The sequence below is a fragment of the Rossellomorea sp. NPDC071047 genome, assembly GCF_050270195.1.
GTDB lineage: Bacteria > Bacillota > Bacilli > Bacillales > Bacillaceae_B > Rossellomorea.
On record NZ_JBNNJT010000006.1, the window covers coordinates 287,800 to 345,470 of the forward strand.

57 protein-coding genes, 3 pseudogenes, 5 riboswitches and 1 other annotated feature (2 of these 66 only partly in view) are annotated in these 57,671 nt (G+C 42.1%); of the genes and pseudogenes, 18 read left to right on the forward strand and 42 right to left on the reverse strand.

What is annotated here, in order from left to right; genetic code table 11:
* From ACQKFO_RS19855 to thpR, 5 genes are all read right to left on the reverse strand, one after another.
* A protein-coding gene (locus ACQKFO_RS19855) for a phosphotransferase family protein (protein ID WP_148970986.1) crosses the window boundary here: on the reverse strand, positions 1-37 show its 5' portion. It extends 737 nt beyond the left edge of the window; 37 of the gene's 774 nt are visible here — the first part of the coding sequence; the start codon lies at positions 35-37; its stop codon lies off the left edge, out of view.
* Positions 38-232: 195 nt separating this feature from the next.
* Complete coding sequence (gene pulA, locus ACQKFO_RS19860; RefSeq protein ID WP_427600534.1) at positions 233-2,377, reverse strand: type I pullulanase; 2,145 nt, start codon at positions 2,375-2,377, stop codon at positions 233-235.
* Positions 2,371-3,324 carry a diacylglycerol/lipid kinase family protein gene (locus ACQKFO_RS19865; protein ID WP_427600535.1) on the reverse strand — a complete coding sequence of 318 codons (954 nt, stop codon included), beginning with the start codon at positions 3,322-3,324 and terminating at the stop codon, positions 2,371-2,373. Before ACQKFO_RS19865 ends, pulA begins: the two co-directional genes overlap by 7 nt.
* The gene (locus ACQKFO_RS19870) at positions 3,321-4,289 is read right to left on the reverse strand and encodes a nuclease-related domain-containing protein (RefSeq protein WP_427600536.1); all 969 of its coding nucleotides are present in this window, start codon (positions 4,287-4,289) and stop codon (positions 3,321-3,323) included. Before ACQKFO_RS19870 ends, ACQKFO_RS19865 begins: the two co-directional genes overlap by 4 nt.
* A gap of 23 nt (positions 4,290-4,312) precedes the next feature.
* Positions 4,313-4,864, reverse strand: coding sequence for an RNA 2',3'-cyclic phosphodiesterase (thpR, locus tag ACQKFO_RS19875; RefSeq protein WP_427600537.1), 552 nt, complete (start codon positions 4,862-4,864; stop codon positions 4,313-4,315).
* A gap of 165 nt (positions 4,865-5,029) precedes the next feature.
* Here thpR and cysK point away from each other — a divergent pair, with 165 nt between their 5' ends.
* Positions 5,030-5,959 (forward strand): cysteine synthase A, encoded by a 930-nt coding sequence (cysK, locus tag ACQKFO_RS19880; RefSeq protein WP_427600538.1) that lies wholly within the window; start codon positions 5,030-5,032, stop codon positions 5,957-5,959.
* Positions 5,960-6,045: 86 nt separating this feature from the next.
* On the opposite strand, the gene ACQKFO_RS19885 is transcribed toward cysK, so the two are convergent.
* Genes ACQKFO_RS19885 through pepV form a run of 3 tightly spaced genes read right to left on the reverse strand, consistent with a single transcriptional unit; the run spans position 6,046 to position 8,620 of the window.
* The gene (locus tag ACQKFO_RS19885) at positions 6,046-6,324 is read right to left on the reverse strand and encodes a hypothetical protein (RefSeq protein WP_427600539.1); all 279 of its coding nucleotides are present in this window, start codon (positions 6,322-6,324) and stop codon (positions 6,046-6,048) included.
* A gap of 13 nt (positions 6,325-6,337) precedes the next feature.
* Positions 6,338-7,192 (reverse strand): D-amino-acid transaminase, encoded by an 855-nt coding sequence (gene dat, locus ACQKFO_RS19890; protein ID WP_427600540.1) that lies wholly within the window; start codon positions 7,190-7,192, stop codon positions 6,338-6,340.
* A 21-nt stretch (positions 7,193-7,213) separates the two neighbouring features.
* Positions 7,214-8,620 (reverse strand): dipeptidase PepV, encoded by a 1,407-nt coding sequence (gene pepV, locus ACQKFO_RS19895; protein ID WP_427600541.1) that lies wholly within the window; start codon positions 8,618-8,620, stop codon positions 7,214-7,216.
* A gap of 1,016 nt (positions 8,621-9,636) precedes the next feature.
* Between pepV and ACQKFO_RS19900 the strand changes: the two genes are divergently transcribed.
* Complete coding sequence (locus ACQKFO_RS19900) at positions 9,637-9,858, forward strand: DeoR family transcriptional regulator (protein ID WP_427600542.1); 222 nt, start codon at positions 9,637-9,639, stop codon at positions 9,856-9,858.
* Between the two features lie 112 nt (positions 9,859-9,970).
* Here ACQKFO_RS19900 and ACQKFO_RS19905 read toward each other — a convergent pair whose 3' ends face one another.
* The gene (locus ACQKFO_RS19905) at positions 9,971-10,690 is read right to left on the reverse strand and encodes a pseudouridine synthase (protein ID WP_427600543.1); all 720 of its coding nucleotides are present in this window, start codon (positions 10,688-10,690) and stop codon (positions 9,971-9,973) included.
* A gap of 151 nt (positions 10,691-10,841) precedes the next feature.
* Here ACQKFO_RS19905 and ACQKFO_RS19910 point away from each other — a divergent pair, with 151 nt between their 5' ends.
* Positions 10,842-11,069 carry a hypothetical protein gene (locus tag ACQKFO_RS19910; protein WP_427600544.1) on the forward strand — a complete coding sequence of 76 codons (228 nt, stop codon included), beginning with the start codon at positions 10,842-10,844 and terminating at the stop codon, positions 11,067-11,069.
* Between the two features lie 114 nt (positions 11,070-11,183).
* Here the strand turns inward: ACQKFO_RS19910 and ACQKFO_RS19915 are convergent, their stop codons facing one another.
* Positions 11,184-12,803, reverse strand: a complete 1,620-nt coding sequence (locus ACQKFO_RS19915; RefSeq protein WP_427600545.1) for a putative polysaccharide biosynthesis protein — start codon at positions 12,801-12,803, stop codon at positions 11,184-11,186.
* 202 nt (positions 12,804-13,005) lie between these two features.
* Here ACQKFO_RS19915 and ACQKFO_RS19920 point away from each other — a divergent pair, with 202 nt between their 5' ends.
* Complete coding sequence (locus ACQKFO_RS19920; RefSeq protein WP_427600612.1) at positions 13,006-14,268, forward strand: NAD(P)/FAD-dependent oxidoreductase; 1,263 nt, start codon at positions 13,006-13,008, stop codon at positions 14,266-14,268.
* Positions 14,269-14,318: 50 nt separating this feature from the next.
* Here the strand turns inward: ACQKFO_RS19920 and ACQKFO_RS19925 are convergent, their stop codons facing one another.
* The 3 genes from ACQKFO_RS19925 to leuS form a co-directional block, all read right to left on the reverse strand.
* Positions 14,319-14,501 carry a sporulation protein Cse60 gene (locus tag ACQKFO_RS19925; RefSeq protein WP_113969818.1) on the reverse strand — a complete coding sequence of 61 codons (183 nt, stop codon included), beginning with the start codon at positions 14,499-14,501 and terminating at the stop codon, positions 14,319-14,321.
* Between the two features lie 297 nt (positions 14,502-14,798).
* Positions 14,799-15,113 (reverse strand): rhodanese-like domain-containing protein, encoded by a 315-nt coding sequence (locus ACQKFO_RS19930; protein WP_427600546.1) that lies wholly within the window; start codon positions 15,111-15,113, stop codon positions 14,799-14,801.
* 262 nt (positions 15,114-15,375) lie between these two features.
* A complete protein-coding gene (gene leuS, locus ACQKFO_RS19935) occupies positions 15,376-17,790 on the reverse strand; it encodes a leucine--tRNA ligase (RefSeq protein ID WP_427600547.1) in 2,415 nt (804 codons plus the stop codon).
* An 84-nt stretch (positions 17,791-17,874) separates the two neighbouring features.
* Positions 17,875-18,097 (reverse strand) — a binding site (T-box leader).
* An 83-nt stretch (positions 18,098-18,180) separates the two neighbouring features.
* Here leuS and ACQKFO_RS19940 point away from each other — a divergent pair.
* The gene (locus ACQKFO_RS19940; protein ID WP_427600548.1) at positions 18,181-18,393 is read left to right on the forward strand and encodes a hypothetical protein; all 213 of its coding nucleotides are present in this window, start codon (positions 18,181-18,183) and stop codon (positions 18,391-18,393) included.
* A gap of 172 nt (positions 18,394-18,565) precedes the next feature.
* On the opposite strand, the gene ACQKFO_RS19945 is transcribed toward ACQKFO_RS19940, so the two are convergent.
* The 3 genes from ACQKFO_RS19945 to ACQKFO_RS19955 form a co-directional block, all read right to left on the reverse strand.
* Positions 18,566-19,342 carry a 3-hydroxybutyrate dehydrogenase gene (locus tag ACQKFO_RS19945; RefSeq protein ID WP_427600549.1) on the reverse strand — a complete coding sequence of 259 codons (777 nt, stop codon included), beginning with the start codon at positions 19,340-19,342 and terminating at the stop codon, positions 18,566-18,568.
* 15 nt (positions 19,343-19,357) lie between these two features.
* Positions 19,358-20,680: a GntP family permease gene (locus ACQKFO_RS19950; protein WP_113969822.1), complete on the reverse strand. Its 1,323-nt coding sequence runs from the start codon at positions 20,678-20,680 to the stop codon at positions 19,358-19,360.
* A gap of 288 nt (positions 20,681-20,968) precedes the next feature.
* On the reverse strand, positions 20,969-22,330 hold the full coding sequence (locus tag ACQKFO_RS19955; protein ID WP_427600550.1) for a sigma-54 interaction domain-containing protein: 1,362 nt from the start codon (positions 22,328-22,330) through the stop codon (positions 20,969-20,971).
* Positions 22,331-22,504: 174 nt separating this feature from the next.
* On the opposite strand from ACQKFO_RS19955, the gene ACQKFO_RS19960 reads away from it, so the two are divergent.
* Positions 22,505-23,014: a cupin domain-containing protein gene (locus tag ACQKFO_RS19960; RefSeq protein WP_427600551.1), complete on the forward strand. Its 510-nt coding sequence runs from the start codon at positions 22,505-22,507 to the stop codon at positions 23,012-23,014.
* A 344-nt stretch (positions 23,015-23,358) separates the two neighbouring features.
* Here ACQKFO_RS19960 and ACQKFO_RS19965 read toward each other — a convergent pair whose 3' ends face one another.
* The 3 genes from ACQKFO_RS19965 to ACQKFO_RS19975 all read right to left on the reverse strand — a co-directional run bounded on the left by ACQKFO_RS19965 (position 23,359) and on the right by ACQKFO_RS19975 (position 25,156).
* Entirely contained in the window at positions 23,359-24,546 is a 1,188-nt protein-coding gene (locus tag ACQKFO_RS19965; protein WP_427600552.1) for an MDR family MFS transporter, read from the reverse strand.
* Between the two features lie 155 nt (positions 24,547-24,701).
* A complete protein-coding gene (locus tag ACQKFO_RS19970) occupies positions 24,702-24,866 on the reverse strand; it encodes a glycogen biosynthesis protein GlgD (RefSeq protein ID WP_427600553.1) in 165 nt (54 codons plus the stop codon).
* Positions 24,863-25,156 carry a YtzC family protein gene (locus ACQKFO_RS19975; RefSeq protein ID WP_427600554.1) on the reverse strand — a complete coding sequence of 98 codons (294 nt, stop codon included), beginning with the start codon at positions 25,154-25,156 and terminating at the stop codon, positions 24,863-24,865. Before ACQKFO_RS19975 ends, ACQKFO_RS19970 begins: the two co-directional genes overlap by 4 nt.
* A 201-nt stretch (positions 25,157-25,357) precedes the next feature.
* On the opposite strand from ACQKFO_RS19975, the gene ACQKFO_RS19980 reads away from it, so the two are divergent.
* Both ACQKFO_RS19980 and ACQKFO_RS19985 read left to right on the forward strand, forming a co-directional pair.
* The gene (locus tag ACQKFO_RS19980) at positions 25,358-26,323 is read left to right on the forward strand and encodes a TIGR01212 family radical SAM protein (protein ID WP_427600555.1); all 966 of its coding nucleotides are present in this window, start codon (positions 25,358-25,360) and stop codon (positions 26,321-26,323) included.
* Entirely contained in the window at positions 26,320-26,892 is a 573-nt protein-coding gene (locus tag ACQKFO_RS19985; protein ID WP_397554471.1) for a class I SAM-dependent methyltransferase, read from the forward strand. The genes ACQKFO_RS19980 and ACQKFO_RS19985 overlap by 4 nt, the downstream gene beginning before the upstream one ends.
* A 99-nt stretch (positions 26,893-26,991) precedes the next feature.
* On the opposite strand, the gene ACQKFO_RS19990 is transcribed toward ACQKFO_RS19985, so the two are convergent.
* From ACQKFO_RS19990 to ACQKFO_RS20005, 4 genes are all read right to left on the reverse strand, one after another.
* On the reverse strand, positions 26,992-27,996 hold the full coding sequence (locus tag ACQKFO_RS19990) for an LLM class flavin-dependent oxidoreductase (protein WP_427600556.1): 1,005 nt from the start codon (positions 27,994-27,996) through the stop codon (positions 26,992-26,994).
* Positions 27,997-28,102: 106 nt separating this feature from the next.
* Positions 28,103-30,472 carry an immune inhibitor A domain-containing protein gene (locus tag ACQKFO_RS19995; protein WP_427600557.1) on the reverse strand — a complete coding sequence of 790 codons (2,370 nt, stop codon included), beginning with the start codon at positions 30,470-30,472 and terminating at the stop codon, positions 28,103-28,105.
* Positions 30,473-30,791: 319 nt separating this feature from the next.
* Complete coding sequence (locus tag ACQKFO_RS20000) at positions 30,792-31,865, reverse strand: tetraprenyl-beta-curcumene synthase family protein (protein ID WP_427600558.1); 1,074 nt, start codon at positions 31,863-31,865, stop codon at positions 30,792-30,794.
* Positions 31,866-31,879: 14 nt separating this feature from the next.
* Positions 31,880-32,683 carry a lysophospholipase gene (locus ACQKFO_RS20005; protein ID WP_427600559.1) on the reverse strand — a complete coding sequence of 268 codons (804 nt, stop codon included), beginning with the start codon at positions 32,681-32,683 and terminating at the stop codon, positions 31,880-31,882.
* Between the two features lie 84 nt (positions 32,684-32,767).
* On the opposite strand from ACQKFO_RS20005, the gene ACQKFO_RS20010 reads away from it, so the two are divergent.
* Positions 32,768-33,283 carry a gamma carbonic anhydrase family protein gene (locus ACQKFO_RS20010; protein WP_397554468.1) on the forward strand — a complete coding sequence of 172 codons (516 nt, stop codon included), beginning with the start codon at positions 32,768-32,770 and terminating at the stop codon, positions 33,281-33,283.
* 240 nt (positions 33,284-33,523) lie between these two features.
* Here the strand turns inward: ACQKFO_RS20010 and metK are convergent, their stop codons facing one another.
* A complete protein-coding gene (metK, locus tag ACQKFO_RS20015) occupies positions 33,524-34,726 on the reverse strand; it encodes a methionine adenosyltransferase (protein WP_427600560.1) in 1,203 nt (400 codons plus the stop codon).
* A gap of 212 nt (positions 34,727-34,938) precedes the next feature.
* Positions 34,939-35,083, reverse strand: a riboswitch (SAM riboswitch).
* Between the two features lie 325 nt (positions 35,084-35,408).
* Here metK and pckA point away from each other — a divergent pair.
* Complete coding sequence (gene pckA / locus ACQKFO_RS20020) at positions 35,409-36,998, forward strand: phosphoenolpyruvate carboxykinase (ATP) (RefSeq protein WP_427600561.1); 1,590 nt, start codon at positions 35,409-35,411, stop codon at positions 36,996-36,998.
* Positions 36,999-37,052: 54 nt separating this feature from the next.
* Here the strand turns inward: pckA and ACQKFO_RS20025 are convergent, their stop codons facing one another.
* The gene (locus ACQKFO_RS20025; protein ID WP_113969836.1) at positions 37,053-37,202 is read right to left on the reverse strand and encodes a lmo0937 family membrane protein; all 150 of its coding nucleotides are present in this window, start codon (positions 37,200-37,202) and stop codon (positions 37,053-37,055) included.
* A gap of 217 nt (positions 37,203-37,419) precedes the next feature.
* On the opposite strand from ACQKFO_RS20025, the pseudogene ACQKFO_RS20030 reads away from it, so the two are divergent.
* A pseudogene (locus tag ACQKFO_RS20030) lies at positions 37,420-37,641 on the forward strand (GNAT family N-acetyltransferase); the annotation flags it as partial.
* 41 nt (positions 37,642-37,682) lie between these two features.
* Here ACQKFO_RS20030 and ACQKFO_RS20035 read toward each other — a convergent pair.
* The 8 genes from ACQKFO_RS20035 to ACQKFO_RS20070 form a co-directional block, all read right to left on the reverse strand.
* Positions 37,683-38,249, reverse strand: a complete 567-nt coding sequence (locus ACQKFO_RS20035; RefSeq protein WP_427600562.1) for a biotin transporter BioY — start codon at positions 38,247-38,249, stop codon at positions 37,683-37,685.
* Positions 38,250-38,334: 85 nt separating this feature from the next.
* Entirely contained in the window at positions 38,335-38,517 is a 183-nt protein-coding gene (locus ACQKFO_RS20040; protein ID WP_427600563.1) for a hypothetical protein, read from the reverse strand.
* A gap of 100 nt (positions 38,518-38,617) precedes the next feature.
* On the reverse strand, positions 38,618-40,918 hold the full coding sequence (gene metE / locus ACQKFO_RS20045) for a 5-methyltetrahydropteroyltriglutamate--homocysteine S-methyltransferase (protein WP_427600564.1): 2,301 nt from the start codon (positions 40,916-40,918) through the stop codon (positions 38,618-38,620).
* Positions 40,919-41,071: 153 nt separating this feature from the next.
* Positions 41,072-41,256: riboswitch (cobalamin riboswitch) on the reverse strand.
* Positions 41,257-41,325: 69 nt separating this feature from the next.
* A riboswitch (SAM riboswitch) is annotated at positions 41,326-41,436 on the reverse strand.
* A gap of 95 nt (positions 41,437-41,531) precedes the next feature.
* Entirely contained in the window at positions 41,532-41,729 is a 198-nt protein-coding gene (locus ACQKFO_RS20050; RefSeq protein WP_427600565.1) for a hypothetical protein, read from the reverse strand.
* Complete coding sequence (thiC, locus tag ACQKFO_RS20055; protein WP_427600566.1) at positions 41,707-43,464, reverse strand: phosphomethylpyrimidine synthase ThiC; 1,758 nt, start codon at positions 43,462-43,464, stop codon at positions 41,707-41,709. The genes ACQKFO_RS20050 and thiC overlap by 23 nt, the downstream gene beginning before the upstream one ends.
* Before the next feature lie 149 nt (positions 43,465-43,613).
* A riboswitch (TPP riboswitch) is annotated at positions 43,614-43,730 on the reverse strand.
* Between the two features lie 81 nt (positions 43,731-43,811).
* On the reverse strand, positions 43,812-44,504 hold the full coding sequence (locus tag ACQKFO_RS20060; RefSeq protein ID WP_427600567.1) for a copper homeostasis protein CutC: 693 nt from the start codon (positions 44,502-44,504) through the stop codon (positions 43,812-43,814).
* Positions 44,505-44,633: 129 nt separating this feature from the next.
* Positions 44,634-45,572 (reverse strand): ABC transporter substrate-binding protein, encoded by a 939-nt coding sequence (locus ACQKFO_RS20065; protein ID WP_427600568.1) that lies wholly within the window; start codon positions 45,570-45,572, stop codon positions 44,634-44,636.
* Between the two features lie 20 nt (positions 45,573-45,592).
* Positions 45,593-46,114 (reverse strand): hypothetical protein, encoded by a 522-nt coding sequence (locus ACQKFO_RS20070; protein ID WP_427600569.1) that lies wholly within the window; start codon positions 46,112-46,114, stop codon positions 45,593-45,595.
* Between the two features lie 165 nt (positions 46,115-46,279).
* A riboswitch (cobalamin riboswitch) is annotated at positions 46,280-46,466 on the reverse strand.
* A gap of 130 nt (positions 46,467-46,596) precedes the next feature.
* Here ACQKFO_RS20070 and ACQKFO_RS20075 point away from each other — a divergent pair.
* A complete protein-coding gene (locus ACQKFO_RS20075) occupies positions 46,597-46,929 on the forward strand; it encodes a hypothetical protein (RefSeq protein ID WP_427600570.1) in 333 nt (110 codons plus the stop codon).
* A 39-nt stretch (positions 46,930-46,968) separates the two neighbouring features.
* On the opposite strand, the gene ACQKFO_RS20080 is transcribed toward ACQKFO_RS20075, so the two are convergent.
* Together ACQKFO_RS20080 and ACQKFO_RS20085 are read right to left on the reverse strand one after the other, a co-directional pair.
* Positions 46,969-47,211, reverse strand: coding sequence for a DUF2584 domain-containing protein (locus tag ACQKFO_RS20080; protein WP_427600571.1), 243 nt, complete (start codon positions 47,209-47,211; stop codon positions 46,969-46,971).
* Positions 47,212-47,254: 43 nt separating this feature from the next.
* Entirely contained in the window at positions 47,255-48,037 is a 783-nt protein-coding gene (locus ACQKFO_RS20085; protein WP_427600572.1) for an alpha/beta hydrolase family protein, read from the reverse strand.
* A gap of 219 nt (positions 48,038-48,256) precedes the next feature.
* Here ACQKFO_RS20085 and ACQKFO_RS20090 point away from each other — a divergent pair.
* A pseudogene (locus ACQKFO_RS20090) lies at positions 48,257-48,805 on the forward strand (ABC transporter substrate-binding protein); the annotation flags it as partial.
* Between the two features lie 54 nt (positions 48,806-48,859).
* Here ACQKFO_RS20090 and ACQKFO_RS20095 read toward each other — a convergent pair.
* Together ACQKFO_RS20095 and ACQKFO_RS20100 are read right to left on the reverse strand one after the other, a co-directional pair.
* Positions 48,860-50,473: a recombinase family protein gene (locus ACQKFO_RS20095; RefSeq protein ID WP_427600573.1), complete on the reverse strand. Its 1,614-nt coding sequence runs from the start codon at positions 50,471-50,473 to the stop codon at positions 48,860-48,862.
* Positions 50,474-50,821: 348 nt separating this feature from the next.
* Positions 50,822-52,648, reverse strand: coding sequence for an ATP-dependent nuclease (locus ACQKFO_RS20100; RefSeq protein ID WP_427600574.1), 1,827 nt, complete (start codon positions 52,646-52,648; stop codon positions 50,822-50,824).
* An 83-nt stretch (positions 52,649-52,731) separates the two neighbouring features.
* Between ACQKFO_RS20100 and ACQKFO_RS20105 the strand changes: the two are divergent.
* The 3 genes and pseudogenes from ACQKFO_RS20105 to ACQKFO_RS20115 form a co-directional block, all read left to right on the forward strand.
* Positions 52,732-53,196: pseudogene (locus tag ACQKFO_RS20105) on the forward strand (ABC transporter substrate-binding protein); the annotation flags it as partial.
* Positions 53,197-53,266: 70 nt separating this feature from the next.
* Positions 53,267-54,043: an ABC transporter ATP-binding protein gene (locus ACQKFO_RS20110; protein ID WP_427600575.1), complete on the forward strand. Its 777-nt coding sequence runs from the start codon at positions 53,267-53,269 to the stop codon at positions 54,041-54,043.
* Positions 54,024-54,824 (forward strand): ABC transporter permease, encoded by an 801-nt coding sequence (locus ACQKFO_RS20115; protein WP_427600576.1) that lies wholly within the window; start codon positions 54,024-54,026, stop codon positions 54,822-54,824. The genes ACQKFO_RS20110 and ACQKFO_RS20115 overlap by 20 nt, the downstream gene beginning before the upstream one ends.
* Here ACQKFO_RS20115 and ytkD read toward each other — a convergent pair.
* The 3 genes from ytkD to ACQKFO_RS20130 form a co-directional block, all read right to left on the reverse strand.
* On the reverse strand, positions 54,814-55,287 hold the full coding sequence (gene ytkD / locus ACQKFO_RS20120) for an RNA deprotection pyrophosphohydrolase (protein ID WP_427600577.1): 474 nt from the start codon (positions 55,285-55,287) through the stop codon (positions 54,814-54,816). The two genes, ACQKFO_RS20115 and ytkD, sit on opposite strands and share 11 nt — an antisense overlap.
* 95 nt (positions 55,288-55,382) lie before the next feature.
* On the reverse strand, positions 55,383-55,721 hold the full coding sequence (locus ACQKFO_RS20125; protein ID WP_427600578.1) for a hydrolase: 339 nt from the start codon (positions 55,719-55,721) through the stop codon (positions 55,383-55,385).
* 56 nt (positions 55,722-55,777) lie between these two features.
* Entirely contained in the window at positions 55,778-56,167 is a 390-nt protein-coding gene (locus ACQKFO_RS20130) for a phage holin family protein (RefSeq protein ID WP_324745114.1), read from the reverse strand.
* A 227-nt stretch (positions 56,168-56,394) separates the two neighbouring features.
* Between ACQKFO_RS20130 and ACQKFO_RS20135 the strand changes: the two genes are divergently transcribed.
* The gene (locus ACQKFO_RS20135; protein ID WP_044340349.1) at positions 56,395-56,640 is read left to right on the forward strand and encodes a DUF6154 family protein; all 246 of its coding nucleotides are present in this window, start codon (positions 56,395-56,397) and stop codon (positions 56,638-56,640) included.
* Between the two features lie 347 nt (positions 56,641-56,987).
* On the opposite strand, the gene ACQKFO_RS20140 is transcribed toward ACQKFO_RS20135, so the two are convergent.
* Positions 56,988-57,170 (reverse strand): hypothetical protein, encoded by a 183-nt coding sequence (locus ACQKFO_RS20140; protein WP_427600579.1) that lies wholly within the window; start codon positions 57,168-57,170, stop codon positions 56,988-56,990.
* A 192-nt stretch (positions 57,171-57,362) separates the two neighbouring features.
* Here ACQKFO_RS20140 and ytzI point away from each other — a divergent pair, with 192 nt between their 5' ends.
* The gene (gene ytzI, locus ACQKFO_RS20145) at positions 57,363-57,536 is read left to right on the forward strand and encodes a YtzI protein (RefSeq protein ID WP_324745116.1); all 174 of its coding nucleotides are present in this window, start codon (positions 57,363-57,365) and stop codon (positions 57,534-57,536) included.
* A gap of 40 nt (positions 57,537-57,576) precedes the next feature.
* Here the strand turns inward: ytzI and ACQKFO_RS20150 are convergent, their stop codons facing one another.
* Positions 57,577-57,671: the 3' portion of an S-ribosylhomocysteine lyase gene (locus tag ACQKFO_RS20150; protein ID WP_427600580.1), read on the reverse strand. The gene runs 379 nt beyond the window's last position; only the last 95 of its 474 coding nucleotides appear in the window; the start codon falls outside the window, past its right edge — the gene reads right to left on this strand; its stop codon occupies positions 57,577-57,579.

Consider the following 57,671-nt stretch of genomic DNA (forward strand, 5'->3'; position numbering starts at 1 on the left):
GGACTATTTCCCAATCTTGGTCAAATAAGTGTTCCAATATATTCACCTTCTATTGGTCCTTTGTCATGTTTATATGTTCAATTACGTTAATTACGTTAATATATGAATTCATTCACTACATCAAAAAAGTCTTATAAAATAAAAAAGACAGCTATTGGGCAATACAATCAATAGCCATCTGTTTAAGATTTTATCGTCATCTTGCGTTTTCGTCAAGCACTGGAATGAACTGTTACCTTACAAACACATAGGAAGAGACAGGTTCAAGAGTTATGGTTGGCTCTTCTACACCATAAAGACCGCTTACATTTGCCCTGTTTCCGTCTGACAAACAAATCCAATCTTTTCCTTCCGGGAGGGAATACTGACACTTTTTCGAATCTGAATGGAAGACCATGAAGATATCGTTCCATGGACCATACGGGTGGACATTTCGATAGCGGACCACAACGAGATTTTCAATACTATGTGAGACTTCCACATGTTCCCGGATCAGGCTGCTCTTTTGAAACCGGAAGGCACCGTGACTTTTACGGATTTGAATCAGAGCTTTCACATATTGAACCACATCATCGAATTCTTCTCTTCTCGTCCAGTCCAATTGATTAATTTCCACAGGAGAATTGTAGCTGTTTTCAATTCCCTTTTTCGTTCTGTAAAATTCCTGTCCTGCATGAATAAAAGGAATCCCTTGGGATAACAACACCATCGTGGTCGCTAATTTATGGCGATTCATAAGGGTTTCTTCATCTTCATTTAAACAAGCTTTCATTTTATCCCAAAGGGTGTGATTATCATGGGACTCCACATAGTTGACGGATTGAGTCGGCTCTTTGAAGAGTCCTCTTTCCCCATTTTTCATCCCGACGCTTCCTGTCAAGACGAGTTCCACCTTTTGTTCCAAGTGACCGTGACCAAGGGCAAACCCTTTGTCATATAAGTTAAACGTACTTCCTTTAATGGTGTCCCTGAACCAGTCATTGAATTGACCGATCCCTTGAAGCTGATGGGCGTTACGCAGGTTGGCTTTTTGATGGGGGGGCAGGGGTGTATTCAGATCCCAGCCTTCTCCTATGATAATCGCTCCCGGTAAAACCTTATCCACTTCTTCACGGATTGTCGTCATAGTCTTACTATCTAGGATCCCCATTAGATCAAAACGGAAGCCGTCAACACCGTACTCTTGTATCCAATAAAGTATCGAATCAACGATGAACTTTCTAGCCATCAGGCGTTCGGAAGCAAAATCATTTCCCACTCCCGTCCCGTTTGATGGTAAGCCATTTTCATCGTGACGGAAGAAATAACCGGGAACAAGCTTTTCAAAAGATGAATTCTCCCGAATGAACACGTGGTTGTACACCACATCCAGTATGACCCTGATATTTTCTTCATGAAGGCTATGAATTACGCTTTTCAGTTCATTGATCCGTTCATAGGGATCTTCAGGTTTTAAGCTGTAGCTCCCTTCCGGCGCGTTAAAAAACAAAGGATTGTATCCCCAATTGTAGCTTTTATCGGAAGGGTGATCCGTCACCCCATCGAAATCATTTACTGGAAGCAGTTCGACATGGGTAATGCCCAGCTCCTTTAAATACTGAATTCCACTACTGAATCCTTTCGGGGTAGAAGTCCCTTTTTCTGTGAAAGCACGATATTTCCCTGCGAATTTCATGCCGCTTTCTTTTTGTGCTGAGAAATCACGGACATTCAATTCATAAATCACAGCATCTGCAGGTGAAGATAATGGTGCCAAGGAAGAAGGTCCCTCAATTCGTCCAAGGTTCACAACACATCCCCACTCACTGTCGTAGGAAACCGATTTAGCATATGGATCGATCAGTTCATCCCAAACCAGGTTGATACAAGTTAGGATTGTATAATAATAGCGATCTACATCGCTATTCACCTTACATTCCCATACGCCTTTCTCAACTCTCGCGAATGGGTACTGGATTTCTTCATCATCGGGGGATTTCAGCTTAAGTCTTACCTCTGTTGCCGTCGGAGACCATACTTTAAACACGGTGCACCCCTCTTGGTATGTAACACCAAGGTCATCCCCGTCGTAATAATAGCGTTGATCAAACTCTTCTGTCCTTATGACCGCTCCGATTTGCAGGTCTGTCTTTGTGTTATGCTCATCGACAACTTCATAGACTTCACCCAGGACAACCTTCTCACTCTGGATCGTCGTGACATATTTCATCGCATCATTGAGGGGAATCTTTTCTTCAATGTGAAGAGCAATTTTTTCACTGCCTTTTATGAGAGAGAAGTGACTGGAATTCCCATCATGATAATCGTATGGAAGAATCAATGTAACCGTATTGAACGTATCTAAAAACGCATCGTAATGCCTACTAATGACTAACACTTCTGCCACCCACTTCTGTTTAACATTTTCCAACTTAATGGAAGAACATGCACCTTCAATTCATTCCCCTTCTTGAGTTCTTCAATTGTGTCTCCGTCTGCGTGCACTGGTACATCCTGACTCGATCGGATGGTCATCCTTGTTCCCGTACACGTGCTGACTTCGTTGAAAGCCGTATGTTTTCCGAAGAAGACAGATAGAAATACCAGGAGTAATTTCCACCTCGATAACCCATGGACAAGGGTCATATCGATAGATCCATCATCAGGACAAGCCTGTGGGGCGATCTTCATTCCTCCACCAAAAAAAGGCTGATTCGAAACTGTCACAAACCATACCTTGTGAAACACCCGCTCTTTTCCATCAACATCTATCGAAAGGGAAAACGGTCTATACGTAAACGCTTCCTTACAAAGGAGGATAGGATAGATCAGTTGTCCAAGGGACCATTTGTTCAACCACTTTTTAAAGGATGAACGATTGGCCTTACGGGCAATTTCCGCATCAAATCCTATCCCTATATTATTCACGAAAGACCCATTTGGTCCGCTGCTCATGGTAAATTGACCTGAATCCAGGGTCACGATGTCCTCTTTTTTTATAGCTTCCTTTATTAAGGTATATGCTTGTTTTTTATTGTTAGGCCAATTATAGCCCCTTGCAAAATCATTACCGCTTCCTGATGGAATATACCCTATAACGACCTTGTCAAAACCGATTGCTCCACTCACCACAGAGTTCATGGTCCCATCACCACCTACTCCCACTACCAGGAGCCAGTCGTCTGGAGATTGATTGACAACATTTGAAACAATCTTCTTCACGTCACCGGGGTGGCCGGTCAAAAAAATCTCATGTGGAATATCGATGGTTTGACTAAATTGATTCCACGAAGATAAGGAGTGATGATTCTTTGCTGAAGGATTCACGATAAAAATCGTCTTCATTGTTGATTCTCATCTGACCCAACGGCATGTTCTCCCCACTGAAGCCTCTTGAATGAAGTAGTTTGGCAATACTCCATGATGGCTTGTGCCGCTTTCAGCTGGACACTCTTGATCGGAGAAGAGCTTGAGCGCTGCTGCTGGAACCATTCGTTGTGAAGCCGCTTGTCAAGAAATTGAATGCCCATAGGGGCCAGTGGGTAATCTATGTATCCATTTCTGCTTATCACGCCTTTATGAATCGGAAGATCCACACCAGCATATTGAATGATTTGATGGAGTATTCCCTCCATCCTTCTCAGGCCGATTAGAGGATTTAATACCTTCGTCTCTTCATCTCCCCATTTTTTTAACCAGAAACGTTCTCCAGAACCGATGTAGGCAGTTCCCTCTTCAAATTCGAGAAAGGTCAAGCACCAGATCCCTGTTGGGGTGATAAGAATGGTTTCGAGTTCTACAGGGGCATGTTTGATTTTTAATACCGGGTTGTACAACACGAATATATTATCTGGAAAACGCTGAAGCAGGTAGCGTAATCGTTCGTCATAATGATAGCTGTTGTCTACATAGGATTTCTCCATGATCGTGGAGCTTGCCCATCTCAACTGAAAATCAAATATAAGGTCCAGGAAGGAAACCTTCAATTCTTCCTCCGTAGAGATATCATGGTGTGAATCCATTTCAAATGCAAGTTCTTCATCATTTGCCTGAATGGAGCTTGATAGCTCCTCTTCTTCATCTTCTTTCTTCTTAAACAGTGAAAAGAGCTTCTCCTTCATGGAGTTCCTTTCCTGTTCTTTTTCTTCCTCCTTCATGATCGGGGAGGCTGCTGGGAGTTCACCATTTTCCCAATATTGTTTCATTTTTTCCCATTGCTGCTTTTTTAATCGGACAAATTGGGAAGGATATCTATATAAATCCGTTTCGTACCTGGAAACGTAATCTTGAAGTTTAATCAGCTGTGCCATATGGATCGATCCTTTCATGACGGTCAATTTGCATGTAACGGTTTGGTGTAAATGGCTTCATACTTAGGCAGACGGTCTACGTGTGTTCGATATAACACGATTTCACTTGCTGTGAATACATGGGTGCCCATTGGCTGAAACGAATTCAACCATTCGGAAGTAAAAGGAAAATCCCTATTCCACTTTCGCCCTACGGTGATATGTGGAGAGAAAGGTCTCTTATCTAATTGAAAACCTGCATCTTCACACGCACCATACACACTGTCCCGAACCCGTTGTAAGATTTCTGAAGGCTGAGCTCCCATCCAAAGAATTCTCGGTGAATCACTTCTTCCAAAGGTACCGTAGTGATCAACGGTTAATGAAAATGAAGGACACTCCAGCGCGTCCACTTTATTGATCACGGGTTGAAGTTCATCCGCACTTCCCAAAAAGGCCAATGTGATGTGATAGTCCTGCGGGTGCACCCAGCTCTGAAAAGAACCCTCATCCTTCATTGGCTGCGTCCACTTATGTATATATTGTTTTGTTTCTTGAGATAGAGAGAGTGCAAAGAAATAGTGAGCTTTCAACATATCACTCGTCCTTTCATTCGTTACTACCATTTTAGCAAAATGTGTCATGAGAGAGAATGACTAGAAGGAAATGCAATAAAAATGAAATACAAAGCTCATTTATTTGATAAGATTTATCTGAATTAGTACGATAGAAGAAGAATGTTTTCTGAAAGGAAGTTGACCATGAAAGTTGTACAAAATATAGCTGAACTGATCGGGGACACTCCCCTTGTCAAATTGAATCGACTCAATCCTGCTGACGGAGCGGATGTATATGTTAAATTGGAATTCTATAACCCGAGTAAAAGTGTGAAGGACCGTGCAGCCTTTCAAATGATCGTTGAGGCAGAAAAGGAAGGCTTATTAAAAGAAGGCTCGACCATCATAGAGCCAACCAGCGGAAACACGGGTATCGGCCTTGCCATGAATGCAGCAGCGAGGGGATATCGCGCAATCCTGGTCATGCCCGATACGATGACTCAAGAGCGTATTAATCTGTTAAAAGCATACGGAGCTGAAGTAGTCTTAACACCTGGAGACGACAAAATGCCGGGTGCCATTGAAAAAGCAAAAGAACTAACAGAGCAAATACCAAACAGCTTCATGCCGATGCAGTTTGAAAATGATGCGAACCCGGATGCCCATCGAAAGACGACGGCCCTCGAGATTGTGGAAGCCATGAAAGAAATCGGCAAACCTTTATCTGCGTTTGTAGCGACTGCCGGAACGGGCGGAACGATTACAGGAACAGGTGAAGTATTAAGAGAGCACTACCCGGATCTCGCCGTTCATGTGGTGGAACCGGCCGGATCTCCGGTTCTTTCTGGCGGAAAGCCAGGGAAGCATAAATTAGTTGGGACGAGTCCCGGGTTTGTTCCGGATATCCTGAATACCAGTGTCTACGATGAGATCCACAAAATCGAAGACGAGCATGCCTACGATATTGCCCGAAGAATGGCAAGTGAAGAAGGCATCCTCGTAGGGCCATCATCTGGCGCCGCTTGTTATGCAGCCATTGAAGTGGCGAAGAAATTATCACGGGAAGATGTAGTCGTGTGCATTGCCTGCGATACAGGAGAAAGATATCTATCGAGTGACCTGTTTAGGTTTTAATTTTCATATCGGATCCTGCTTGCCCCTCAAGCAGGACGATGACCAAAAGAGGCTGCGCCCTTTACGGCGCAGCCTCTTTCTTATGTTCATTTAACCTTATGATACTGCGTGATGAATTGTTCGGGAGAAGACTTAACAACAAACGTCCACACTCCTTCAATCGTGTGAAGATACAAAAAAGTATAGTAAGCCGACAATGGTTTGCTAGTCATATCCATCACGTCCTTGATGGTGAAGCTTTTCGTAGGAGTCTCGATTCGATCACTGTATAAATAAAGGTGCTCCTCTGTCTCTACCGTGAATTGCTGGTTGTCTTCTATTCTTCGTTCTGTCTTCATGAACGGTTGTGAACATATCAATCTCATTTAAAGCCTCCAACTATTTTACCGGACTTTGCTCCCTTTTTCTTTCACTAAAGAGTGCCTGCAGCTTTGTCGTTACAGAACCGGGCTTCCCATTCCCGATCACCTGTTGATCGATCTTAATGACGGGCATTACTTCTGATGTCGTACTTGCGATGAATACTTCATCCGCTTCGAGAAGATCGGGGACAAGAAACGTCTCTTCTTGAAAAGAGATATTATTTCTTCTGCATAAATCCTCAATGACTCTTCTCGTAATACCATTGAGTATCAAGTTGGTGACGGGATGCGTGTAGATGACTCCATCTTTCACCATGAATGCATTAGAAGAGGAGCCTTCCGTCACAGTATCACCTCGATGCAAAATGGCTTCGAAATGACCTTCAGATGCAGCTTCTTCTTTTGCCAGCAGGTTTCCGAGAAGATTCAAGCTCTTAATATCGCATCTCAGCCACCTGATATCTTCGACCAGCTTAGCTGTTACACCTTGCTCCATCTGGTTAAGAGGAACAGGGAAGTCTTTCGTATAAGCAACGACACTTCCCATTACATCTTTCGAAGGAAAATGGTGCTGACGGGAAGACACCCCCCGTGTCACTTGTAAATAAACAATCCCGTCTTTCACTTGATTGGAATCTATAAGCTCAAGAAGATGTGCAGTTAGTTCTTCTTCTGAATACGGAATGGACAGCTTCATCTTTTCAGCACTTTGATAAAGTCGTTCCATATGTTCTTTCATCGTGAACGTGTTTCCGCCATATATGCGAATCACTTCATAGATTCCATCCCCAAATTGATAACCACGGTCCTCAATATCAATCTTCGCATCTGCACGATCAATAACTTCCCCATTTACAAATACTGTGTTCATTCTTCTCTCCCCTTGTCTCTCTTAAGATTCACATGCTAATTCATAGATAGCTTGTGCGTAAATAGCCGTTGCTTTCAAGAGATCCTCTATATACATATATTCATCCTTCTGATGAGCAATATCTTCACGGCCGGGGAATAATGCCCCAAAGGCTACGCCTGACTCTAAGCTCCTGGCATAAGTCCCTCCACCGATGCTTAATAACTCGCCTCTCTCACCGGTTTGATCCTCATAAACTTTTTTCAGCGTTTGAACGAGTTCATCATCTTTAGACACATGATGAGGTTTGCTATCTGAGAAGTTCTCAATCGAATAGCCTTCTATGTTCTCCATGATCGCCTTTCCTTTTTCCATATCAAACGTAACCGGATAACGCATGTTCAGCCCTAATCGTCCGCCTTCAGTATCTGAATATCGAAGCTTCCCTACGTTGATGGTTAAATCTCCCGTAATATCGTCACGGTAACTTACTCCGAGTTGAATTCCTCTTGAGTCTTTAAAGAAATGCTTGGACGTGAACTCAAAGAATTCTTTTCCTTGAGAAGATAGAGGCAGCTGTGATAAGAATGCAGCTAAGTAGAGACCGGCATTCTTCCCATTGTCAGGCTCCATTCCATGTGAAGAAACGCCTTCGACTTCAAAAACAAGCTCGCCGTTTTCGATGTAATAGTTCCCTTTGATGTTTTCTTCCTTAGTGAAAATTTCAAAGTTCTGAACCCATTTTGTGTGGTCCTCTTCGACCAGCAGAACCGCTTTGGCATAGTCAGGAACCATGTTGTAGCGTCGTCCGGACTCAAATGACAGGACTTTGATGCCCGATTGAGACGCATCCTCCGGTTTTGTTTGGACTAAGTCATAGTCGGCAATCCCTTTTTCTGCATGGATGATCGGGAAGTCGGCATCAGGGGCAAATCCCATTGTAGGCATTTCTTCTTTTTTGAAATAGTGCTCTACACATCTCCAGTCACTTTCTTCATCTGTTCCAATGATCATCCGCACCCGCTTATTGAAGGTTGGATCAAGGTCCTTTACGATTTTCATGGCATAATAGGCAGCCATTGTAGGACCCTTGTCATCAATCGCTCCACGGGCGAAAATCTTACCGTCTTTTATCTCGCCGCCATAAGGGTCGACACTCCATCCATCCCCTTCCGGCACAACATCCACATGACATAGGATACCGAGAAGATCACTTCCATTCCCAAACTCTAAATGGCCGGCAAGATGGTCCACATTCTTAGATGTGAAACCGTCTTTCTCACCCAAGGTCAATAAGTATTGCAGCGCTTCCTTCACGCCTTTTCCAAGTGGTGCTTCCTCTGTCGCATTATCTTCATCCAACACACTTTTAATTTGCAGGAATTGCTGCAGATCCTTAAGCAAATCGTCTTTCCGCTTCTCCACTTCATTCGTCCAATTCATACTCATTCATATCCACCTGCTCTATATGTATTTACTTCTCCTATCATTTTATACTGTTTCGGGGGGAAATCCAAACAGAGAGAATCCTCATGTCCAGGTCTTCCTTTGCTATATGAGCATACTGCCTGAATGAAAATAGTAGTGTGAAACATGGACCGTTCCTTTTCGCTCCAGGCACAACATTCCCCAGGGAGGAAGTCGAGCCTCCTCGGGCTTTGCCCTGTGGGGTCTCGACCTTTCCTCTATATCCCGCAGGAGTTAAGTGCCTTCCGCTACAATCCACTCCGTGCTACTACATTTTCATTCCCTATAAGTATTCATAGAGAAACATTTAAAAACTCCTATTCTAAATAGGTTAAGCGTTGATTCCAAAAAAAGTAACTACAAGAAATTAAAGAAAATTTTATGTTAGCTCATAGATCGGTAGATAATTGAACCATCTTTCAAATGAATCAAACAATGATCCAGGGTAAATAACTTTTTATAAAGGGTGCAGTAGTCCGTTTTCCCTAAATGGTTTTTGTCACTTTTAAGCTCTGTCACGAAATTCCCTTAAATGGGGTGAGGGGAACTGCGTAGACTCCTGCGGAAGTACGGACGTGCCGAGACCCCGGAAGCGAAGCTGAGGAGGCTCGGCCGAACGTCCGCGGAAAGCGGAGCAGTTCCCCTCACCATCCAAGCACACGCTTGTTGACAGAGCTCCTGGCAGATCTGATGATACAAAACAACAATCTTTCTTTAGGAAAAGAGCATTATTAGATAAAAAATACATATATTTAGCATTTTCTTCATATTCTAGGAATACAACCATCAAGTTACTACGTAAATTGTTTGTAAATTTGGACAATGTTTTTGAATTTTTGTCGGATTAGGGGTACAATGTAATTGTCTGACATCTTATGAGTAAACTTTATATGTAGAAAAGGGGTTGTCTAAAGCGCATAGTACATATGGTAGCACGTGAGGTGCACAAACGACGCATGTAGTCTTTGCCTTTGGAAAAATGATGAGGGAGTGGTTTTTTGAAACCTTCAACCAATCGTATGCTCACTAGAATCAAAGCTGTATACATGTACATTAATCAGAAAGGTACTGTAACAACTCAAGATCTTGTAGACGAATTTGGCATTACTCCTCGCACCATACAAAGAGATCTCAACGTGTTAGCTTACAATGACTTGGTGCAAAGCCCGAGTCGGGGTCAATGGACAACTACGCAGAAGAAAGTGAAGATGACTTCTTAATCAGATTTCGACGGTTTAGCTGCCGGATCTGATCAAAGAATGGCGGACTAATATGACTTATCAAACAAAGAAACGGGGCAGCACCTTTATCGAAGGGTGCTGCCCCGTTTTTTTATTCCAGTTTATATTCCTTAAGTAGCATTACTTCTTCTTCGGTCAGTTCACGGTACTCACCAAGCTCTAAATCATTATCAAGCTCAAGGGGTCCCATCGTTAAACGCTTAAGATAAATGACGCGCTTTCCTACACTTTCAAACATTCTCTTCACCTGATGAAATTTCCCTTCAGTGATCGTCAATTCAATATCAGAAGTCAATCCTGATTTTAGAATCGTCAATTCCCCCGGCTTTGTTTCATAGCCATCATCCAACGTGACCCCTTTTTTGAAAGCTTCAACATCGGCATCAGTTACTTCCCCGTCAATTACGGCAAAATAGGTCTTCGGTACATGGCGCTTCGGAGAAAGGAGCTGGTGGGATAATTGACCGTCATTCGTAATGAGAAGGAATCCCTCTGTATCCTTATCCAGCCTCCCAACAGGAAATGGATTGAATATTTGATCTTCCAGCTGAAGTAAATCAATCACGGTTTCATCCTGTCCATCTTCAGTTGCTGAGATGACTCCAGGCGGTTTATTCATGAGAAGGTAGATGAATTCCCGATACTCAACCTGTTCTCCGTACAACATCACTGTATCCTTTTCCGTATTGATATGTACTTTCCCATCCTTAATGACCTCACCATTGACTTGAAGACCGCCATCCTTTAATAATTTCTTTACTTCTTTCCGACTGCCGTAACCCATATTGGCAAGCATTTTATCTATTCTCACATTCATCACGCTCCGTTTATGGTTTTCTTTTTTTATATTGATTTAATTAGTGATTTGACCAGTCCATGGGCACTTACCCATTCATGTTTCTATTCTTAACATAGGCTACTATTGGTAAGCAACTTTGATAAAAATAAATGAGGTGAAGCGTATGTATCCATATCGACAACAAGGTTCAGGTGGATTATTGATCCCCATTCCCCTTCCTGGAGGTGGCGGACAGGGATATCCTGGTTTCCCCAGTCAAGGATATGGCGGCGGCATCAATGACCGGTTAGACCGGCTTGAGAGGCAATATGAGCGTCTGGACCGCAAAATCGACCGCTTGGAACGAAAAGTAGAACGACTTGAAAGACAGCTTGGGTATTATAATAATTAGCCCTCTACTATTACAATGATCGATGGATGGTGCATGACCCATGAAATAGAAGCATGGCTCACCCTCCATTCAATAAAAAAAGGGATGATCGGCATTGTATCATCCCTTTTTCCTTTACCCTATGCGAAGTTTACTGCGAATCCTCGTGATTTTATCCCCGAATAATCGGTCTGCCAATTTACTTCTTAAGCTTAAGTAGAAGTAAACGAGCGCTCCCACCCCGCCACAGATCGCAACGAGAAGAATCGATTGAAATCCGGACTCAGGATTTAGGAACTGAACCAGGATACTGTATAACACCAATACCACCAAAGCCATGACGGCATTCAGTGCTCCTATGAACATGGTTCTTCTCATAATCAGCCTGAACTGATATTTCGCGTACTTCTTGATGACATATAAATTGATTAGAATCGCTACGGTATACCCGATCACAGTGGCGATGACTGCACCTTGAGTTTCAAACAAGCGAATCAACGGTATATTCAGGACAAGCTTGAGAAGAAGACCGACAAGCAAGCTGAAGATTGTAAATTTCTGCTCGTCAATTCCTTGAAGAATCGCTGCCGTAACAGCAAATAATGCAAAGAGAATCGCAACAGGTGCATAAGATCTTAAAATAGACGTTCCTAATTCATCGCTGTGATAGAACATCGTATACGTCGGCTCAGCTAAAAGCGCAATTCCTAAAGCTGCCGGTACAGTTAAAAACAATAGAATTTGAAACGTTTGGTCGATGTTTCTACGCATCGTTTTCCGGTCGCCGCTTGTATAAGACGTCGTAATCAACGGAATCAGCGTCATGGAAAAGGCTGTTGCCAATGACACTGGAATAATCACAAGCTTATGAGTATAGAAGTTCAATACGGCAAAGGCATGATCGGAAACTTTCGCGTTCCCAATCGCAGACATCGCAGTGTTAAAGGTAATCTGATCGACCAGTTGAAATAACGGGTTGGCAAGTCCGACAAAAATAAACGGAATCGAATAGGCGATGATCTCTTTATACATCGATCGTAATGAAACCTCTTCCTGACCGCGATCTTCCTCTAATAGCTCATCTAAATGAGGCTTTCGCTTAAACCAATACCAAATCAATGCCCCGAGACTCGCCAGCCCCCCGACAAATGCAGCAAATGTCGCTACAGCAATGGCGGTTGTCACAGAACCGTCTAAAATGTTTAATACTACATAAATTCCGCCCAGTAAGAAAACAATCCGGACAATTTGTTCAATTACCTGGGAAACAGCCGTCGGCCCCATGGATTGATGCCCCTGGAAAAATCCCCTGATCAAGCTCATAAACGGAATGATGATCAGTGCAAAACTTACTGCTCTAATGACGGTCGTCACCTGTGCAACCGAAATCACCTGTTCATCACTCTTGATCGTCATTTCTGCGAATATGGGTGCAAATGCATACATGATGAGGAATGAAACAATCCCCGTCAGCGTCATCAGCACCAAGCCTGACTTAAACAGCCTTCGCCCTACGGCATATTCACCTATGGCATTATATTTCGAAACGAATTTCGAAACGGCCAGGGGCACACCTGCAGTCGCTACAGTCAGAAAGATTGTATACGGTACATATCCATATTGATAAAGGGAAGCCCCCTCTTCATGACCTTTTAACAAATCATCAAACGGTATAACATAAAAAAGACCCAGAAACTTGGAAATAAAGGTCCCTAACGTTAAAATAAACGTCCCTCTTATTAATTTAGATGACATAGTATCCCTCTCTATATATCTTGTTGCTCATTAAACAAACAAAATAAATTCCAGCTCAAAATTTACACACTATCAGTAGTTTACTACTGTACGAATCGAATGACAATTTTTTTCGAATGTTGTATTTAAAACCCATCCCATTTAAAATAAGGTGAAACTTCGTTTGAGAAACGAAAGAGCAAAACTAAAAGTTGGTGGAAAAATGATAAAGAAATACGATGTGATTGTCATAGGTGGCGGACCATCAGGATTGATGGCCAGTATCGCAGCCGGTGAAAACGGAGCGAACGTCCTCCTTGTGGATAAAGGGACGAAACTTGGAAGAAAGCTTGCGATTTCCGGAGGCGGCCGCTGCAATGTGACCAATCGACTTCCCATAGAAGAAATCATTAAGCATATTCCAGGAAATGGCCGATTTTTATATAGTGCCTTTTCCGAGTTCAATAATGAAGATATCATCGCTTTCTTTGAAAAGCTGGGAATACAGTTAAAAGAGGAAGATCACGGCAGGATGTTTCCTGTATCGAACCGGGCCATGGATGTTGTGGAAGCCTTATTGAAACGAATGAAGGAGTTAAAGGTGGATACCCGGACGAGCACAAGCGTGGAGGAAGTTCTGTACGAAAATGGCGAGACGGTCGGCATCCTCTTGAAGGACGGGGAAACGATTGCCGCAAAGGCTGTCGTTATAGCCGTTGGAGGCAAGTCCGTCCCTCATACCGGATCGACGGGCGATGGATATCCGTGGGCAACGAAAGCCGGGCATACGATTACCGACTTGTTCCCGACCGAGGTTCCCCTTACGTCGGACGAGCCTTTTGTAAAAAAGAAAGAGCTTCAAGGGCTTTCTTTGCGCAGCGTTGAGTTGAGCGTATTAAATCCTAAGGGAAAAAAAATCATCACGCATAAAATGGATATGATCTTTACCCATTTAGGAATTTCCGGCCCGGCTGTTCTCCGTTGCAGTCAATATGTGGTAAAGGCCATGAAGAAATGGAATCTGACCCATGTTGCCATGCAGATCGATTCCATGCCTGATCAAAATGAAGAGCAGCTATTCCAGTCTATCCATAAACAGGTGAAGGAAGAAGGAAAGAAAGCCGCAAAGAATATATTCAAAGGATTGGTTCCTGAGAGGTACCTGTTATTTCTACTGGACCGTGCAGAAATCGATCAGGATGAAAAAGGAGATCATATCTCCTCAGAGAAGATCCGACAATTTACCAAGTTGTTAAAACAATTCACCTTCAATGTGAACGGAACACTGTCCATTGACAAGGCGTTTGTAACGGGCGGCGGTGTTTCCATTAAAGAAATCGAACCGAAAACCATGGCTTCGAAAAAGATGAACGGACTCTTCTTCTGCGGGGAAGTGCTTGATATCCACGGATATACCGGTGGCTATAATATTACTTCTGCCCTTGTTACCGGAAGACTTGCAGGCTTTAATGCGGCAAAAGTATAATTCAAAAAGAAAGGTTGATCCCATCTGCAGCTGCAGTACGATCAACCTTTTTACTTTCTGTAAACAACCATGGCCGAGAAACAATAAATCTGATCTTCCACTTCCTCCGACAATGCTGCTACATGATATTTAATATCCACGATTTTTTTATCTTCCAGTTTACTGAGAAAATGATTCATATCTTTCTCTAAATCTTTTTCATGCTCATAATCGAAGACTTTCACTTGAATCATAGAGATCCCTCCCCATTTTTGATTGATATTAGTATCGTCAGAATTTTTAGTTTTCAAACAATTGGTGGAGGATTTTTTATTTTGGATTGAGTTGTGTTGGGAGGTGGTCTTAGGATTTCGCCGTTATATTTTGAATATCGCCGTTATATTCTAAATTTCGCCGTTAAATAGCTTTTCGGGGCATAATATTGCATTAAAGGCATCCTTACCACTGCCCTGTTCCACACAAATACTTTAAATAAAGGAAAAAAGCACACCCTTTTCAAAAAAAGGATGTGCTTCTTCCAAGAATATCAATTATTTCTTTTCTGCTGTCTCCCCAGCCCAGTTCATCATGCCGCCTTCCATGTTCACCACTTTATAGCCTTGTTCCTGCATGTAGTGAGCGACATTTCCACTGCGGTTTCCTGAGCGGCAGATAAAGATGTACTCTCTCTCTTTATCAAATTGATCCAATGATTCAGGAATTTCACCCATTTTGATATGCTTCGCACCAGGAATCATACCCTCTGCCACTTCTTCATCTTCACGAACATCCACCAAAAGCAGATCTTCACCATTTTTCAACTTCTGCTCCAACTCAACAGTCGTAATCGTTTTAATCGTATCCATTCTTCTCAACTTCCTTTCATCATACATTCACCACAATTATACCAAAGCCCGTCTCCCAAACAAAAACATCAGATCGAAAAAGAGGGACGGACCTCAATGGAATGCTGACTTAATGCGGCTCCCGATTAAAATCCGACCCATATAGAGGTCCGTACTCCCTAAATAGAAAAGAGGGACGGACCTTGGCGAAATACAGAATCCCCAATTGATAGCATTTCCTAACAATCAGATGCATTTCAAAGGTCCGTCCCTCACAACAATATTAGTTGGCTACGATGTTCACTAGTTTGCCTGGAACGGCAATGACTTTGCGAATGGTTTTGCCTTGGATTTGGCTTTTGATTTCATCGTTTTCCATGGCGGTTTTTTCTAGATCCTCTTTGTTCATATCTCGAGGGATCATGACTTTCGCCTTCACTTTACCGTTCACTTGCAGAACGATTTCAACTTCGTTGTCGACAAGCTTCGATTCATCGAATGTCGGCCATGCTTCGTAGGAAAGCGTTCCTTCATGACCAAGCTTGCTCCAAAGCTCTTCTGTCATATGAGGAGCGATCGGTGCCAGCAACTTAATGAAACCTTCCACATAGTTCTTAGGAAGTTTGTCGGCTTTGTACGCATCATTGATGAATACCATTAGCTGAGAAATCCCTGTGTTGAAACGAAGCCCTTCGTAGTCTTCCGTCACTTTCTTAACGGTTTGGTTATATGTTTTATCAAGGGCGCTGTTCGGTGCATCTGTCACCTTCGAGGAAAGTGTACCATCCTCCTCGACAAGCAGGCGCCATACACGGTCAAGGAAGCGACGTGCTCCGTCAAGGCCGTTTGTGCTCCATGCGATCGAAGCTTCCAGTGGACCCATGAACATTTCATAAAGACGAAGGGTATCTGCTCCGTGAGATTCTACCACCTCATCCGGATTCACTACATTCCCTTTTGATTTACTCATTTTTTCATTGTTTTCCCCAAGGATCATTCCTTGGTTGAATAGCTTTTGGAACGGCTCTTTCGTTGGCACTACGCCGATATCGTAAAGGAACTTGTGCCAGAAACGGGCATATAGCAAGTGAAGGACTGCATGCTCGGCTCCTCCGATATACGTATCGACCGGCAGCCAATTTTCCATTTTCTTTGCATCGGCCAGTGCTTCTTCGTTATGTGGATCGATATAACGAATATAGTACCAGCAGCTTCCTGCCCACTGAGGCATTGTGTTTGTTTCACGACGGCCTTTTTTACCTGTTTCAGGGTCTTCCACATTCACCCATTCACTGATGTTCGCAAGTGGAGATTCACCTGTACCGGACGGTTTGATTTCAGTCGTCTTCGGAAGGACAAGTGGAAGCTCACTTTCAGGAACGGTCGTAGTTGTGCCATCCTCCCAGTGGATGACTGGAATCGGCTCACCCCAGTAACGTTGACGGCTGAATAACCAGTCACGCAGACGGTACGTTACTTTCTTCGTTCCGATATTCTTCTCTTCCAACCAGGAAATGGATTTTGCAATCGCTTCTTCCTTCCCAAGTCCATCAAGGAAATCGGAATTCACATGATCCCCATCACCGGTATAAGCTTCTTTCTCAACATTGCCTCCAGCGACGACTTCCACGATTGGAAGATCGAATTCTTTGGCAAACTCATAATCTCGTTCGTCATGGGCAGGAACAGCCATGATAGCTCCTGAACCGTAGCTCATAAGAACATAATCAGCAATCCAAATCGGCATTTTGTTTCCGTTAGCCGGATTGATCGCATAAGCACCTGTGAATACACCCGTTTTCTCTTTCGCAAGATCCGTACGTTCAAGATCACTTTTCGACTTGATTTTGTCGATGTACTCATCCACTTTCGAGCGTTGTTCGTCCGTTGTGATTGTAGCGACGAACGGATGCTCAGGGGCAAGAACCGCATATGTTGCACCAAAAATCGTATCAGGACGAGTCGTGAAGACATCGAATGATTTGTCATGACCATCAATCGAAAAGCTCACTTCTGCTCCTTCAGAGCGTCCGATCCAGTTGCGCTGCATATCTTTAATACTTTCAGGCCAGTCTACATCTTCAAGATCTTCCACAAGACGGTCGGCATAAGCGGTGATCTTCAGCATCCACTGCTTCATCGGACGGCGCTCTACTGGATGCCCTCCGCGTTCGCTCTTCCCATCGATGACTTCTTCATTAGCAAGGACCGTCCCCAGTGCCGGACACCAATTCACGGCAACCTCATCCACATAAGCCAAGCCTTTTTCATAAAGCTTGGTGAAGATCCATTGTGTCCATTTGTAGTAGCCCGGATCTGTTGTATTCACTTCGCGGTCCCAATCATAAGAAAATCCTAGTGATTTAATTTGACGGCGGAAGGTATTGATATTCTTCTCTGTGAATTCTGCCGGGTCATTCCCTGTATCTAGGGCATATTGCTCAGCCGGTAAACCGAATGCATCCCATCCCATCGGATGAAGGACATTGAACCCTTGCATACGCTTCATTCGTGAAAGGATGTCCGTTGCCGTAAACCCTTCCGGATGCCCTACGTGAAGGCCTGCTCCTGATGGATACGGGAACATATCCAGTGCGTAGAAATTGGATTTCCCTTCGTCTTCTGTCGCCTTGAACGTTTTGTTTTCTTCCCAATACTGCTGCCATTTTGTCTCAACACTTTTATGATCAAAACTCATATTGAGATCCTCCTTTAATTGTCATTCGAAAGGCAGGTGCCCCTCTTTTTGAAAAAAATAAAAAAACTCTCGTCCCAAATAAATATTTGGGACGAGAGTTTGTATGTACATACTCCCGCGGTACCACCCACATTAGTGTACGCGCACTCAGCTTCATTCATCCTTAACGCGGAAAACGGCAAGTCTTACTGTTCGTTCACACTTGCAACTCAGCAGGCGAGTTCATGATGTTTCTGGTTGACTTTCACCACCCGTCAACTCTCTAAGACAGAAATCCGTCATTACTACTCCTGATCAACGTTTCGATATAGGTAAACAATATATGTATTCACTATTTTAGTGAAAAATATACAGAAGCGCAAGCCTATTGTTGGTTTATGGGTAAGAATTTTGTCATTTGTTTGTGAATGTGGGCGGGAGTTTTGTCCTTATGATGAGGGTTCGACCGTACTCGTCTGCTATCAGGCTGTTATTGAGAAGAATCCAGCATTATTGGTGGAAATGGGACCGGTCACGAAGTCGATTCCAGCCCTTCAGTGCAAAATGGGACCGGTAGCCAGACGAATCCAGCCGTTTCCGCCGAAAATCCGGCCGATATCGTGAAGAATCCGGCGGTTTTGACGAAGAATACAGCCGAAACTGAAGATAATCCGGCCGTTTTCATCAAAAATCCAGCCGATTGACGTTTTTTTCCAAATCAACATACTTCACCTTGCCCTCGATTCCACATCAATAAAAAAACGACCTCCTAAAAGGTCGTTTCTCCTTCACCAAGCTATTGAACCGTGTACCCGCCATCCAATACAACTGCCTGCCCCGTAATTCCCTTTGCTGCATCACTGCACAGGAACATCGTATAGTCTGCAATTTCTTTTACATCCAATAATCTTCTCTGCGGTACGAGAGGATAGATGACTTCTTCTATCACTCTTTCAAACGGTATATTGCGCGTTTTGGCAAGGTCCCCCAGCTGATTCCGGACCAGCGGGGTGTCCACGTACCCCGGACAAACCGCATTCACGGTAATTCCATGCTGTGCCGCTTCCAATGCCGCTACCTTCGTCAGGCCGATGACTCCGTGTTTGGCAGAATTATAGGCAGCTTTGCCGGAGAAACCGACTAATCCATTAATGGACGCCATGTTGATGATCCGTCCCGATCCCTTCTCCTTCATGTGGGGCAGGACATGCTTGATCGCGACAAAAGGTGCGGTCAGCATGACTTTTATGAGAAGTTCAAACTTCTCAGTCGGGAACTCTTCAATATGAGACACATGTTGAAGCCCTGCATTATTGATTAATACATCCAGCTTCCCGTAATGATCCACCGTTTTAGCTATTGCCCCTTTTAATTCGAATTCCGATGTCACATCACAGCGCAATCCAAGAACTTCATATCCTTCTGCCTTAAGGGCTTCCGAGGCTTTTTGAACGGTATCATCCTGCAGATCCGTCAATACGACCTTTGCTCCTTCAGCAGCGAATTCTTTTCCGATTTCGAAGCCGATTCCTTGCGCTGCCCCTGTTATGAATACAACTTTATTTTCAACCATGATGATTCTCCTTTCTTAGATCCCTACGCCAAATGAGAATAAAAGAATCGCTAAAGCTAAACCGATAAGTGGGACAATGACGGTTACTGCTCCTACCGCACCATATGCTTCTCCATGTGATTCATTACAGATCGAGCGGATTGTCGTCACCACATATCCATTGTGCGGCAATGAATCCAGTGCTCCTGAAGATATCGCCACTACCCGGTGAAGGGCTTCAGGGTTCACACCCATATCAACATAGTGAGGAGCGAGGATCGGCAATGCGATTGCTTGACCACCGGAAGCTGAACCGGTCATCCCTGCTATCACACTGACGGCGATGGCCCCACCGATCAATGGGGATCCGGGAATATTCGTCATGACATCAACGGCTGTACTGAAGGCTGGAACAGCTTTGGCCACTCCTCCGAATCCAACGACGGCCGCTGTGTTACCGATGGCGATCAATGCTCCAACCGTACCTTCGGAAACAGCGCCCCAGAAGCCTTTGAAATATTTGCGATTTAACACGTAAGCCGAAATCACACCACCTAATAAGGCAATGATAAGTGCTGATTGTTTTAAAGAATCGTGGAAAGTGAAAGCAAGAATAAGGACGACTAATAATGGAACCAATCCCATGAACGGGTTAGGCAGTGGTCTTCCTTCATCAATGACCGGATCTTCTTCACGTGAATGGAACTTCTCTCCTTTATTGACTGCTTTGGTGATCATACGTTTTAACCACCAGTAGCCAAACACCGCCATAAACACAGCGACGATTAAGCTGACTTCCCAGCCTGCATAAGGTGTCGTACCCAGATATTCAATCGGGATCCAGTTTTGGATTTCCGGTGAACCTGCCGATGTCATTGTAAATGTGACCGAACCGAATGCTAAAGCCGCCGGAATGAAACGACGCGGCAAATCTGCTTGTTTAAATAAACTGACGGCCATAGGATATACAGAGAATGCCACTACAAAGAGACTGACCCCCCCGTATGTTAAAACCGCACAGGCAAGTACAATGGCGAACACGGCATACTTCATCCCTAGTTTTTCAACTACAAACCTGGAGACACTATCCGCTGCTCCGCTGTCTTCCATCACTTTTCCAAAAACGGCACCTAATAAGAACATCAGATACCAGGCAGCGACGAAGCTTGTAAAACCTGACATATAGTTTGAAACGAGATTCGCTTCCCCTTCACCCGCTAACTGAGGAAAGAGCGGCATCCCACTCAGCACTGCGACGAATAAAGCCGATATGGGACCAACAATCAATATGTTCATGCCCCTCATCGTTAAAAAGATTAATAAAATGAGTCCTCCAATAAGACCGATCATGCTTAACATGATATTTCCCCCTTTGTTCTCTAAAGATGATTGAATGAAATCGTTTACATTTTTATCTTCTCTTTTTCTCCTTTCCATAAAATACTTTCTAAAAGTATACATGCAATAATTGTGCCAACTTTCAGATTACTACTCATCCACTCATTTACTCCCCCCACATTATATAAATTCCAGAATTCTGGACAAATTCAGCATTTCAGTCACGAATTGTACATATTTACAAGAAAAACAAAACAGTCCGGATATATGGACTGTTTTCCACATTTCCGGACTGCCTGCACAACTATATTATAAAAGCTGATATTTATTTAACTTCTCATACATGCTTGATTTACTTATTCCCAGTGCCTCCGCAACCTTTCGTTTATCTTGCTGATGAGTTTGCAGACTTTGAATCAACACTGATTTCTCTGTTTCTTCGAGAATCTCTTTTAATGTTTTAGAGCCGACATCATATAAGTTTCCAACCTTCATATAAGAAGGCAGTGACTGAAGAGAAATCCAGCTTTCATTAGACAAATAGGTGGAAGCGTTAATGACATTTTCTAATTCACGCAGATTCCCTGGCCAACTATAGGAACGAAATATCTGCATCACTTCGTTTTCAAACCCTTGGATCCGTTTCCCCGATGATTTTGTGGATTTCCCCAAGAAAAAGGCAGCCAAATTCTCGATATCTTCTTTCCGCTCACGGAGAGGGGGAATTTGAAAGGGGACTACATTAATACGGTAGTACAGGTCGCTTCGAAATCGCTTTTCTTCCATCATTTTTTCAAGGGGGCGATTCGTGGCTGCGATGATTCGGACATCCACATGTTGGATCCTCGTTGAACCGACTGCCTCGACCTCCCCTTCCTGTAAAGCCCTGAGAAGCTTCGCCTGCATGTTGAGTGGCATGTCCCCGATTTCATCAAGGAAAAGTGTACCCTTATGAGCCAGCTGAAACTTTCCTTTTTTACCACCTTTTTTCGCTCCAGTAAAAGCTCCTTCTTCGTAACCGAATAGCTCAGATTCCAGAAGCTGCTCCGGGATCGCGGCGCAGTTTACTTTAATGAAAGGTTGTCCGCTTCTTTCGCTCAGCTGGTGAATACTATGGGCGAACAGCTCTTTACCCGTGCCACTCTCACCTCTGATCAGGATCGAAATATCACTGGGAGCAATCATTTGAGCTTTGTCCTTCAATTCATTCATTCCGGGTGAATCACCGATAATATCATTCAGTGTGTATTTCACGCCTGTATTGATATCCTGGATGTAACTTTGAATTTTAGACATCATATTCTTTACGTGAGAACTCATTTGCATCCATTCACTCGTGTCCCGGAAGATCACCGAGCCAAATGCTCCTATCACATTACCATCAATCCGAATCGGAATACGATTGGCGATCATATAGTTTCCTTTTATATATTGAAGGTCTGCCACTTCCTCTTTACCACTGTCTGCCACAATGTGCATACGTGTGTTTTCGATGACGTTAGTCACATGTGAGCCAATCGCTTTATCTCGCTCAACTTCTAGAAAGCGGCAGTAATTATCATTTATATAGATGATCGTTCCTTCCGTATCAACGACGACCAACCATTCGAAAGCGTTCTCAAGAATGATTTCAATCATTTCGACGGATACCTTTTTTAATAAGCTGCTCATTTCCGCTGCCTCCTCTGTTTTTGAAAGAGAACATATATATCTATAGTAGCACATACATTCACTGTCGTTGGGGAAATGAAAACGGTTTGCAAATCTTTCAATTACCATTAGAGAATCGGTTTAATTTTTACGGAATTAGGGAAACTTCTTAACAATGAATGGAGGAATGAAAGGATGAAAATCGCAGAACTGAAAATATTTTATTTCGAAGACGATGGAATCATCCCGAATAACCCGGACCTGCCAGTACTCATTTACCGGAATGCACTTGATCATCCTCATGACGCCGAAGAGCTCTTTAACAGAAATCAATGGCTCAATAGTTGGACAAATGGCATATATGATTACCACCATTACCATAGTAATGCACATGAAGTATTAGGGGTTATGGAAGGTGAGGCAACCGTTCAATTAGGTGGCGAAATGGGCGAAGAAGTGACGATTCATAAAGGTGATGTAATCATCCTTCCAGCTGGGACCGGGCATAAAAAATTATCCTCAAGTCCCGACTTCAAGGTCGCAGGTGCCTATCCGAACGGCGATGATTATAATTTAAAAAAAGGTTCAATACGAGAGCGGCCGAGTGTTTTGATTGAAATTAAGAACGTTCCCCGTCCGTCATTGGATCCTGTGTTTGGAGATACGGGTCCACTCATAAAATATTGGCTCAAGAAAATGGTTTAACCTAGCGTTCTGCATACAATCTTTAGGTTTTTATTCGATTTTTTCCCATTCCTATTTTTCTATAGTAATGCTTCTTAGAAACGACTATAAATAATCTTAAAAACCCCTATAATCTAAGCGATTAGATTATTTTTTGTAAAATAGTCTTGTTTTCTTATTAGCCTTATGCTATTCTATTATAGCGATGAGCTGAATTGTGTAAGTCGGGGATCACGTCCTTGTGACAACAAACGATGTGGCGTTTGCTGATCTCTCGCCTCAATTTTTTGCAAGTGGGCTTCCGTAGGAAACGGGAGCCCTTTTTATATGGAATAAACCCCAATGAATTCTCATTGGGGTTTTCTTTATTGTTGAACCGATAAGGAGACCTCGCTTTTCTTTTTCAACGGTCGGTCATATTGACTCGTAATGACTAATGAGACCATGAAGAAAGCGATCAACGTCATAAACAGCACCTGCATGCTGAATACGTCCACTAATACTCCTCCGATAAACGGTCCGATCATTCTTCCTCCTGTTGCTGTACTGTTGACGATTCCCTGATAGAATCCTTCTCTCCCTTTTGGAGCAAGCGAGTTAGCAATGGTCGGAACAGCCGGCCATATAAGCATTTCACCAATCGTCAGTATGATCATCGCAATGGCAAACCATTGAAATTGATCGGCTATCGAAGCCACAGCGAACGAAGCCATGAAAATAATCGTCCCAATCATAATTTGAAGCTTTAAATTATGTTCAAATCGCTTGATGGCTTTTGATAAAAGTGGCTGTGCAAGCACAATCAATGCTCCATTGATCGTCCACAATAAGCTGTATTGCTTCAAGGAAATATTGATCTCCTGGGTGTACGTTGCAATGGTGGACTGCCATTGAACATAGCCCATCCAGCATAATAAATAAGCAACACAAATGAAGAGCAGGGCCTTCAGTTTCGATTTATCCCTTATCACCTTTGACTCATTCAAAACGGATGTTTGATGCCCGTTAACGGAAATGTTTCGATAACCCAATAAGGCAATGAAGAAAAAGACGATATACATACTAAGATTCGCTAAGAATATATAGTTAAAGGAAAACGAGGCGACGAACCCTCCTAATGCAGCACCAACAGCAACTCCAATATTTTGAGCCACATAGACGGAATTGAATGCTTTCCGGCCACCTTCAGGCCATACCGAACCTGCCATGGCGTACATGGAAGGAAAGACGATTCCCGAACCAAACCCGACAATGGTCAAAAAAACCACATAATGAGGCCATCCATGCCAAATATTCATTCCGACCAAAGCAGTCAAGGTAATGGAAATCCCTACTAATATCGAGCGATATCCACCAAACTTATCAAAAAGTGTTCCCCCGATCAGATTTCCGATGACGCTGGCTCCAGCGTTCATCATCAACACAATTCCTGCTACAGAAAGTGATTTCCCTAAATTCTCATGTAAATAAATTGTATTAAGAGGCCATAAAAAAGAGGCACCTGTCACATTCACCATCATTCCAACGACAAGCAACCATAATGATTTGGGCATGATTCTGCCCCCTTTCCACCATTTTATTTCGAGTCCCAAAAGGATTTTACTCTTTTTTGTGAAAGGGGGCAAGAATTATTTCTTAAAATAGTTGTCCTTTTTCATATATTAAAAAACCAGATGCACTTATTTATTGTGCACCTGGTTTCAGTCCATTATTTTCCGTTATGATGATCGGATTTAACAGGCTGTCCCTGTTTTTCATAGCGTCTTTTCGCAGCTTTGACAGGATTGTTTTCAGCCCCGAATTCTGTATCTAAATTCCGGAAATCACTGCGGGTCTTTTGTTCAGGGTTTTTTTTGTGAGAACGTGTGGTCAATGTAATTTACCTCCTACTACATTAGGATCATGATCTAACAAAATCATCTCATTTTGTAAGGCCTGAAGCTGAAGTCTCATGCGATGCAATTGTTCACGCTGTTGAGAGTTGGCGCTATTGGCCAAATGAGCCACATCGTTCACCGCTTCTTCAAGCTGCTGCATGGCTTGAGTATACTCCACATCGTGATAATGCTCTTGCTGTGTTCCTGATTTATATTGTTTTTGAGCGTAACGAATGGCATCTTCACACTTTTGAATGCATTCATCAACCGAATTTCTTGTTGCCATTTCGACTACCTCCTTGACGTTTGGAATAAAGAAGAGGAAGGTCCCATCCTTACTCTCCTCCGTCTTAGTTTGAACCTGATTGCCCTTTTCAGAAGTGGTAATCTTCGCCTATTTCTCTATGCAGGATTCATTTGACCCCGTGTTCATGTTAAAATCTTTTTGAACGTCTTACATACTGTTTTACACATTGAAACGTAGGAGGTGTTTGTCATCGAGACAAACCCATTTCCATATGCCACAGATTTAAAACGATATCATACGTGGAACTACCATTTACGAAATCATTTTGGACATAAAGTCTTTAAGGTTGCTTTGGATGGTGGCTTTGATTGCCCGAACCGTGATGGCACGGTCGCCCATGGCGGCTGCACCTTTTGCAGTGCAGCAGGCTCAGGGGACTTTGCCGGGAGCAGGGTCGACTCCTTGGAAAAGCAATTCAATGACATCAAAGGAAGAATGCATAAGAAGTGGAAAGACGGTAAATACATGGCGTATTTCCAAGCATTCACCAACACTCACGCACCTGTGGATGTGCTTAGAGAGAAATATGAGTCAGTTCTCGGGCAAGAGGGTGTTGTAGGTATTTCCATCGCAACCCGTCCGGACTGTCTTCCTGACGATGTGGTCGAATACTTAGCCGAACTGAATGAAAGAACCTATTTATGGGTTGAACTTGGCCTGCAAACCGTTCATGAAAAAACCGCCGGATTGATCAATCGGGCTCACGATTTTCAATGCTATGTCGAAGGAGTCAATAAGTTAAGAAAGCACGGTATAAGGGTGTGTTCCCATATTATTAACGGACTTCCTCAAGAAGATGAAGAAATGATGATGGAAACGGCACGTGAAGTGGCCAAGCTTGACGTGCAGGGTATTAAGATTCACCTCTTGCATTTGCTGAAAGGAACTCCCATGGTCAAGCAATACGAAAAAGGGCTGCTCGACTTCATGGATTTCGATCATTACGTGAAACTTGTTTGCGATCAGTTGGAAGTCATACCACCTGAGATGATCGTTCACCGCATTACGGGGGACGGACCTATCGACCTGATGATCGGACCAATGTGGAGCGTGAATAAATGGAGCGTGCTAAACGCGATTGATGATGAACTTAAACGCCGGGACAGCTGGCAGGGAAAATACTTTAAAGTGGATGTGAAAGCATGAAATTAGATCGAATCTTACCTTTTGCAAGAGAGCTTCTGGAACGGGCTGTCAAACCAGGAGACATTACAATAGACGCAACACTAGGGAATGGACATGACACCTTATTCCTGGCCCGGTTAGTCGGAGAAAATGGCCGTGTATACGGTTTTGATATTCAAGAGGAAGCCATTGAAAACACGAAAGAACAGCTCATCACCCATGATCTTGCCCATCGGGTGACACTCTTTCATCAAGGGCACGAGACAGTGATGAACGTCATTCCTCCATTGCATCACGGGAAAGTGACGGGGGCAGTATTTAATCTTGGATACTTACCGGGCGGTGATAAGGATATCGTTACCCGTCCGAAAACGACGATACTCGCCTTGAATCAAATTCTGGAAATGATGGCACCAGAAGGGATCCTCGTCCTTGTCATTTATCACGGACATCCTGAGGGTGCGGTAGAGAGGGATTACATCCTTCGCTATGTTGAAAGACTGGATCAAAACTATGTTCATGTCCTGAGATACCAATTCATGAACCAGCTGAATAATCCTCCATTTATTGTAGCGTTGGAGAAGAGATAAACAGAAAAGCGGAAGGGCTTTGCATAGACCTCGAACCTCTAAGCCCTGCAGCTGGCCAATAAAAATAGGGACGGACCTCGAAAAGGTCCGTCCCTATTTTTATAATAATTCGTTTGCAATTAATTCGAATGATTTGAGTTTGTCCTGGAAGTCATATGTGATACTGACGAGCATGATTTCATCTGTTTCGTACTGTTCACTTAGTGAAAGTAGTTGTTCTTTCACTTTTTTAGGATTTCCCACGACCATGCGTTTGCGGTTTTCCCGCACTCTCATCTCTTCAAATGGCGTGTACTGATAGGCTGCCGCTTTTTCAGGGCTTGGTGTCCCGTTTGAACGCATGCCCTGTTCAATCATTAAGATCGCCAAATCTATGCTGGATGCAACTCTCTCTGCTTCTTCATCCGTTTCAGCACAGATTGCAAACACGGCCACAATGTTTTTGGGTTCCTTCAAATATTTGGAAGGAATAAAGTTATTTCTGTAAGCCTGGGTATATTGAGGACCGCCCTCTCCGTTGATAAACTGGGCAAAGGTATACGGTAATCCTTTTTGTGCCGCCAGCATCGCACTGGACGGACTTGAGCCGAGCATCCACACTTCCGGCATCGATTCGATCATCGGCGCTGCCGTTAATCCTTGATAAGGATGGGTATCCGGTAATGAATCGGTTAAATACCCCAGCAGATCATCGATTTGTTCTGGATAACGATTGACGTCCCTCGGCTTCCCGTCGTGCAGGGCCATCGTAGCCATCGGCATTCCGCCAGGTGCCCTCCCCAAACCTAAGTCAATCCGATTCGGGTTCAGCCCTTCAAGTAATCGGAAGTTTTCCGCTACTTTGTACGAAGAGTAATGAGGAAGCATGACCCCTCCGGAACCAACACGGATCCTTGATGTATTCTGTGCCAGATGGGCGATCAAGACCTCTGGTGAGGAACCCGCAAGTCCCGTGGAATCATGATGTTCGGATACCCAGAAACGTTCGAATCCCAACTTCTCGACATGCTGTGCTAATTGTACTGTATGATTTAATGCCTCTTGTGGGCTCATTCCTTCTGAAATGGGTGACTGATCTAATACACTGAGCTTCAAAATGGACATCTCCTTTAATTGATGTGAGTATTATTATCAATTCAGTAGTAAAAAATGTCCAATAACATGCTTAAAAGGTGACTGCCGGGAAGGCAGTCACCTTTTAATGTTGAAATTATTTTTTACTAATTTCAATTCTTCCCACTGATTTATCTTTACTTTGACCAGTGACCTTAATCTTTAACCCATATTCAGGTACATTACGTCCTGCATCAGGTAATTTCTCGTTTAGGTAGCTGCGCTTATCATTAAACTCCTGATTCTTATGAGTGTGTTTATCCTCGAGTGTTAACCCTAATAACTCTCGATAGTCTAAGAACATTTTCTCTGTCTTATCCATGCTGAATGCTGCGTCATGAATTTGATATCGAGTTGATGCCATTGAATTGTCGCTCCATTTTAGTTCACGTTGGTCAGCATCCACCACTCCAAGGAAGCCTTCTCCTGGGTGAGCACCTGTCCAGTTGTCTCCATATTTCTCATCTGCATACCAGATCACCAGACCTGGATCATAGGTCATCAGGCTGTCACCACGGCGAATGTGAGCTAAACCTTCATCCACACCTTGATGGTTTCTCCATTCCAACAGGTAGTAATGCTTGGATGTTTTCACCCCAGTATCTTTTGTGAATCCTTCAAGTGAAACGTTCGTGTCATCACCTTCAGCATCATCAAAGAATAACTCATTACCGCCTGCCGTTACTTTGATATCATCCACATATAATCCCGGATTAACCGCTGCAACGTCTGTCCAATAGTTTACTTTCACTTGGATTTCTTTTCCTGCATACTGACTTAAATCAAATGCGGCATCTATCCATCCATCTGAGTTCCCAGTAATTCCATGACCAGGATTTTGATCATGAGGATCTGTTTCTGTTGTTACATTTCCTGGAATGCTCGTCCAATTTTCACCGTCTTCACTAACTTGAACTGAACCGTAATCCCAATCCTGCTCAATGTCATACCATGCTTTGAATGTAAGTTCTGCATTTTGGGAAGATGTTAAATCTACATTCATGACAGCCGAATTATCCAGGTCATTGCCGCTTCCACTAAAATACTCATATTCTCCGCTAAACGGCGTATTCACTACTGTTTCTTTATCAGGGAGGGTAATTTTAAGTGCATCAGGGTTTGTACCTTTTGTATTTGCCTGATCCAAGTAAACCTCAATACCTTTTTTGTCGATTTCATCCAGATCGATTTCTTCATTCTTCGTCCAGTTTCCACCATGTGCTGCTTGCAAAAACTCTTTCGACCAGGCACTGAAGCCTGTTGGTTCTGTTCCAGGAACCTTACCCGCCCAGCTTCCGCTTGCCATGATGGACCAGTATGCTACCGCTTCACCGGCACCTGTATATTGAGTGTCATACTCATCAGGCAACCCGAGGTCGTGACCATATTCATGGGCGAATACGCCGGCAGCTCCATCAGCTGGTTGAACTGTATAGTCATATGCAGCCATATTACCTCCCCAATACGGAACTTCTGCTTCCGTACCATCTACAGGGAACACGTCTCCTAAGTTCCAACGATGAGACCAAATCGCATCTTCACCAAGACTGCCTCCACCAGCTTCTTCACCTACCGCTGAATGAACAATCATTAAGTGATCGACTAGTCCGTCTGCTTCACGGGTATTTCCGTCTCCATCAAGATCATAGCGGTCTTCCTGGTCATAGTCAGACAAGTCCACTTCAGGGTCATTTGCTGCAGCCTCTAAAGCTTCCCGGACAAGTCCTCTTGCATCTTTATCATTATCTCCTGCTTCCGGATCATTTCCACCATAAGCTGCTGCCGGTTTAGAAGCTTGATACCATCCAGCTACCTCACCTTCAACAGAATAAGCCCCATCCGTTTGCTGCTCATAAAATTGCTTCATGGAAATGAGGTTTTCACCATTTGGACCGGTATATCCGTCATCCCCAAATACCATATCCTCATAATGCTCTTTTACGTAATCTTCATAATACATATCTGAATCTTCTGGTTGTATTGAGTTATGTGGGAAGTCAGGGAATTCCATTAATAATACTAGAACTTGATCGGTTCTTTTTTCACCGGTATAATCTTCTTCCACTACAGGATCTAAATCTCTCTTTTTCTTTTTATGTTTATCGCCCTTTTTGTGCTTATCGATATCTTTCTCGATCTTTTCTTTCTCTTCTTTTAATTCGCCGTCATCTTCAAGTTCCTTTAAGCCTTCAGATTTCTCTTTCAAGAACTTCTGTACAGCTTTTTCTGCTTGTCCAGCTGTGGCATTCTCAGATAATTTACCGCTCTTTTGAAGCATTTCAATCAACTTCTCTTCATTCGCAATGGCTAAGTCGAATGGACCTTCACCATGTGAATGAGATTTCTTCACCGCAGGCTTCGCTAACACATTTTCAGGCACTGTGGTTGCAGCTGATGCAGGTACAGCAAATGCCCCTACACTTAATGCCGCAGCCATGGCCATCGATAATACTTTACGAGATTTCAAACAGTATTCCCCCTCTTTTTATGTACTAAATTTTTACACTAATTAAAATATACTCCAATATTCTGAAAAGTAAATATTTTCAGAAGACATTAGTTATTTAGTATTACGAAATAAAACATTTTTAGATAAATAGTATGATATTCCGCTATATAAACAGTGAGTAAATTATCATAATTTTAAAGATGTTAACGTTTTTTATTTGTATAAAAATGGTATTTAAGGTCGAATTTAGTATTATTTCACCCGACTATAGTTTGATATAACAGACAAAAAAAGGGACGGACCTTCGAAACAAGTTTCGAAGGTCCGTCCCTCTTTTTCAGGATGTTTTTCTGCGATTTCTCCATTTGCGGTAGATTTTTCCGTTGATGTAGAAGAATCTGGTGATCCAGCCGGCTTGGGCGATGAATTGTTTGGAGAAGGATTGTACTTTTTCTTGTTTGTTTGCCTTGTCGTCTGAAAGGTAGACGCCGATGAGTCCTTTGTTGATCAGGCGGTGAAAATGGGCATGGGGCAGTTCATGGGTGTGTTCGTCTGCTTTCTGGAGGAAATGAAGCAGCCGTTCTTTTAAATGCTCATCATCCTCGTAATAGAAGCAGAAGTTCAAGTCTCCCCCCTCGTGGTCCTCATCCTGGTCGATGAAGTAATCAAGAAGAATATGTAACCCCTGAATGTATGGAAAATATCCACGTTTGATCTTTTCAGTGTGCGATGGCTGAAAATCGCTCCGGCACGCGTATGACACTAAACAGAAGATGCCGAGGGTCGATCCGGAGCAGGCTGAAAACTCGTACCAGTTCATTTCCGGAAGGTTCGAACGGTGAGTTTCAAACCAATTCTGCAGCCTTCCTACTCTTTCTTCTTTTTTTACATGTTTATGTATTTGCAAGTCGCAGTAGTATTCACAAAGCTGTACAAGATCCTTTTTGATACTGTCATAGTGATGTAATGCTTCAAGAACGGACTGACAGGTAAGCACTAAATCCCTCAGATATCCCCCGTCATCCTGATCGGCCCTCAAAGCATAGTAATTGGTAGGCACAGCACCCACGGTCAGGGCGTCTTTCATGGATTGATGAAGAAGGGCAAAATCGTCGGGATCCAGGGAAACGCTTCGATCACAGAGATTATCCAAATAATCGCTTATCGTTTGATAGGCGACGATGAATCGAATCGTTTCTTCTTTCTTGTCCAGTGCCAGCAGGGAAAGGATCGATCCACCTTCACAGTGAAACGTTTTATGTTCGATGCTTGCAAGGGCCTGACTTCTTAATTCCTGATTGGGGATCGCTTCTGCCCGCTTCTTCCACTCAGCTAATTCTTTATGAACAATCGGAAAAACATTTCGGTATACTCTTGTCATTAACGAAAAGGGATCACTTGGAATCGACACCTTTACCACCTCTTTTACAAAATGTATCCTAGCGCTTTCAAACGACTTTCAATGAAAATTTTGGAGTATTCAAAGATATCTTCTCTTTCAGGCTCATTATAGATTTCATGATAGCATTTCGGCCATTCTTTGTAATGCATTTCAGATAAAGACAGTTCGTTGAACCATTTTTTCACTGCTTTTTTATCAACAATTTTGTCGTCACCCGCCTGCAGCACGAGCAGAGGGACGTCAGGCATTTTTTCCAGGTTTACAAATGCGAGCTTTATCGCTTGGGCTAGCTCCCTGTACCAGCGGACAGACACCTTGGTGATATAGAGTGAATCGTTGCTGTCAATTTCACGTACATCTGCATTTCTCGTTGCCATATCGATCGTTAATCCTGATGGGAACTTCACCATGGGAGCGATCTTATTTAAACCGTGGGACAAGAGCTCGATCGGTTTTGACGGGGTCGTGACCAAGCCTAAACAAGGTGAGGACAATATCACCCCTGCCAGGTTCACATGGGATTCCTGAAGCATACGGACCGCAACAAGCCCACCCATACTATGACCAATCAGAAATACAGGCAATTCAAATTGATACGCCGCCTGTACCCAATCTTTCACTTCCACTATATATTCATCGAACGAATCGATATGTCCTCTTTTACTTCTTGAAGTCATCCCCTGACCCGGTAAATCCCCCATGATGACATGGTAGCCAGATGCACGCCACATTTCAATGAGCCACCCGTACCGGCCATGATGCTCCATAGCTCCATGAACGATGACGATGACTGCCTTTGCTTCTTGATCTGTTTCCCATTTCCACATGGCAATTCCTCCTTAATAGTTCTCTATGTGAATGAATTCTGCTACCATTATTATAGTAAATATTCTTGAAAGGGGTAGTAAAAAATGCTCTATCCATATTATGATAAAAAACCAATCATTGCTCACTCGGCATACATTGCCGATTATGTCACCATCTCCGGGGATGTGGAGGTCGGTGAAGAGTCCAGCATCTGGTTTAACACCGTCATCAGAGGGGACGTAGCTCCAACGAAAATCGGTAATAAAGTAAATATACAGGATAATTCCATTCTTCATCAGAGTCCAAATAACCCTCTTATTCTTGAAGATGAAGTAACCGTAGGCCATGGAGTGATTCTACATAGCTGCAAAATCCGAAAAAAAGCTTTGATCGGCATGGGGTCGATCATTCTCGATAATGCTGAAATCGGTGAAGGAGCATTTATTGGGGCAGGAAGCCTTGTTCCACAAGGGAAAGTCATTCCTCCCAACACACTGGCATTCGGTCGTCCGGCAAAAGTAGTGAGAGAGTTAAATGAACATGATATTAGCGAGATGAAGCGAATTTCCAGAGAATACGCAGAAAAAGGACAATATTATAAAAGCATCAAACCATTTTAATATCCTATACTTGGGATACCCCAACCTTCCTGAGAATACTCATGGAATATTTTCTTGCAGGCGGGTCCCCATTTCGGATTTATCTGCCATTTTCAAATTGTATCTGCCAAAAATAAGTTTCACCTGTCAAAATCACGATATATCTGCCATTCGGCACTACAAACCTCACCACCGTCGTACCATAGCGTAAAAAAGACCAACACCCTGATAAGTGTTGGTCTCTTCTATCACTATCTTTCCTTATTCGCTCAACGCTTCCGCTTTTAATGCTTCCGCTTTGTTTGTACGCTCCCAAGGAAGATCAATATCGTTACGGCCAAAGTGTCCGTAAGCAGCTGTCTGCTTGTAGATCGGACGACGAAGGTCCAGCATTTTGATGATTCCTGCAGGACGCAGATCAAAGTTGTTACGAACAACGTCGATTAGTACGTCTTCTGATACTTTACCTGTCCCAAATGTATCAACTGAGATGGATACCGGTTGAGCGACACCGATCGCATACGCTAATTGAACTTCACATTTTTCAGCAAGTCCTGCTGCCACAATGTTCTTCGCTACATAACGTGCTGCATAAGCTGCAGAACGGTCCACTTTCGTTGCATCCTTACCAGAGAATGCACCGCCACCGTGACGAGCGTATCCGCCATATGTGTCAACGATGATCTTGCGTCCTGTTAATCCTGCATCACCTTGAGGTCCACCGATAACGAAACGACCAGTCGGGTTGATGAAGTATTTAGTCTCTCCATCGATCAGTTCTTTCGGTACAACTGGATCGATGACGTATTCTTTTAAGTTACGTTGGATTTGCTCAAGCGTCACTTCAGGGTGATGCTGAGTCGAGATAACGATCGTGTCGATACGAACCGGCTTATCGTTTTCATCATATTCAACGGTTACTTGAGTTTTTCCATCCGGACGCAAGTAAGGAAGGATTTCTTCTTTACGAACTTCAGTCAGACGTCGGGAAATTTTGTGGGCAAGGGAAATCGGAAGAGGCATAAGCTCTTTCGTTTCATTACAAGCGAAACCAAACATTAGCCCCTGGTCACCTGCACCGATTGCATCGATTTCTTCATCCGTCATTTGACCTTCACGAGCTTCAAGTGCCTGATCTACACCTTGAGCGATATCAGCAGATTGCTCATCGATGGATGTTAATACAGCACATGTCTCGGCATCAAAGCCATATTTCGCACGAGTGTAGCCAATTTCACGGATCGTTTCACGAACGATTTTTGGAATATCGACATACGTACTCGTGGTAATTTCACCCGCAACAAGAACAAGACCCGTCGTAACAGACGTTTCACATGCTACACGAGCATTCGGATCATTAGTAAGAATTGCATCAAGAATTGAATCAGAGATTTGGTCACAAATTTTATCTGGATGTCCTTCGGTTACGGACTCAGATGTAAACAGACGACGTTTAGTTGACATCAAGGTTCCTCCTTAAGCATAATTGTTAGACTTTGATCTAACAAAACATTAAACAGATACGGTACTCATTCCCTAAGTAGTATGAAGTAAACATGGTTTTTTTATAAAAAAATCATGCATTATGTGCATTTGATCCACTATAAACAGAAAAAACCCTTCCTCATCGTTAAAGCATCAGAGGAAAGGTTTCAGATCATAGCCGCGCCTTTTCTCTCTTATCGTTCAAGGTTCTCAGACCTTGCCTCAGTTTAGCACCTTCGCTTAATCGGATCGTTTCAAAAGAATAAGATCCATTCTCTATTTAGCAGGTTGCTGGGTTTCATAGGGTCTGCTCCCTCCACCAGCTCAGGATAAGAGTATCCGTTCAAGGAACAATAATAACGTTTAGTACTAGAGGTGTCAACTTTTTTTCAAGTGACATGTTTAACCATTCATGCTTACTATTTTCATGATTCCAACCCAACTTAACTTCTTAAAATAACCCAATTAGGCAATGAGGCTAAACATTATGATATTTTTTTCATATATATAAGAAGGTACAAGCTATATTTGGACGAAAAATGTGACAATATGAAGACACATTATAAAATTGAATAAATAGTATAGACTAATGGTTCAATTGTGTTATACTAATTTTGTGAAGCAAACGAGATCATTAAATTTATATAAAGGAAGGGTTCTAATGAATTCAGTGAGCATGTCTAATGAATTAACAGAATTACTTAACGGTCAAAATATTCAGGAACAATTATCTGTTTCCCAACTAGTTGAAAAAGTCCTTCAACGAAATGAAGGCGTTTTAACATCATCAGGTGCAGTCAGAGCAGAAACTGGTAAATACACAGGACGCTCTCCTAAGGATAAATTCATTGTAGAAGAACCATCCACGAAGGATAAGATTGAGTGGGGTTCTGTGAATCAACCAATCTCTTCAGAATCATTCGATAAACTATATACAAAAGTATTAGATTACTTAAAAGAAAAAGAAGAAGTATTTTCATTCAAAGGGTTTGCAGGTGCTGACCCTAAACATAGACTACCGATTCAAGTGATCAACGAATTCGCTTGGCATAATCTTTTCGCTCACCAATTATTCATTCGCCCTACTGGAGAAGAGCTTAAGGGTCATCAATCTGAATTCACCGTCGTGTCTGCCCCGAACTTCAAGGCAGATCCAGCAGAAGACGGAACTCACTCTGAAACATTTATCATTGTATCATTTGAAAGAAGAATTGTCTTAATTGGCGGAACGGAGTATGCAGGTGAAATGAAGAAATCGATCTTCTCTGTCATGAACTACGTGCTTCCAGAATCCGATATCCTTTCCATGCACTGTTCTTCAAATGTCGGACGTGAAGGAGATGTGGCATTGTTCTTCGGTTTATCCGGTACAGGAAAAACGACATTGTCTGCAGATTCAAACCGTCGTTTAATCGGTGATGACGAGCACGGATGGTCTCCGAACGGTGTATTCAATATCGAAGGCGGCTGCTACGCTAAATGTATTGGTCTGACACGTGAAAAGGAGCCGCAAATCTTTGATGCGATCCGTTTCGGTTCTGTCCTTGAAAATGTGGTTCTCGATGACAATTCACGCATCGCTGATTATGAGGATAACACTTTGACAGAAAATACTCGTGCTGCGTACCCTCTTCAAGCGATGGATAACATCGTTGAACCAAGTGTTGCAGGACATCCAAATACCATTGTATTCTTAACCGCAGATGCATTCGGGGTATTACCTCCAATCAGCAAACTGACGAAAGAACAAGCAATGTACCACTTCTTGAGCGGATACACATCGAAGCTTGCAGGTACTGAGCGCGGAATCACTTCTCCACAAGCCACATTCTCGACATGCTTTGGCTCACCATTCCTGCCACTCCCTGCAACTCGTTATGCAGAGATGCTTGGGAAGAAAATCGATGAGCACAATGCACAAGTATTCTTAGTGAACACTGGTTGGACAGGTGGAGAATACGGTGTTGGTAACCGCATGAAGTTATCTTACACCCGTGCTATGATTCAAGCAGCTCTTGAAGGGGAACTGACTCACGTTGAAACTGAAACGGACGACATCTTTGGTCTGAACATCCCTGTGCACGTTCCTGGTGTTCCTGACGAAGTGCTTCAACCAAAGAGAACCTGGTCCAATGAAGCAGCCTATGAAGTGAAGGCAAGAGAACTTGCCCACAAATTCAACGAAAACTTCAAGAAATTCTCAAATGTACCGTCTGAAATCGAACTTAAAGGCGGCCCGGCCGTTAAATAGTATAGATAACAAAAGGTCCGTCCCTCTATTCTGAGGGACGGACCTTTTGTATCGTTATAATCCTTTTTTACGGCCAGTGATTCTGTTAAATAAAAAGACAACAATGGCAATAACAAGTAATACATGGATGATGGCTCCCCCGATTTTAAAAATTAATCCGAGTAACCAAAGGACTAAAAGAATTCCAATAATGGTCCAAAGCATGAGTTTCCCTCCTAGTAACTGTGTTTGATGCTAAGATTCCCTATTTGGATGAATATAAAACTACACATGATATTTCACCTGAAATTTTTTTACCTATTCTTAACTTCTGTTAGTTCATCTGAATTTATACAAATGGGTCATTTGCATCCACAATAATCGAATTTTCCCTGAAATAACACTTTACTAAATATTTCTAATGATTATTTACAGAGGGGAAACAACCGCCGAAAACAGTATGTCTGCGATGATTGTCGCTGTCTGCACACATCCCGGGTATAAGAAAAAAGGATATGCGACCGATTGTATGTCGAAGCTATGTCGTGATGTATTAGAAGAAGGAAAAGAACTGTGCTTATTCTATGATAATCCTGAAGCAGGAAAAATCTATAAGCGAATCGGATTCAAGGATATTGGCTATTGGTCAATGTATAAATTTTAGGCATAAAAAAGTTGACTCCCAACAAAGAGTCAACTTTTTCATTATGCTGCTACTTTCCGATTCCCAATTAACCTCGCCTGAACCAATCGTTGTCTTACAGTGATTCCAATCCAGCTTGCCAGGAATGCTTTGATAAGTCCAACTACGATAAATGGATATACACCTGCTGCCATTGCCTGATTCCAGCTAAGATCGGCTACAAATTTCAGTTGAATGGTACCCAGGATCAATGTAATGATCATTCCAACTGTATTGGCAATCATCGCCATTGGAATGGTAAATTTGGTTTTCTCAAGAATGAAGCCTGTAAAGAAAGCCGCTGCGATAAAGCCGAATATATAGCCTCCCGTAGGCCCGACCAGTACCTGTGCACCTCCGCTGAATCCTGCAAACACAGGAACACCTACTGCTCCCAGGGCTGCATAGCATACCATGGCGAACGCCCCATATCGGCTTCCAAGAATCGTCGCTGTAATTCCTACTGCTAATGTTTGCCCACTGATTGGAACGAGTGGCAGTGGAATTTCGATTTGAGCGAAAATCCCCGTAATCGCAGCAAAAATGGCACAGTGAATGATCACCCTTAGTTTTTCTCCGTTCACTTTCAAATCCCCCTTGTGTATGTAAACTATGTATAACATTAAGTTAACACAATTCAAAGGATTTTGGGAAGCTTATTTTTTCTCCTTTCCTTTAACTGAGGGCATAGACATTGCAGATTTTTTCTTTTGCCTGCCATTCTAAAGCTGTTTTTAATGAAACCCTCCCTTGAGGGAACTCATCAATCCCCTTTTCACTCACCAAGTAAAGGATGGTGCGATTTGGGTGAAGTTCATTAAATACTTGAATGATTCTTCCTATGGCTATGTATGGCATTTTCTTTTCTCTCCTTATGAGCAGGACGCAATTTCTTAAAACTGCGCCCTGCGTTTTGAAAAGGTGGAACGTAATCAGCTGCACCCGATCATATTGTCAATTAACCTTCCTTTTTCATGAGCATCTCTTCACGCACTTGTTCCGCCGCTTCCACCATGGTTTTAAGCGCTAAGACAGTCTCATCGATTCCACGTGTTTTCAAACCACAATCCGGATTGACCCAGAATAAATGGGGATCCAGCACTTCAAGAGCCCGATGTATATTACGGATTAATTCTGCACGCTTCGGCACCCGGGGACTGTGTATGTCATATACCCCCAGACCAATCCCTTTGTCATACGTATTGTCTTCAAACACATGGATCAATTCCCCATGACTTCTTGATGTTTCAATCGAAATCACATCAGCATCCAGATCACTGATGGCATCTATAATATCTTCAAAATCCGAATAGCACATATGAGTATGGACCTGGGTTTGGTTCTGTACAGATGAAGTGGCCAATTTGAAAGCATATACGGCAGCCTTAAGATACTCCTCCCAATTTTCACGCTTTAAAGGAAGCCCTTCCCTAAGTGCCGGTTCATCGACTTGTATCATGCGAATCCCATTGGCTTCTAATTCTTCTATCTCTTTTTGGAGAGACAGCGCGATTTGATTAGCTACTTCATAACGTGAAACATCGTTCCGAACAAATGACCAGTTTAGAATCGTGATAGGACCCGTTAACATCCCTTTAACCGGTTTATCCGTTAATGATTGAGCATATACGGTTTCTCTAACGGTCATAGGTTCTTTAAAATTCACATCACCATATATGAGCGGTGGCTTCACACATCTGGAACCGTATGATTGTACCCAGCCATACTTCGTAAATTGGAAACCTTCTAATTTCTCACCAAAGAATTCAACCATATCCGTCCGTTCGAATTCACCATGTACAAACACATCAAGGCCGATTTGTTCCTGAATTTCAATCCAGCGTTTGATTTCTGCATGAATATATCGTTGATACTCCCCATTAGAAAGTTCTCCCTTCCTCCACTTCATCCTCTGCCTTCTCACTTCCGGGGTTTGAGGAAAACTGCCGATTGTAGTGGTTGGTAGAAAAGGTAATGAAAAGTACTTGGCCTGTTCCAGTTTACGAATATGGAAAGAATCCCTTCTCCCGACATTATTGGGATGCAATTCTTCAACCTCTTCCTGCACATGTCTATTCTTACGCAACGGGGATTCGTTTAAATTCTTAATCGCCGTTACACTTTGAGCGATATCATCTTCTATTGTTTCGGCTCCGTAACAAATGCCTTTTGTTAAAATAGTGATTTCATGCAATTTCTCATCAGCAAATGATAGCGCGTCAATGAGAGGTGCCTCAAGTGTTTCTTCATTCTGCAAGGTTACAGGTACATGTAGTAAACTGCATGATGGCTGTATGATCAAGCGCTCACTCGGAACATAGCCTGCAATGACCGATAGACGTGAATGGGTATCAGCAAGATTGCTTCTCCAAATATTCCTGCCATCAAGAATGCCTGCTGCCAAGATTTTATCCTTAGGGAATCCGAATTTTTTCAGCGCCGCCAGATTATCATTACGATCATGCACAAAATCCATCCCTATGCCATCTACCGGGAGTGTTAACACCTGCTGGTACCTTTCCAAACTATCATAATAGGTTTGAAGGATGATCTTTAACCCGGGGCAGGACTCCTTAAGAATTTGATAGACTTCTTTGAATTGATCCATCTCTTCATCCCTGATGGAGGTACACAAAATCGGTTCATCCATTTGTACCCACTCTACACCCTCTTCCTGTAATTCACGCAATACCTCAGCATAAAGGGGGACAAATCGATCAACAAGGGTTCTATAATCACCGGTTTCATACCCCTTAGACAATTTAACAAAAGTGAAAGGACCTAAGATAACCGGTTTCCCTTTTACCCCTGTTTTTTCTTTTGCCTCTCTAAAGAAATGAAGAGGACGATTTTCCACCAACCGGGGTACGAGCCCATCAAGTTCAGGCACGAGATAGTGATAGTTGGTGTTAAACCATTTTGTCATTTCTAATGCCACCGCGTCCTTCGCGCCTCTGGCCATTTCGAAATACGTTTCAAGAGAAACCTTACCCCCACTATAATGAAACCTCTCGGGAACCAAGCCGAACATGACGGCTGTATCAAGCACATGATCATATAAGCTGAAATCTCCAACCGGAACCAGATCAATCCCCTGATCTAATTGCTTCTTCAAATGGTTGACTCGAATTTCCTCCATTTGTTCTAAAAAGGAATCCTTTTCAATCTTCCCTGCCCAAAATTGTTCCAGCGTCTTTTTCCATTCACGCTTTTCACCGATCCTTGGATATCCTAAATTCGAACTGATCACCTTACTCATTCATTCCTCACTCCTTATTCTGATAGGATTGTCATCAACTAAAAAATCTCCCTTTCAAATGGAAAGAGAGATTCATACGTATATCTAACTAGAGTCGAGACAAACTGGTTTTCTCAACACGCATTCCTCACCCCTCTCTATATCCACGTAGAGCATAAGCGCATACAACAGGCAGGTCTCCTGACTTAGGTTCACAGCTTCTTATCCCTTCCCATTTCAACAGAAATAGTGGTTGAATGATAAGTCGCTCCCCATCACAGTGGCGGGACCGTGCCGGATTTTCACCGGTCTTCCCTTTTAGCTGAGCATGACTCAGCACCTATTGCATTTGTCTATTTAATTTTTCTTTCATAAAAACGAAAAGCCCTCTCTTGAGATAGAGAGGGCTTCATGTTTATGAAAATCCTCTCTTATTTTCCAAAGCCATTTGCTTTGCAGGAATTAGCACCTTTTCAACACATCTGTTGAATGGTTGCCGGGTTTCACAGGGCCAGTCCCTCCACCTCTCTCAATAAGAGTTACACATATTTATTTACTATTCCGAAATTTGTACTAATCGTAGCACGGTACATAAAAGCTGTCAAAAGAAATTTAATCAATAGCTTACACTTTTCTAATAATAGGTACTTTCTACATAATGACATTTGATGCAAGATCTGGTTACATCAGTTTCATAGAAGACATGCCTGCAGTTTTCCTGAATGCTCTTCACTTCTTTTTCGAGTTGGATGACTCTCTGATTGAGCTTTACGATATCATTCTTCAATTTGAGTACATGACAAAGAGGTTCATCGATAGATGTTTGATCCATTTTCCACAAACTCCTTCGATTTTTCTTCCAATCCTTTTTCTATTTCCATTTGAGCTTCATCAAAGCTTTTCTCCTTCATACCCCTTATATCATGTGATATTCTCATTGAACAAAATTTCGGTCCGCACATGGAACAAAAATGGGCCGTTTTTGCCCCTTCTGCAGGAAGTGTTTCATCATGATACTCCCTTGCACGTTCCGGGTCCAGGGATAAATTAAATTGGTCATTCCATCTAAATTCAAATCGAGCCTTAGAAACGGCATTATCTCTTACTTGTGCCCCTGGATGCCCTTTCGCTAAATCCGCTGCATGTGCTGCTATTTTATAAGCAATGACACCCTCTCTCACATCATCTTTATTCGGTAATCCCAGATGCTCTTTCGGTGTTACATAGCACAGCATGGCTGTTCCAAACCAACCGATCATGGCAGCCCCGATGGCGGAAGTAATGTGATCATACCCGGGTGCAATATCTGTCGTTAATGGCCCCAGGGTATAAAAAGGAGCTTCATGACAGATTTCCATTTGCTTATCGACATTCTCTTTAATCATGTGCATCGGTACATGACCAGGGCCTTCAATCATCACCTGTACATCATGCTTCCAAGCAATTTGGGTTAGCTCGCCTAATGTTTCAAGCTCGGCAAACTGTGCTTCATCATTCGCATCCGCAATTGATCCGGGCCTTAAACCATCTCCTAAGGAAACGGAGATATCATAGGCTTTTAAAATCTTACATATATCTTCAAAATGTGAATAAAGAAAGTTCTCTTTATGATGGGCAAGACACCATTGTGCCATGATTGAACCTCCACGGGAAACAATGCCTGTTGTACGATCAGCCGTCAGATGAATATACCGCAATAATACACCTGCATGGATGGTGAAATAGTCGACACCCTGCTCCGCCTGTTCAATCAATGTATCCCTGTACACATCCCATGTAAGATTCTCAGCAATTCCATTTACTTTTTCAAGTGCTTGATAGATCGGTACCGTACCAACAGGGACAGGGGAGTTCCGAATGACCCACTCCCTTGTTGTATGAATGTTCTTACCTGTTGATAAGTCCATTATGGTATCGGCACCCCAACGAGTTGCCCACGTCATTTTCTCCACTTCTTCTTCAACGGAAGATGATACGGCAGAGTTTCCGATATTCGCGTTTATTTTCACATGAAAGTGGCGACCGATGATCATCGGTTCACATTCAGGATGATTGATATTAGCAGGAATGATGGCCCTGCCACTTGCTACTTCTTCTCTTACAAATGAAGGATCAACATTTTCCCGGATAGCGATGAACTCCATTTCCGGTGTAATGATCCCTTTTTTCGCATAGTGCATTTGTGTCACATTGCGACCCATTTTTGCCCGCATCGGGGTACGTTTGATAGGAGGGAACGACTCTACGTTTGTACGAGGACCGTCTCCTTTATAGCCGTTATCTTCCGGTTCGATTTCACGTCCCGGGTAAGCCGTGACATCCTGACGTTCCTGGATCCACTCTGTGCGAACGGAAGGTAATCCTTTATTAATATCGACTTGGTAACGCTCATCAGTATAAGGTCCGCTTGTATCGTATACACGAACCGGTTCATTCTCTTCCACGCCCAAGGTAAGATTCGTCCTACTCAGTTCAATTTCTCTCATCGGTACATGTATGTCTGGCCTTGACCCTCCGACATATACTTTTTTACTGTTTTCAAATTGGGATTTTAATTCGATTGCCACTTAACTTCTCCTCCTTTTGATTGGATCTTAGAAGTTACTGCGTCAGGCATCCCCCTTTACCATAAGAAGGAAATGAAGACACAAAAAAGGGTCCTGAATAGTCAGAACCCGAAATGTCAAAAAGTAGTAAGCGCCTCAAAATACAAATAAACGCTTCCGTACTACTTCCCTACGCTGGTATCATCCAGATCAGGTTCAAAGGGTCAAAGAACTTATGCGTTCTTCTCTCAGTCCAAGCAATGTATCGGACTCCCCTAGTAGAAATATTGATAGTATTCTATTGTATTACATACTATTTTTACCATAATTCATTCTTTTTTCAAATAGTAGTATAGTAACAAATCAAGTTAGGATATGATTACATGTTTGATTTCCATTACCTTTTCAGAGTCTATCCCTAAGTCATAGCTCCCATTATGCCGGACACCGGATCCTACATGATATTCTCTTGCTTTTAGCTTGCTGTGTATTCCGCCTATATTTTCCACAGTTATACCTGAACCCGGCATGATAATGGGACCACCAATTTTCTCAATTTCCCTCATTTCACCAATCGTATCCAATCCCTTACTCACTTCAGATTTTCCGCCTGATGTGAGAATTCGATCAACGTTTAAGCCTGAGTGGAATATTCCTTTACATAAGGCTACTGGATCATCTGACTGGTCGATAGCGCGGTGAAAAGTAATCGATTGACCCTTCGCACTTTGTACGATCTCTTTTAAAGCGTGGGAATCAAGCTTACCTCCATGTGATAATGCGCCAAAAACGATGCCACAGCCTCCCAGTTCAACTATAGTCCTAACTTGTTCGGCCATGGTATGCAATTCATCAGACTGATACGAGAAAGATGTACTATGTAATCGGATCATAATCTGAACAGGAATCGAAACAGTCTTTAATACTTTTTCTATCACATGAAAATCAGGAGTTAATCCTCCCTCATGTATGGCAGACACCAATTCAAGTCGATCTGCTCCGGATGCTTCTGCAACTTTGGCATCCTCCTCATTCAAGACTATGACTTCCAGTTTGCTCATGTTGAATTCTCCTAACGTAATGATGTTACGTATACTTTATCATAATGGCCTGAAGAGGGTAGAGCTTTAGATGAAAAAGACAATGATTCCCCATTCAAATCACTGTCTTCTCCAAACGAACATCCTACTCTATTCAGAAAACAATTCCGGATACACCGTTTCAGCTGTTAGCTCAACAGCTTCACCGATACGCGGTCCCGGTCTTGACATAATGTCTGAATCCAGGAAATGAACCTGATCATTTTTCACTGCATTTACATCCTTCCAGCTTTCCCGGGACTTGATTTCAGCTGTCGGCTCGTCGACATACCCCACTGTCGTCAAGATCATATTGGGATTCCGTTTAATGATTTCTTCTTCGCCTACTTTCACCCAGCCTTTTTGGTCTACAAAAATATTCTCCACCCCGGCCGTTTCCAGTATTTCCTGCTGAAACGTTTCTGCTCCTGCTGTATAAATATCAGGGGAGGGACTGATTTCAAAATATACTTGTTCTTTTTCCTTTAGCGTGCTCACTTTTTCTTTCACAACTGAAATCTGTTTCTTGATGCCATCCACCAATTCGTTCCCCTTCTTTTCTTCTCCCATTACCGTTGAAATTTGTTCAATATCCCCATAAACATCTTCAAAGGTTTGGGCAGATTGAATGACGAATACGTTTAATCCCGCCTCTTCAAGCTGCTTCACTCCGGCATCATCTCCAGTGGTATAAGCAATGACAACTTCAGGCTTTAGTGCAATGACCTCTTCAGCATTGACCGTCATGGAATCCGACACTCTTTTAATCTCCTTCGCTTCTTCAGGATAGTTGTCGAATTCAGTTGCCCCGATTACCTTATCTCCTGCTCCTATGGCAAAGAGAATCTCTGTGTTACTCGGCTGTAAGGAAATAACGGTTTCCGGCACTTTCTCAAAGCTAATCTCTTCTCCCCTGTCATCTGTCACAGTATAAGGCTCATCTTCATGCTTGACTTCCTTTGTGGATGTTACTTCTCCCCCATTGCTGCACCCTGCGAAAACAACCAGGATGGTTGATAATAGTAAACTGTTTAACCATGACTTTTTCATATTTCATCTTCCCCGCTTCTCTATTTTTTGTCTCTATACGATTTACTCACAAAAGGAATTTCTTCAATCCCTTCACATTTATTCACATAAACGGCCATAACAAACAGAACATTTGCCAGTAAATGGGCATATTTAAATAAAATGTTCTCCACTTTCATCTCAGTACTGACTTTATGTAAGGCACGGACGGACTTTTTTGCTTCACTGCGGCAGGTATGAAGCACGCATGCAGCTGTCGAGCCCTGTGGAAGGACAAAGGTTTGGATACGTTCCTCTACTTCCAACACATAACGATCGTACATTTGGCTCAATTTATTCAAGTCCTCTTCCTGGATGGCCGTCATTCCCCGCACCGAGCCGTTGAGATGGTACGCCATCTCAGCTAAATACAGTAAATCGTCATGCACTTTCGGTAAGTGCTCCGTCAATGATGACGCGAGTCCGATTTTAGTCGACAATGAATCGGTCCGGATCTCAAAATCTACCGTTGAAACAGATTCACGCATATAGGGATAACATAAGTATCGGAAATCCTTAGCCATATGTAAGTTCCTCCTTTCTGAATGATGTTTGTGAAGCACCTATCGTATCTTCCGGGAGGATAAATAAACACAAAAAAACCACCCAAGAATATTGGCCGGCAGTTGTCATCCATATGAAAAAGAGATGCTAAAAAGCCGCACCATCCCCTTAACTTCCGAAGAGCATAATACGATGGAAAAAAGGCAGGTATCCTGGCTCGTGCGTCAGCCTACTCTAAGAACCTTCCCATCTGAATGATCAAATAGTGGTTATCTTCTTATTTCGTCAGCACTTACAGTTGCGGAAACAGCTTCGGATTCACACCGAATTCCCTTTATGCTAAAGATCAGCACCTAATTTCTGCGTGGGTTTATTCACTTAAGGAACATTATACCACTTTATCCATTTCAAAGTTGATGAAGTTTTGGATAAAAAACAAACATGTTGGCGTACAAGCTTGAATACCTTTTGAGTATGTGAAGAAATGATAAGGAGGAAAAACATGAAGCGATTGGTTGTTTTGATATTATGCGTATTTTTATTAAGTGCATGTGGAGATAAGGAACCTGCATCCTATGAATTATGCGGATACGGGGATATGATGGTGGTGAACAATAAAGAATATGTGAAGGTCTCTGAGGAGAAGAAGCTGGTCCTGGATGAAAAACTCGGGGCTATTAAAGAAAAGATTGATAGTCAATATCACCCCGTAAATGATTTCACGGCAAATACACTGAAAAAAGGGACACCCATCTATAGCGTGAAAGATCACAGTAACTATTTGATCGCCCAGACTGAGGATAATCGCTATATTCTATATGAGGAAATCAAATAAAAGAAGGGCTGTAAGCAGATGTTTACAGCCCTTCTTTATTTAGTTCGTGGAATTCAAGGAAATCAACCGATACAGGATCGTCGTTTTTTTATCCGTCCACTCCATCTTTTCGATTCTGCCGTAACCACTGGGATCACTGTGCTTCGTTTTTCTTACATCTATCGGAATGTGCATAGGATAAAGGCGATATCCATCCTTTTGAAGCTCGAACAGGTTCTCTTCTTTCCTCACTTCTTTTCCTTTTGTCACAATCATCGTGTTTAATTCCAAGCCCATGCCCATTTCGCTTGACCTCGATCCTTTTTTATTTAATCATAACCACTGTCTATTGATTTTTCATCCATGTGCATAGCATGGAGACAATTTGTTGATTCTTTCGTGGTGGAAAATAATGCGTAAACTCTTTGAAGTATCGGGACGCAACAGATTTCTCCAACTCTTTCAGTCTTTTTTCTAATCTATATGCATGCTCCACTGAAACGTTCTGATCCTTTTCACCGTGAATGATCAATACGGGAGCTTCAAGGTTTTCTAATTCGTATAATGGGGTACGCCATTCGTATCGTTCCGGAACTTTATTGGGACTTCCCCCTATGACTCGTTTCATCATTCTCCTGAGATCCTTCCGTTCGTCATATGTCAAGAACATATCCGATACGCCTCCCCATGTAACAACGGAGGTGACATCCCTCTGCTCGATGCCTGTCATCAGCGCCATGACCCCACCACGGGAAAAACCAAACACATGGATCCGGTCATGGACCACCCTGTGATAGTGTTTAAGTAATTCAACACCCGAAATGGCGTCTTCACGATCATCCCCAGCAAAATCTTCATTTCCCTCTCCTCCAAGATTGCCTCGATAATAAGGAGCAAAAACAATGAACCCGTGAGAAGCAAATTGAGCGATTCTCGCAGGGCGGACCATGCCGACGCCTTTTATCCCGCCTCTCAAATAGAGAAAACCGTCATACTTCCCAACTCCTGCCGGTTCAGCCAATAATCCCTTCACCCGGAGGCCACCGGATAGATAGGTAATTTCATATAGTTCCACATGAGGATTAGGTGAAGGAAACAATGTTTTCTTCACGATCGTTCCGTTTTTCATATTCTCTTCCTTTCAAACCGTGCATTGGGTATTCACACATTTTTTGTACTCTACATAGGATATTTTAGCAAATCTCATCATCAAGAGAGAAGATACAAGACGCTGCCTTTATGACCATCCTACCCTTTTAATATGGAAAGATAAACAAGGCAAAGAGAGATGCACTCATCCCATTCTATCGATAAACGAGTTTCACAAAGCTAAAAGGAGGAATATTGAATGAAAAAATGGCTTCGCAGTGGCTTTGCCGTGTTGCTCATAAGCATGTTGTCAATCGGATTGACAGCATGTGGAGAAAAAGAAGAAGTCGTACAGAAAGTTCGTGTAGCAGAAGTGACCCGCTCGATTTTCTATGCTCCTGAATATGTCGCGATCGAAAAAGGATTCTTCAAAGAAGAGGGGCTCGACATTGAACTGACCACTACATGGGGTGGAGATAAGACAATGACCACCTTGCTATCGGGTGGTGCAGATGTCGCCCTGGTCGGTTCAGAAACCTCCATCTATGTTCATGCACAAGGTTCGGATGACCCCGTCATTAACTTTGCTCAATTAACCCAGACAGATGGAACATTTCTTGTTTCCCGTGAAAAAGCCGAGAACTTTGAATGGGATCAGCTAAAGGGGTCCACTTTCCTTGGTCAGCGTAAAGGAGGTATGCCGCAAATGGTCGGCGAATTCGTCCTGAAGCAGAATGGCATCGACCCGCAAAACGATTTAAACCTGATCCAGAACATTGATTTCGCGAATATCGCGAGTGCCTTTGCGGTCAGCTACAAAACAGTCTACATAAAAAAACAGCATGATTGCCTTATTTAGACATTACATACTGTTATTATTTTCAATATTAATTTTGTTAAAAAGTTCTTTAAAAAAGACTTTAAACTTTATTGTAACTTTATCCCTTCCAAGATGAACAGACTCAATTATATTCCTAAACAAAGCTTTTTTTAGGTCGTGGTCAGCGTTATCAAATACTTGTTCCCAGTTTTCCAAACCCTCTTTATTAAACTTCTTGAAATTCATAGCTTCTGTTTTTATATTTTCTATCTGCTCTTTTATTTTGTGTATATTATTTTTTGTCTGAACTATTTCATTTTCAACAATTTCCAATGCTTCTGATATTTGGGCAGGTGTAAATTTACTTTCACCTGAAATGCAAATAGCAATTTCTTTATTTAAAGAGTTACGTTTGTTTTGTAAGGAAGTATTAAGTTTTTTTAATACTTGAAGTTCAGTAATTTTTAATTGTAATATATCTTCTTTTATCCTTTTACTGGGGTCTATCAACAAATTGATATCTAACAGTTCTAAAACTTTTTTAACTTCTTTAGTAATCACCTTATCATATTTAACAGCACCCCAAACATACTGCTCATGTCCTTTTTTATTCCCATTATTAATTGGGCATGAATACCGATATATGACGGTTTTATAACCTTCACCTTGCTTATTTACATTCTTGCGATATAGATAGTTTGCGGTTAATTTAGAACCACAGTATTGACAATAAGTAAGTCCTGAAAATAACAATTTTCCGTTAATGGTAATATTAGATTTATCTTGAGAATTAAATTCTTGCTTTCTTACTTGCCTTATTCTTTTCGCCTGCTCAAATAATTCATTTGGTATTACCTGCAGTAACTCATTAAAAGGTTGTGTCTCAGTTGAATCTTCTTCATTTTTATATCGCCTATAACCAATATAAATTGGGTTAGATAATATTCGTGTTACTAAGCTTACTCCAAATTCTTTCTCAAACCTTGTTCGATAACTGTTCTCATTTAAATATCCCGTTATTTTCCTGATTCCATAATTTCGATTAACATATAAATCATAAATTAGCTTTACCACTTTTTTTTCGTATTCATTAGGTCTAAGTTCTTTTAATTTTCTATTCGGCTCTTTCCAATGTGGAAGTTCTGTTTCATATACCTCATATCCATACGGAGCAATCCCACCTTGGAAATACCCCTGTTTGCTAAGTTGTTTTTTTGACTCACGCACTCTGATTGATGTTTTTAAGCTTTCACCAGAAGATTGCCAAAAATTTATATAATTTATTAATTTATCTACGTGACTCTCCATATTTTTTTTACCTTCGTTGACTGACCAAACCTCAACACCATTTTTATGCAAAAAGTCTACAACTAATGGTGTTTCATCTTCTCTTCTCCCTATTCTGTCGAACATAAACACTAACAATATATCTAATTGATTGTTTAATGCACCTAGCTTAATTTCATTTAATGCATCTCTTTCTTCAGTCTTTGTCTTCCAACCAGAAATACCACGCTCAATCAATTCTTTAGTAATTTGCCAGTCCTTATGTCTGTTTATAAACTCAATACATGCATTTCTCTGCATAGGAATATCTTCATCGAGGTTTAATTGATGTTTTGTAGAAACTCTATACAAACACCAAACTCTTTTCATGATGCATCACCCTATTCAGTATTATACAAAATGAAGCACTAACTATTATAGTCTAACTAAATTAATACATTTGACCAAAAGTATTTTACTGATTCTAAAGCTTTATTATTCACCTTCGGGTCTAGATTAAAAATAATATCCACCTTAATTTGATTATCTGACTTATCTCTTAGCAATAGCTCACAATCTTTTCTTTCAACTTCATATTCCCTTCCCATAAAATTGTTCTCCATATATACATCACCCATAACAATCTATGACGATCGTTATCTCTATATCCATACCAACTCGAAAGATTGCCCATAAAAAAACAAAGCAGGCACTGAAAATGTCTGCTTTGTTTTTAATTTACCACTTATATACAAAATCGAATAAATCCTTCAATCTAGGGAAATTATCTAATTCCTCTGGATTTTGGTAAAGTTCATTTACCCTTTTCCAAGTTCGATAAGGTTTATCTTTTGAAGGAATTTTATAACCTTCTTCCCAAAGTAGATTTTCTAATGTATCTTCAACTAAAAATACTTGCTCTCCATCTGCTGCAATTCTAATTTTTTCATTTGCATTATATGGGTCTATAGGTTTTGCGGACTGTAATTCTTCATCTGTTCTTCCCTTTTTATCACAGTCATGTACAATTCTAAATGGAATTTTGAATGCTTTGAGTAATTTAGCAAATGGAACAATAGTCCATTTACCTCCGCAAGAGACAATGGTTGTAGTATTAAATACTTCCTCAGTTATTTCATAATGTTCATGAATCCTTAACCTATGATTAAATAAGCCTTTCTCTGTATCTCCCTCAACTAATACTACCCTCTTTGCAAAGAAAGCTTGGTTAACAGTAGGATGAAAGTCAAGGGATGCCCTTAAAGCATTTTTTTCATCATCATAATCACTCCCACTTTCAAAAGGGTCTATTTCTAGCTGATTAATATATGGCGCTTCGCTTGAACTTTTTCGATTCAATATAGCTAATGACATTGGATTATCAACTACATCAATTAAAAAAGGAGAATGAGTACTTATTAATACTTGCCATTGGTCTTTCATTGAGATACTTTTTAAAGCGTTTTTTAATCTAATCATTAAGTGAGGATGAAGATATAATTCAGGTTCTTCAAAAAGGAGAATTGTAGACCTACTCATATCCCGTGATTCTTCTTTGGATGAATGATTCGCGAGAACTTCAATAAGAGCAAATATTAAAGACCTTTGCGAACCATGACCTTGTTTATCAATTGTTGTCTCAACACCATCATCCATTAAGAGAGTTGTATAATTTCCAACAAACTTATCAGTGTCTGGAGTTGACATTGCAAATTTTATTTTTGATTCAATAATTGAGGACATCCTTTGTGAAATATCGTTAGTAAGTTCCTTAATTATAGGAATCTCTTCATCTATTTCCCCAGACAATTTCTTAGATAAAAGTTCAACATTTTCCATTAAACTCCTGTATTCGTCCATATTTTGTATTGCAGGTAAAATAATTTGTTTTAGGAGAGTACCGAATACAGTTGTATTAGTTGGCTTTATTTCATCGGATGCATCTTTAACCGCTGGGATAACTACAGCACTCGGTAGTGCTTGTTTTAACGCAGGTGTAATACTAATATTTTCGGAAGTCCAATCTTCACCAATTTGAGTTACTAATTCAGGGTTGGCTTGCATTATTTCTTCTTTTACTCTTTCTCTATTCGCTTTTGTTTTCCATTTCGTTCCGGTTATTTCAAGTGATGAAGCTACCTCTTTAATTCCGTCTGAAGTGTCACTCCATTTATCTTGAAAGCCTTCTATTTCAAATTGTTTTATAAATGCTTCATAACATGTTTCCACTTTACCGTCTTTTATGCTAGCTCTCAAACGTAGTCTAATCTTCCCCTCATTCACTAAACCTGCGACTCCTGGTGCGTTTCTTTCCCAGTCCAATAAGTTCTCAAAAACACCCTCTACAATGATTTCTTTATCTTCAAAACCCTTTCTCCACTCATCAATATTAGGTTTGGTTTGATTTAGAAAGATTTCAATAGCACGTATTATTGAAGATTTCCCACAATTATTAGGTCCAATTAGACTGGTGAAATCGAAAATATCAATTTCAATATTATCAATACTCCTAAAGTTACTAATACTCAAATAAGAAAGATTTATTATGTCCGCCCCCATATCCATTTTTTTACTTTACCTGTACACATTTCTACAAAAACAGGCAAAAACCTTCAAAAAAATAGAAAAAAAGGTGCATTTTGTATCCGAACGCCTTTGCATCTGGTACTGGGGATTACGTTCAGCTATTCGAACCAACGGCATCCATTTTTGAACAAGAAGGAAAAGGGCATATCGTCGCTTCCTTTGGAACAGAATCGGGTCACGTTCCCTATACAACGTTCATGGCCAAAGACAGCTATATGAAAGAAAACAAAGAAACCGTAGAGAAATTTACGAAAGCTCTGTTCAAAGCTCAAGCATGGGTGGCAGAAAACAGTGCAGCAGACATTGCGGAGGTGATTGAGCCCTATTTTGAAGACACAGAGCTTTCATTGATTGAAACGGTTGTTGATCGCTACAAATCACAGGGATCCTTCGCGACAGATCCGATCCTTGACGAAGAAGAGTGGAACAATCTACAAAACATCATGGACGAAGCAGGAGAGCTTCCACAGTCCATTGATCATGAAATGCTAGTGAACACATCGATCGCTGAAAAAGCAGCAAAGTAGAACGATCCGGGGCTGACTTCACTTGTCAGCCCTTCACTTATAGAAAAAAGAAAATGGAGGCTTAAATACAGTGAACTTTCTATCGTTAGATTCGATCCATCACACCTACTTTTCACCCAAAACGGCCACCCATGCCCTTTCAGACATTTCACTGAATGTAAAAGAAGGTGAGTTTGTCTCGTTTATCGGTCCGAGTGGTTGCGGGAAAACCACGTTACTCTCCATTATTGCAGGACTTATCAAGCCGACAGAAGGAACGATTCTTTTAAACCAACAACCTATTCGAAAAATGAAAGAGAAACTGGGATACATGCTGCAGCAGGACTATCTTTTTCCGTGGAAGACCATCGAAGAAAATATATTTTTAGGTTTGACCATTATGGGGACCCTGACAGAAGAAAAGAGGAAAGAAGCACGTGCCTTGCTGACTGAAATGGGGTTAGAAGGTGTAGAAACATCCTATCCAAGGGAATTATCGGGAGGAATGCGTCAAAGGGTGGCGCTGATTCGAACCCTCATCACAGAACCCCAATTACTTCTCCTGGATGAACCTTTCTCGGCACTCGATTATCAAACCAAATTGAAGTTAGAGGATCTGGTGTACTCCACTTTAAAGTCCTTTGGGAAAACAGCCATTCTTGTCACCCATGATATAGGCGAAGCCATCTCCATGAGTGACCGTATCATTCTATTCGGGTCGAAACCAGGGTCTATCCACACGATATTCGAGGTTCCGCCCCCTTTAAAAGAGCTAATGCCCTTTGAAGTGAGGAATCACCAGGAATACCCGGAATTTTTCCAAACCATATGGAAGGAGCTTGAGAAACTTGAATCAAGAATCGATTAAACAAAAACATCTGGAATACATTCAATCCATCAAGAAAGAACAGAGATGGGTCTGGTTTTATCAAGCTCTTATTTTCTTTGTGTTCTTCTCACTCTGGGAAATCGCGAGTCGAAACAGCTGGATAGATACCCTCATCTTCAGCTCACCCTCAAAAATATGGAAGCTGTTTCTCGTAAAGCTTGGGGATGGAAGCCTTCTAGCCAACCTGTCTGTCACACTCGGTGAAACCATCATCGGATTCATTCTCGGCACTTTACTTGGAACCCTTTTAGCCGCTCTATTATGGTGGTCACCATTTCTTTCTAAAGTATTGGACCCTTATCTTGTGATCCTGAATGCCATGCCAAAAGTTGCCCTCGGTCCGATATTAATTGTGGGGTTGGGACCCGGCTTCACATCGATCATCGCCATGGGTACCGTCATATCCGTCATCATCACGACGATTGTTGTGTATACTTCCTTCAGGGAAGTGGACCCGAATTATTTGAAGGTAATGCAGACCTTCGGGGCAAGAAGGGGGCATATGTTCAAAGAGGTCATTCTCCCGGCCTCTTTTCCGACCATCATTTCAACATTGAAAGTAAATGTGGGCTTATCATGGGTCGGGGTCATCGTAGGAGAATTCCTGGTTTCCGCCAAGGGACTCGGATATATGATCATTTATGGATTCCAAGTCTTTAACTTTACCCTTGTCCTGCTATCCCTGCTTGTCATTGCCGTATTTGCTACCATTATGTATAAGCTGGTTGAACAGCTGGAAAAGAAATTGATCAAATCATAAGATTGAGATCCCTTATTCTTTCTAGAGCCAAGTCCACCACTTGATCCTTCATGATGAAACTAAAGGAAGGATCGTCATGAATGTTGGTGAAATCACCGTTCCAAAGGACGGCTCCATCTGTTTCCAGATAATCTTCCTTGCTTACGACCTCCTCAGCTTCAGCGTAGAAAATCGTTTTAATAAATGGTGAGTGATCATACACCTTATATTCCCCTATGCACAATGGCTCCCTGATCACTCCCCCTGTCTCTTCATACGTTTCACGTACCGCAGCTTCCTCGAGGGTCTCTCCCTTTTCCCGCTTTCCCCCAGGAAACTCCAGACCTCTTTTTTTATGCCGTGTTAACAACCACTTCCCTTTGTAGCGGCATAGAACTAACACATGGTGTGATTCTTGTTGAAACCTGCCTTTTTCAAAGGATATTTCCACTCTCTTCCCATTTTCGTCGATAAACTGTTCCATTGAATTCACCTCATCCGTACACACTTTCTTTCATCTAACCATAAATAAAAAGCATTGGTCCACAGATATCTCTTCTGAACCAACACTTTTATTCATTACTCTGTATCCTCATGAGGCTCTGAATTCAAGATACCTATACTCTCGATGAATTTCTTCGCTTCATCATCTCCAAGACGATGAATCATTTCATACACTTGATGGAGGTTCTCATCATATGCATCATTTTCCCGGTCAAAATGATATTGAATATAAGGGACATGCGCACGATAGAAGTTCTGCCAATCGACTGAGTGATTGGAATCGAACACTTCCCTAAGCTGGGTGATTTCTTCATCTGTTGCAGATATCTTAAAGTTCCAGGGTGAATCTGTCGAGCTTCTTGAAATCTCACCCGTGGCCACTTCAATATAATAATCGTGTCGTTCTTCGTTCATCTTCCCACTCCTTCACTGTGCTTACCCTTCATTTTCCTCAATTGTCGAAATTCTATTCACTTCGATTTCTTCTTTAAGACCTCTACCGCTTTCCTGAGAAACTCCGGTACAGGAACTCCTGCTCGCCCTACATTTTCTATGATCGAAATCATTTCATTGCATAAGTAAAAAATAATCGTGGCATTACGAATAAAGTGTTGATTTGTTAGTATAGTATCAATAAGGTGGGCAACCGTGACAAGGGAGAAAATCAGGACTTTCCGACCAATCCCTCTTAAACCGAATTTGCTGGATAACTTTCCTTCAATCCCACTTGCAATCATGCCGGTGAAATAATCCAAAGTCACGGCAATTAACAAGATCGTCAACAGCGAATTCCATTCTCCAAATAAATTTAATATAATTGCACCCAGTCCCGATCCAACGAACAGCATACTTTTTTCCAAATAAAGCATCTCCTTTTTCTAATGGTTGGCTTTGTAACAAGGAATTTGAAACCAAGGCTAAACCTGCTTTTATAGCACCTTTTGTCAAAAAGTGAGTAAAGCCCGTTTTATTGCCTATGGTTAGTAAGTCTTATAAAGGGTAAAGACAAATAAGAGTTGTCCTAGCATAATATGTAGAGTAATTCATAAACGTTCATGGTAAAATGAACGAAAGGGAGGTGAAGCGCATGAAGTTAATCGAAGAAATTTATGAAATGTACCGAGGCAGGATCAAAGGTACCGACGAAGACTTAGACCTCATTGCCCTTACAATCTTAGAAGATACCTCTAGGAACGAGCTACTGGAACTTATTCAAGAAATGGAAACAGAAGAGTTACAATACTTCTTCCGCTTATACATATTTGAAACATTAAAAGAAAAATGGTCCAACAGCGAAGAAAGAGTGAGACTTGAAAAAAAGAGTCTGCACTAACCGAAAAGCGGAGGCGGCTTGGGTAGAGGCGACTAGCATAAGTCAAGTACACCGGAAAGGCGCCCTTTGCCTTTTTGGTGTACTTGACTTATGACCTCGAGCCTCTAGCCGCCGGAGCTGGACAATCGAAAAGCGGAGGCGGCTTGCTCAGGCCCGACAAGCATTTCTGGGAAATCCCTGAAGGCGTTCTTTGCCTTTGGGGATTTAACAGAAATGACCTCGAGGGACTAGCCGCCGGAGCTGGACAATTCGAAAAGCGGAGGCGGCTTGAGCCACATGCGATAGAAATTTCCCAAATGAAAGAAGCCTTGTTCCGAACTTTCCCGGAACAAGGCTTCTTCCCGCTTTCATCCCTTCACATCAAGAACATGTCCTTTATCCGGATGCGGTGCAGGCTGACTGACCTGCATTTCTTTCATCATTACGGTTACTTGAGCCGTTTGTGTCGCCATTTGACTTTTCAATAAATTCATACTGAGTGTTCGTTGAAGTTCTGCAACCTGCTTACCCATCATTGAAGAAACATCCATGGTAATTTCCCCCTCGTTTCGTTTATCGAAACTTGTACATACTAATAAAAAATTCATATGTACCTTTGAGGATACCAAATATTACTAGTCATTAGTAGAGAATTCTGGTATTCACGTCATAAAAATGTTGATTTTCGTCCATAAACATCCCTATCTTCTATGGTAAAATAGTGAAAAAAAGGGGGTTGCATAATGTCAGTAACTCTTGTCCTGATCATCGCTGTTGCTATATGTATTTTAGTGATATTCGTAAGTGCCCTTACGACTTCCAAAGCCTATACAGCGGTTAAACATACAGTAGATCCACTTGAAGATAATCCTCACTTGGAGAAAATGAAGCAAGAAGAAGAAAAGCAAGACAAATAACAAATCCACCGCCCTATGCAGGCGGTGGATTTTTCTCTGTTTATGCAAAAACCTGTTTTAGATCTTCGTTACTTTGGCTAAGCCAGAATTTCATTAATTTCTTTGCTCCTTCTAAATCATGGAGCTTCGCCTGGC

Bases quoted from the DNA above. Each gene is read 5' to 3' on its own strand.
- ACQKFO_RS20010 (WP_397554468.1), top strand. From the start codon at position 32,768: ATGCTCTATCCATATTATGATAAAAAACCAATCATTGCTCACTCGGCA.
- ACQKFO_RS19960 (WP_427600551.1), top strand. From the start codon at position 22,505: ATGAAAATCGCAGAACTGAAAATATTTTATTTCGAAGACGATGGAATC.
- ytzI (WP_324745116.1), top strand. From the start codon at position 57,363: ATGTCAGTAACTCTTGTCCTGATCATCGCTGTTGCTATATGTATTTTA.
- ACQKFO_RS20065 (WP_427600568.1), bottom strand. From the start codon at position 45,572: ATGAAAAAGTCATGGTTAAACAGTTTACTATTATCAACCATCCTGGTT.
- ACQKFO_RS20080 (WP_427600571.1), bottom strand. From the start codon at position 47,211: ATGGGCATGGGCTTGGAATTAAACACGATGATTGTGACAAAAGGAAAA.
- ACQKFO_RS19950 (WP_113969822.1), bottom strand. From the start codon at position 20,680: ATGTTAAGCATGATCGGTCTTATTGGAGGACTCATTTTATTAATCTTT.
- thpR (WP_427600537.1), bottom strand. From the start codon at position 4,864: ATGTTGAAAGCTCACTATTTCTTTGCACTCTCTCTATCTCAAGAAACA.
- ACQKFO_RS19955 (WP_427600550.1), bottom strand. From the start codon at position 22,330: ATGAGCAGCTTATTAAAAAAGGTATCCGTCGAAATGATTGAAATCATT.
- leuS (WP_427600547.1), bottom strand. From the start codon at position 17,790: ATGAGTTTTGATCATAAAAGTGTTGAGACAAAATGGCAGCAGTATTGG.
- metK (WP_427600560.1), bottom strand. From the start codon at position 34,726: ATGTCAACTAAACGTCGTCTGTTTACATCTGAGTCCGTAACCGAAGGA.
- dat (WP_427600540.1), bottom strand. From the start codon at position 7,192: ATGAACACAGTATTTGTAAATGGGGAAGTTATTGATCGTGCAGATGCG.
- ACQKFO_RS20025 (WP_113969836.1), bottom strand. From the start codon at position 37,202: ATGCTTTGGACCATTATTGGAATTCTTTTAGTCCTTTGGTTACTCGGA.
- ACQKFO_RS19975 (WP_427600554.1), bottom strand. From the start codon at position 25,156: ATGGCAACAAGAAATTCGGTTGATGAATGCATTCAAAAGTGTGAAGAT.
- ACQKFO_RS19985 (WP_397554471.1), top strand. From the start codon at position 26,320: ATGAAATTAGATCGAATCTTACCTTTTGCAAGAGAGCTTCTGGAACGG.
- ACQKFO_RS19965 (WP_427600552.1), bottom strand. From the start codon at position 24,546: ATGCCCAAATCATTATGGTTGCTTGTCGTTGGAATGATGGTGAATGTG.
- ACQKFO_RS20095 (WP_427600573.1), bottom strand. From the start codon at position 50,473: ATGAAAAGAGTTTGGTGTTTGTATAGAGTTTCTACAAAACATCAATTA.
- ACQKFO_RS20070 (WP_427600569.1), bottom strand. From the start codon at position 46,114: ATGGCTAAGGATTTCCGATACTTATGTTATCCCTATATGCGTGAATCT.
- ACQKFO_RS19885 (WP_427600539.1), bottom strand. From the start codon at position 6,324: ATGAGATTGATATGTTCACAACCGTTCATGAAGACAGAACGAAGAATA.
- ACQKFO_RS19945 (WP_427600549.1), bottom strand. From the start codon at position 19,342: ATGGTTGAAAATAAAGTTGTATTCATAACAGGGGCAGCGCAAGGAATC.
- ACQKFO_RS19930 (WP_427600546.1), bottom strand. From the start codon at position 15,113: ATGGATACGATTAAAACGATTACGACTGTTGAGTTGGAGCAGAAGTTG.
- ACQKFO_RS19915 (WP_427600545.1), bottom strand. From the start codon at position 12,803: ATGTCATCTAAATTAATAAGAGGGACGTTTATTTTAACGTTAGGGACC.
- ACQKFO_RS20050 (WP_427600565.1), bottom strand. From the start codon at position 41,729: ATGGATCAAACATCTATCGATGAACCTCTTTGTCATGTACTCAAATTG.
- metE (WP_427600564.1), bottom strand. From the start codon at position 40,918: ATGAGTAAGGTGATCAGTTCGAATTTAGGATATCCAAGGATCGGTGAA.
- ACQKFO_RS19910 (WP_427600544.1), top strand. From the start codon at position 10,842: ATGTATCCATATCGACAACAAGGTTCAGGTGGATTATTGATCCCCATT.
- ACQKFO_RS20075 (WP_427600570.1), top strand. From the start codon at position 46,597: ATGAAGCGATTGGTTGTTTTGATATTATGCGTATTTTTATTAAGTGCA.
- ytkD (WP_427600577.1), bottom strand. From the start codon at position 55,287: ATGGAACAGTTTATCGACGAAAATGGGAAGAGAGTGGAAATATCCTTT.
- ACQKFO_RS19920 (WP_427600612.1), top strand. From the start codon at position 13,006: ATGATAAAGAAATACGATGTGATTGTCATAGGTGGCGGACCATCAGGA.
- ACQKFO_RS20125 (WP_427600578.1), bottom strand. From the start codon at position 55,721: ATGAACGAAGAACGACACGATTATTATATTGAAGTGGCCACGGGTGAG.
- ACQKFO_RS20040 (WP_427600563.1), bottom strand. From the start codon at position 38,517: ATGCCATACATAGCCATAGGAAGAATCATTCAAGTATTTAATGAACTT.
- pepV (WP_427600541.1), bottom strand. From the start codon at position 8,620: ATGAGTATGAATTGGACGAATGAAGTGGAGAAGCGGAAAGACGATTTG.
- ACQKFO_RS20005 (WP_427600559.1), bottom strand. From the start codon at position 32,683: ATGTGGAAATGGGAAACAGATCAAGAAGCAAAGGCAGTCATCGTCATC.
- ACQKFO_RS19865 (WP_427600535.1), bottom strand. From the start codon at position 3,324: ATGAAGACGATTTTTATCGTGAATCCTTCAGCAAAGAATCATCACTCC.
- ACQKFO_RS20085 (WP_427600572.1), bottom strand. From the start codon at position 48,037: ATGAAAAACGGAACGATCGTGAAGAAAACATTGTTTCCTTCACCTAAT.
- ACQKFO_RS19925 (WP_113969818.1), bottom strand. From the start codon at position 14,501: ATGATTCAAGTGAAAGTCTTCGATTATGAGCATGAAAAAGATTTAGAG.
- ACQKFO_RS20100 (WP_427600574.1), bottom strand. From the start codon at position 52,648: ATGGATATGGGGGCGGACATAATAAATCTTTCTTATTTGAGTATTAGT.
- ACQKFO_RS19870 (WP_427600536.1), bottom strand. From the start codon at position 4,289: ATGGCACAGCTGATTAAACTTCAAGATTACGTTTCCAGGTACGAAACG.
- ACQKFO_RS19990 (WP_427600556.1), bottom strand. From the start codon at position 27,996: ATGTCCATTTTGAAGCTCAGTGTATTAGATCAGTCACCCATTTCAGAA.
- cysK (WP_427600538.1), top strand. From the start codon at position 5,030: ATGAAAGTTGTACAAAATATAGCTGAACTGATCGGGGACACTCCCCTT.
- ACQKFO_RS20060 (WP_427600567.1), bottom strand. From the start codon at position 44,504: ATGAGCAAACTGGAAGTCATAGTCTTGAATGAGGAGGATGCCAAAGTT.
- ACQKFO_RS20140 (WP_427600579.1), bottom strand. From the start codon at position 57,170: ATGGATGTTTCTTCAATGATGGGTAAGCAGGTTGCAGAACTTCAACGA.
- ACQKFO_RS20135 (WP_044340349.1), top strand. From the start codon at position 56,395: ATGAAGTTAATCGAAGAAATTTATGAAATGTACCGAGGCAGGATCAAA.
- pckA (WP_427600561.1), top strand. From the start codon at position 35,409: ATGAATTCAGTGAGCATGTCTAATGAATTAACAGAATTACTTAACGGT.